At 65.8% G+C, this 57,671-nt stretch carries 40 protein-coding genes (2 of these 40 running past the window's edge); 23 read left to right on the top strand and 17 right to left on the bottom strand.

Annotated elements, in window-relative coordinates; translation table 11 throughout:
• On the bottom strand, positions 1-2,483 hold the 5' portion of the coding sequence (gene gyrA, locus ACPDIT_RS10815) for a DNA gyrase subunit A (protein ID WP_423443379.1). Its footprint begins 148 nt before the window's first position; 2,483 of the gene's 2,631 nt are visible here — the first part of the coding sequence; it begins with the start codon at positions 2,481-2,483; its stop codon lies off the left edge, out of view.
• Positions 2,484-2,542: 59 nt separating this feature from the next.
• Complete coding sequence (gene gyrB, locus ACPDIT_RS10810; protein ID WP_423443377.1) at positions 2,543-5,077, bottom strand: DNA topoisomerase (ATP-hydrolyzing) subunit B; 2,535 nt, start codon at positions 5,075-5,077, stop codon at positions 2,543-2,545.
• A gap of 374 nt (positions 5,078-5,451) precedes the next feature.
• Between gyrB and tyrS the strand changes: the two genes are divergently transcribed.
• Together tyrS and ACPDIT_RS10800 are read left to right on the top strand one after the other, a co-directional pair.
• Positions 5,452-6,735 (top strand): tyrosine--tRNA ligase, encoded by a 1,284-nt coding sequence (gene tyrS, locus ACPDIT_RS10805; protein WP_423443375.1) that lies wholly within the window; start codon positions 5,452-5,454, stop codon positions 6,733-6,735.
• A 69-nt stretch (positions 6,736-6,804) separates the two neighbouring features.
• Positions 6,805-8,103, top strand: a complete 1,299-nt coding sequence (locus ACPDIT_RS10800; protein WP_423443373.1) for an MFS transporter — start codon at positions 6,805-6,807, stop codon at positions 8,101-8,103.
• A gap of 636 nt (positions 8,104-8,739) precedes the next feature.
• Here the strand turns inward: ACPDIT_RS10800 and ACPDIT_RS10795 are convergent.
• On the bottom strand, positions 8,740-10,005 hold the full coding sequence (locus ACPDIT_RS10795) for an MFS transporter (protein WP_423443372.1): 1,266 nt from the start codon (positions 10,003-10,005) through the stop codon (positions 8,740-8,742).
• A gap of 956 nt (positions 10,006-10,961) precedes the next feature.
• Here ACPDIT_RS10795 and ACPDIT_RS10790 point away from each other — a divergent pair.
• Both ACPDIT_RS10790 and ACPDIT_RS10785 read left to right on the top strand, forming a co-directional pair.
• Positions 10,962-11,681, top strand: coding sequence for a DUF554 family protein (locus tag ACPDIT_RS10790; RefSeq protein ID WP_423443371.1), 720 nt, complete (start codon positions 10,962-10,964; stop codon positions 11,679-11,681).
• Positions 11,682-11,737: 56 nt separating this feature from the next.
• Positions 11,738-12,988: a M20/M25/M40 family metallo-hydrolase gene (locus tag ACPDIT_RS10785; protein ID WP_423443369.1), complete on the top strand. Its 1,251-nt coding sequence runs from the start codon at positions 11,738-11,740 to the stop codon at positions 12,986-12,988.
• 69 nt (positions 12,989-13,057) lie between these two features.
• On the opposite strand, the gene ACPDIT_RS10780 is transcribed toward ACPDIT_RS10785, so the two are convergent.
• From ACPDIT_RS10780 to ACPDIT_RS10765, 4 genes are all read right to left on the bottom strand, one after another.
• On the bottom strand, positions 13,058-15,085 hold the full coding sequence (locus ACPDIT_RS10780) for a response regulator (protein ID WP_423443367.1): 2,028 nt from the start codon (positions 15,083-15,085) through the stop codon (positions 13,058-13,060).
• A gap of 14 nt (positions 15,086-15,099) precedes the next feature.
• Positions 15,100-15,552, bottom strand: a complete 453-nt coding sequence (locus ACPDIT_RS10775) for a response regulator (protein WP_423443365.1) — start codon at positions 15,550-15,552, stop codon at positions 15,100-15,102.
• Entirely contained in the window at positions 15,549-17,222 is a 1,674-nt protein-coding gene (locus ACPDIT_RS10770; protein WP_423443363.1) for a sensor histidine kinase, read from the bottom strand. The genes ACPDIT_RS10775 and ACPDIT_RS10770 overlap by 4 nt, the downstream gene beginning before the upstream one ends.
• Positions 17,223-17,702: 480 nt before the next feature.
• Positions 17,703-18,806 carry a hypothetical protein gene (locus tag ACPDIT_RS10765; RefSeq protein WP_423443361.1) on the bottom strand — a complete coding sequence of 368 codons (1,104 nt, stop codon included), beginning with the start codon at positions 18,804-18,806 and terminating at the stop codon, positions 17,703-17,705.
• A 1,596-nt stretch (positions 18,807-20,402) separates the two neighbouring features.
• Here ACPDIT_RS10765 and ACPDIT_RS10760 point away from each other — a divergent pair.
• From ACPDIT_RS10760 to ACPDIT_RS10745, 4 genes are all read left to right on the top strand, one after another.
• Positions 20,403-21,149 carry a succinate dehydrogenase cytochrome b subunit gene (locus tag ACPDIT_RS10760; RefSeq protein ID WP_423443359.1) on the top strand — a complete coding sequence of 249 codons (747 nt, stop codon included), beginning with the start codon at positions 20,403-20,405 and terminating at the stop codon, positions 21,147-21,149.
• 12 nt (positions 21,150-21,161) lie between these two features.
• The gene (locus tag ACPDIT_RS10755) at positions 21,162-23,084 is read left to right on the top strand and encodes a fumarate reductase/succinate dehydrogenase flavoprotein subunit (protein WP_423443357.1); all 1,923 of its coding nucleotides are present in this window, start codon (positions 21,162-21,164) and stop codon (positions 23,082-23,084) included.
• Between the two features lie 43 nt (positions 23,085-23,127).
• Positions 23,128-23,901, top strand: a complete 774-nt coding sequence (locus ACPDIT_RS10750) for a succinate dehydrogenase/fumarate reductase iron-sulfur subunit (protein WP_423443356.1) — start codon at positions 23,128-23,130, stop codon at positions 23,899-23,901.
• Between the two features lie 86 nt (positions 23,902-23,987).
• Positions 23,988-24,788: a BtpA/SgcQ family protein gene (locus ACPDIT_RS10745; protein ID WP_423443818.1), complete on the top strand. Its 801-nt coding sequence runs from the start codon at positions 23,988-23,990 to the stop codon at positions 24,786-24,788.
• A 60-nt stretch (positions 24,789-24,848) separates the two neighbouring features.
• On the opposite strand, the gene ACPDIT_RS10740 is transcribed toward ACPDIT_RS10745, so the two are convergent.
• Positions 24,849-25,634 carry a ferredoxin--NADP reductase gene (locus tag ACPDIT_RS10740; protein ID WP_423443354.1) on the bottom strand — a complete coding sequence of 262 codons (786 nt, stop codon included), beginning with the start codon at positions 25,632-25,634 and terminating at the stop codon, positions 24,849-24,851.
• A gap of 367 nt (positions 25,635-26,001) precedes the next feature.
• Here ACPDIT_RS10740 and ACPDIT_RS10735 point away from each other — a divergent pair, with 367 nt between their 5' ends.
• The 5 genes from ACPDIT_RS10735 to ACPDIT_RS10715 all read left to right on the top strand — a co-directional run bounded on the left by ACPDIT_RS10735 (position 26,002) and on the right by ACPDIT_RS10715 (position 31,184).
• The gene (locus ACPDIT_RS10735; protein WP_423443352.1) at positions 26,002-27,069 is read left to right on the top strand and encodes an Ig domain-containing protein; all 1,068 of its coding nucleotides are present in this window, start codon (positions 26,002-26,004) and stop codon (positions 27,067-27,069) included.
• Positions 27,070-28,193: 1,124 nt separating this feature from the next.
• Positions 28,194-28,586 carry a phosphoribosyl-AMP cyclohydrolase gene (gene hisI, locus ACPDIT_RS10730; protein ID WP_423443350.1) on the top strand — a complete coding sequence of 131 codons (393 nt, stop codon included), beginning with the start codon at positions 28,194-28,196 and terminating at the stop codon, positions 28,584-28,586.
• A 63-nt stretch (positions 28,587-28,649) separates the two neighbouring features.
• A complete protein-coding gene (locus tag ACPDIT_RS10725; RefSeq protein ID WP_423443349.1) occupies positions 28,650-29,207 on the top strand; it encodes a hypothetical protein in 558 nt (185 codons plus the stop codon).
• The gene (gene trpE / locus ACPDIT_RS10720; RefSeq protein WP_423443347.1) at positions 29,191-30,732 is read left to right on the top strand and encodes an anthranilate synthase component I; all 1,542 of its coding nucleotides are present in this window, start codon (positions 29,191-29,193) and stop codon (positions 30,730-30,732) included. The genes ACPDIT_RS10725 and trpE overlap by 17 nt, the downstream gene beginning before the upstream one ends.
• Before the next feature lie 38 nt (positions 30,733-30,770).
• On the top strand, positions 30,771-31,184 hold the full coding sequence (locus ACPDIT_RS10715; protein WP_423443346.1) for a YkgJ family cysteine cluster protein: 414 nt from the start codon (positions 30,771-30,773) through the stop codon (positions 31,182-31,184).
• A gap of 12 nt (positions 31,185-31,196) precedes the next feature.
• On the opposite strand, the gene ACPDIT_RS10710 is transcribed toward ACPDIT_RS10715, so the two are convergent.
• Genes ACPDIT_RS10710 through ACPDIT_RS10700 form a run of 3 tightly spaced genes read right to left on the bottom strand, consistent with a single transcriptional unit; the run spans position 31,197 to position 33,648 of the window.
• Positions 31,197-32,555: a DUF7305 domain-containing protein gene (locus tag ACPDIT_RS10710; RefSeq protein WP_423443344.1), complete on the bottom strand. Its 1,359-nt coding sequence runs from the start codon at positions 32,553-32,555 to the stop codon at positions 31,197-31,199.
• A gap of 9 nt (positions 32,556-32,564) precedes the next feature.
• Positions 32,565-33,155, bottom strand: coding sequence for a PilW family protein (locus ACPDIT_RS10705; RefSeq protein ID WP_423443342.1), 591 nt, complete (start codon positions 33,153-33,155; stop codon positions 32,565-32,567).
• A complete protein-coding gene (locus ACPDIT_RS10700) occupies positions 33,124-33,648 on the bottom strand; it encodes a hypothetical protein (protein ID WP_423443341.1) in 525 nt (174 codons plus the stop codon). The genes ACPDIT_RS10705 and ACPDIT_RS10700 overlap by 32 nt, the downstream gene beginning before the upstream one ends.
• A gap of 819 nt (positions 33,649-34,467) precedes the next feature.
• Between ACPDIT_RS10700 and rplU the strand changes: the two genes are divergently transcribed.
• The 4 genes from rplU to ychF all read left to right on the top strand — a co-directional run bounded on the left by rplU (position 34,468) and on the right by ychF (position 37,749).
• Entirely contained in the window at positions 34,468-34,782 is a 315-nt protein-coding gene (rplU, locus tag ACPDIT_RS10695; protein WP_423443339.1) for a 50S ribosomal protein L21, read from the top strand.
• A gap of 10 nt (positions 34,783-34,792) precedes the next feature.
• Positions 34,793-35,074: a 50S ribosomal protein L27 gene (rpmA, locus tag ACPDIT_RS10690; RefSeq protein WP_423443337.1), complete on the top strand. Its 282-nt coding sequence runs from the start codon at positions 34,793-34,795 to the stop codon at positions 35,072-35,074.
• A gap of 129 nt (positions 35,075-35,203) precedes the next feature.
• On the top strand, positions 35,204-36,385 hold the full coding sequence (gene obgE, locus ACPDIT_RS10685) for a GTPase ObgE (RefSeq protein ID WP_423443335.1): 1,182 nt from the start codon (positions 35,204-35,206) through the stop codon (positions 36,383-36,385).
• 260 nt (positions 36,386-36,645) lie between these two features.
• A complete protein-coding gene (gene ychF / locus ACPDIT_RS10680; RefSeq protein WP_423443333.1) occupies positions 36,646-37,749 on the top strand; it encodes a redox-regulated ATPase YchF in 1,104 nt (367 codons plus the stop codon).
• Positions 37,750-37,828: 79 nt separating this feature from the next.
• Here the strand turns inward: ychF and ACPDIT_RS10675 are convergent, their stop codons facing one another.
• Both ACPDIT_RS10675 and ACPDIT_RS10670 read right to left on the bottom strand, forming a co-directional pair.
• On the bottom strand, positions 37,829-39,538 hold the full coding sequence (locus ACPDIT_RS10675) for a 4Fe-4S dicluster domain-containing protein (protein ID WP_423443331.1): 1,710 nt from the start codon (positions 39,536-39,538) through the stop codon (positions 37,829-37,831).
• Positions 39,539-39,569: 31 nt separating this feature from the next.
• A complete protein-coding gene (locus ACPDIT_RS10670) occupies positions 39,570-40,514 on the bottom strand; it encodes a DUF362 domain-containing protein (protein WP_423443329.1) in 945 nt (314 codons plus the stop codon).
• A 2,061-nt stretch (positions 40,515-42,575) separates the two neighbouring features.
• On the opposite strand from ACPDIT_RS10670, the gene ACPDIT_RS10665 reads away from it, so the two are divergent.
• The 4 genes from ACPDIT_RS10665 to ACPDIT_RS10650 all read left to right on the top strand — a co-directional run bounded on the left by ACPDIT_RS10665 (position 42,576) and on the right by ACPDIT_RS10650 (position 50,582).
• A complete protein-coding gene (locus tag ACPDIT_RS10665) occupies positions 42,576-45,713 on the top strand; it encodes a PSD1 and planctomycete cytochrome C domain-containing protein (protein WP_423443327.1) in 3,138 nt (1,045 codons plus the stop codon).
• Between the two features lie 57 nt (positions 45,714-45,770).
• Positions 45,771-47,240 (top strand): DUF1501 domain-containing protein, encoded by a 1,470-nt coding sequence (locus ACPDIT_RS10660; protein WP_423443325.1) that lies wholly within the window; start codon positions 45,771-45,773, stop codon positions 47,238-47,240.
• 9 nt (positions 47,241-47,249) lie between these two features.
• The gene (locus ACPDIT_RS10655) at positions 47,250-49,091 is read left to right on the top strand and encodes a c-type cytochrome domain-containing protein (protein ID WP_423443323.1); all 1,842 of its coding nucleotides are present in this window, start codon (positions 47,250-47,252) and stop codon (positions 49,089-49,091) included.
• Between the two features lie 81 nt (positions 49,092-49,172).
• Positions 49,173-50,582 (top strand): enolase C-terminal domain-like protein, encoded by a 1,410-nt coding sequence (locus tag ACPDIT_RS10650; protein WP_423443321.1) that lies wholly within the window; start codon positions 49,173-49,175, stop codon positions 50,580-50,582.
• Between the two features lie 18 nt (positions 50,583-50,600).
• On the opposite strand, the gene recN is transcribed toward ACPDIT_RS10650, so the two are convergent.
• Positions 50,601-52,319 carry a DNA repair protein RecN gene (gene recN / locus ACPDIT_RS10645; RefSeq protein ID WP_423443319.1) on the bottom strand — a complete coding sequence of 573 codons (1,719 nt, stop codon included), beginning with the start codon at positions 52,317-52,319 and terminating at the stop codon, positions 50,601-50,603.
• 106 nt (positions 52,320-52,425) lie between these two features.
• On the opposite strand from recN, the gene ACPDIT_RS10640 reads away from it, so the two are divergent.
• Together ACPDIT_RS10640 and ACPDIT_RS10635 are read left to right on the top strand one after the other, a co-directional pair.
• Positions 52,426-53,265, top strand: coding sequence for an MBL fold metallo-hydrolase (locus ACPDIT_RS10640; RefSeq protein WP_423443317.1), 840 nt, complete (start codon positions 52,426-52,428; stop codon positions 53,263-53,265).
• 91 nt (positions 53,266-53,356) lie between these two features.
• Positions 53,357-54,985 (top strand): TIGR03790 family protein, encoded by a 1,629-nt coding sequence (locus ACPDIT_RS10635; protein WP_423443315.1) that lies wholly within the window; start codon positions 53,357-53,359, stop codon positions 54,983-54,985.
• An 81-nt stretch (positions 54,986-55,066) separates the two neighbouring features.
• On the opposite strand, the gene ACPDIT_RS10630 is transcribed toward ACPDIT_RS10635, so the two are convergent.
• The 3 genes from ACPDIT_RS10630 to ACPDIT_RS10620 all read right to left on the bottom strand — a co-directional run.
• Positions 55,067-55,759 (bottom strand): SDR family oxidoreductase, encoded by a 693-nt coding sequence (locus tag ACPDIT_RS10630; RefSeq protein WP_423443313.1) that lies wholly within the window; start codon positions 55,757-55,759, stop codon positions 55,067-55,069.
• A 46-nt stretch (positions 55,760-55,805) separates the two neighbouring features.
• Positions 55,806-57,311, bottom strand: coding sequence for a Do family serine endopeptidase (locus tag ACPDIT_RS10625; RefSeq protein WP_423443311.1), 1,506 nt, complete (start codon positions 57,309-57,311; stop codon positions 55,806-55,808).
• 290 nt (positions 57,312-57,601) lie between these two features.
• Positions 57,602-57,671: the 3' portion of an SBBP repeat-containing protein gene (locus ACPDIT_RS10620; protein WP_423443309.1), read on the bottom strand. It continues 2,384 nt past the right edge of the window; the window shows 70 of its 2,454 coding nt (coding positions 2,385-2,454); its start codon lies beyond the right edge, outside the window; it ends in the stop codon at positions 57,602-57,604.

Below are 57,671 nucleotides of genomic sequence, written 5' to 3'. Positions count from 1 at the left end.
ACCGGAATCCGGATCATCTGCCCGCGCGCCGTGATCAACATCAACTGGTCCTGGTCCCGGACGGCCAGGGCACCCACCACGCCCCCGGTGCGCTCGGTGGTGTTCATGGTGATGATGCCCTTGCCGCCGCGGCTCTGGGCCCGGTATTCGTCAAACGGAGTCCGTTTCCCCACGCCGTTCTCTCCCACCACCAGCAGCGTGGCCTCCGGTCGCACGACCGCCAGGGAGACCACTTCGTCGCCCTCCTCCAGCAGGATGCCCCGGACCCCGGCGGCGACCCGGCCCATGGGCCGCACCTCCTCTTCCGCAAACCGGATGCTCATGCCCTGCCGCGTGATCAACATCACCTCGTCCTGTCCCGTGGTCCACTCCACATCGATCACCGTGTCCCCGGGCTCGATCGTGATGGCAATGATGCCGCCCTTGCGCACGTTGGCGAATTCCACCAGGGCGGTCTTTTTCACCGTGCCGCGGCGCGTGGCGAAGAACAGATAACCCGGTTGTTCCCAGGTGACGTCCTGCCGGGCGGCATCCGTGCGCGAAGGGATGCGAATGAGCGCCGAAATGGTCTCTTCGGGACGCAGTTCCAACACGTTGGCAATGCTGCGGCCGCGCGCGTCGCGCCTCATCTCCGGAATTTCCAGGACCCGCTCGACGTACACGCGACCGGTGTTGGTGAAGAACATGAGGTAATCGTGCGTGCTGGCGGCGAAGAGATGCTCGATGAAATCCGTGGCCTCGCCCTCGGGGGAGGCGTTCTCGCGCGGCGTGGCCCCGATGACCCCCTTGCCGCCGCGCCGCTGCGCGCGGTACTGGCTCAGGTCCGTCCGTTTGATGAGTCCGGCATGGGTGAGGGTGATGATGACGGGCTCGTTGGCCACCAGGTCTTCGATGGCCATGGCGCCCGCGTCGGGCACCAACTCGGTCCGGCGCGGAGTGGCGTAGCGTTCCTTGACCGATCGGAGCTCGGTTTTGATGATCTCCAGCACGCGTTCCTCCCGGGCCAGGATGTCGCGCAGATCGCGGATCCGCTCCAGCAACTGCTGGTACTCGGCGGTGACCTTGTCGATTTCCAGCCCGGTCAATTGATAGAGGCGCAGCTCGAGGATCGCGTCCACCTGGGCCTCGGAGAGGGCGTACCGGCCGTTGACCAGGCGCGCCTCATCGCGCAGGTGCACCCGCCAGGCCTCGATCTGCGCGCGTGTCCACTCGAACGCCAGCAACTTCACCCGGGCTTCCTCGCGGGTGCGGGAGTGGCGGATGATGCGAATGAACTCGTCGAGGTTGGCCAGGGCAATGAGGTAGCCCTCCAGGATCTCCGCGCGCGCCTCGGCCCGGCGCAGTTCGAAGCGCGTCCGGCGCAGCACCACCTCCCGGCGATGCTCAATGTAGCAGGCCAGCGCCTGCTTCAGGGTCAGCGTCCGCGGTCGACCGCGGTCGATGGCCAGCATGTTCACCGCGAAGGTGGTTTCCAGCTGGGTGAGCTGGTAGAGGTTGTTGATGATGACCTTGGGGACCGCATCGCGCTTGATCTCCAGCACGATGCGCGTGTTCTCGTCGGACTCGTCCCGGATCGCGGTGATGTCCGCCAGCCCCGGGGTTTTCTGGTTGACCAACTCGGCGATGCGCTCCACCAGGGCGGCACGGTTCACCCCGAAGGGGATCTCCGTGATCACGATCTGTTCGCGGCCGCCCTTGAGGGTTTCGACTCCCACACGTCCCCGGACCTTCAACGTGCCCCGGCCGGTCTCGAAATACTGACGGATGCCCTCCAGCCCGCAGACCATGCAGCCGGTCGGGAAGTCCGGCCCGGGCAGGTACCGCATCAGCTCCTCCACCGAGATGTCCGGATTGTCGATCTGGGCGCAGACCGCATCGATCACCTCCCCCAGGTTGTGGGGCGGGATGTTGGTGGCCATGCCCACGGCGATGCCGGTGCCGCCGTTGACCAGAAGGTTGGGAAAGGCCGCCGGGAACACCGAGGGCTCCATGCGCGTGTCGTCATAGTTCGGCACGAAGTCCACGGTGTCCTTGTCCATGTCCTCCATGAGCAGGGCGCCCAGGGGCGCCAGGCGCGCCTCGGTGTAACGCATGGAGGCCGGCGGGTCGCCCTCCACCGATCCGAAGTTGCCCTGACCGTCCACCAGGACCTCGCGCATGGACCAAGGCTGGGCCATGTGCACCAGGGTGGGGTAGATGGCCTGATCGCCATGGGGATGGTAATTGCCCATGGTCTCGCCCACGATCTTGGCGCACTTGACGTGCTTGCGATTCGGCAGCACCCCCAGCTCGTACATGGCATAGAGGATGCGCCGTTGCGAAGGCTTCAATCCGTCCCGCACATCCGGCAGCGCGCGCGAGATGATCACCGACATGGAGTAGTCGAGGAAACAGCTCTTGATTTCCTCGGCCACGTTGACCGGGGCGATCTTCTCGCCGGCCGGAGGCGGCGGAACCGCAGGGGTTTCAGAACCAGCAGACATGGAATGGTTTTCAGGCGACTCCGCCCCGGGCCGGTCAGGTGCCGGCCCGGCCGGCGGATTCAAATGTCCAGATTGCGCACGTTCAGCGCATTATCCTCGATGAACTGGCGCCGCGGCTCGACCTCCTCGCCCATCAGCGTGGTGAACATCCGCTCCGCTTCCACGGCATCGGTCAATTCGATCCGCAGCAACTTCCGCCGGGCCGGGTCCATCGTGGTTTCGAACAGCTCGCGCGGGTTCATCTCGCCCAGGCCCTTGAACCGCTTGATCTGCAGGCCGCGGCGCCCCACCTCCTTCACCGCCGCCAGGATCTCCGGAATCGAGAAGAGGGGTCGCACCACCGCCCGGTCTCCCTCGCCCTCGATCAGCTCGAAGAGCGGATGATCCTGGGCCGCGTAATGGTCCAGATGGAAGCCCTTTCGCTCCAGTTTCCGCAGTAACTCGCCGATGGCCTTGCTCTCGTGCAATTCCACGTGCACCGCGCGCCGTGTCGGCCCGTTCCGGCCCTTTTCGGCGGCTCCCGGAGCCTCGCCGTCCTCGTCGCCGAACAGCCGCAGGTCCGGATTGGCATCACTGAAGGCCCGAAGCTCCTGTTCGGTGTGGAAGTAGTGCACGGTTTCCTCGTTCCCCTGGCGCACGCGCACCAGGTGCCGCGGCAGTTCGTGGGTCTGCGGGTGCCGGTGCTCGACGTAGTCGGCGAAGTCCGCCCCGTGTCGGCGCAGCGCCCGCGCGTACTTGTCCAGCGTGTCCAGCAACTCCAGCGTCTCCTCCAGTTGCTTCTGCGACAACTCGCGCTGGTCCGCCAGATTCCGCAATCGCACCTCCTCGGCGCCCAGCCGGATCAGGATCTTGTTCAACTGGGCGTCGTCCTCCACGTACTCGACGCGTTTCTTGCGCGTGATCTGGTAGAGGGGAGGCTGGGCAATGTACACGTGGCCGCGTTTGATGAGCTCCGGCATCTGCCGATAGAAGAACGTCAGCAGCAGGGTCCGGATGTGCGAGCCGTCCACGTCGGCATCGGTCATGATGATGATCTTGTGGTACCGCAGTTTCTCGATGTTGAAGGCGCCCTCTCCTTCGCCGTCGCCGATGCCGGTGCCGATGGCCGTGATCATGGTGCGGATCTCGGCGTTGTCCAGCACCTTGTGGAGCCGGGCCTTTTCCACGTTGATCAGCTTGCCGCGAATCGGAAGGATGGCCTGGAAGCGGCGATCCCGGCCCTGCTTGGCCGAACCTCCGGCCGAATCGCCCTCGACGATGAAAAGCTCGGTCTGGGCCGGATCCCGCTCCGAACAATCGGCCAGCTTGCCCGGGAGCCCGCCTCCGGTCAGCGCGGTCTTGCGCACCGTCTCGCGCGCCTTGCGCGCCGCCTCGCGCGCGCGCGCCGCCAGCAGCGCCTTTTCCACGATCTTCCTGGCCACCGACGGGTTGGCATCGAAGTAACTCATCAGCCCGTCGTACACCACCGAGGCCACCAGGCCTTCGATCTCGGTGTTGACCAGCTTGACCTTGGTCTGCGATTCGAAGCGCGGGTTGGGCAGCTTGACACTGAGCACACAGATGAGGCCCTCCCGGACGTCATCCCCCGAAATCGTGGGATCCTTCTCCTTCAGAAGCTCGTTCTGCCGCGCGTACTGGTTGACCGCGCGCGTCAGGGCCGACCGGAACCCGGTCAGGTGCGTGCCGCCGTCCGGGTTGGGAATCGAGTTGGCATAACACAGGATCTGGTCATTGTACCCGTCGTTGTACTGCAGCACGCAGTCCACGAAGACCTCGTCCGTGCGGCCCTCCAGTTCCACGGTGCGCCGGGCACTGATGACAATCGGCTTCGGATGAAGCACCTGGCGGCTTTGCCCCAGCTGACGCACGAACTCTTCGATCCCGTGCTTGTAAAAGAATCGCTCCGTACGATCGACACGCTCATCCGTCAGCACGATCTCCAGCCCGGGATTCAAAAACGCCAGCTCGCGCAACCGATTGGCCAGAAGATCGAACTTGAACTCCGTGGTCAGCGTGAAGATCTCCGGGTCCGGCTTGAAGGTGATGAGCGTGCCGGTATGGCGCGACTTCCCGATCACTTCCAGCGGTCGCACCGTCTTGCCGCGGGCGAATTCCATCGAGTAGACCTTGCCGTCCCGGGACACCTCCACCTTGAACCATTCCGACAGGGCGTTGACACACTTGGCCCCCACCCCGTGCAGTCCACCCGAGTACTTGTAGGCTCCCTGGCCGAACTTGCCCCCGGCATGCAGGTTCGTCAGCACCAACTCCACCGCGGGAATCTTCCACTTGGGATGAATGTCCACCGGGATCCCCCGTCCGTCGTCGCGCACCGACACCGAGCCGTCCACGTGCAAGGTCACCTCGATCCGCTTGCAAAAGCCGGCCAGGTGCTCGTCGATCGAGTTGTCCAGCACCTCGAACACGCAGTGATGCAGGCCCCGCTCGTCCGGGTCGCCAATGTACATCCCCGGCCGCTTCCGCACCGCCTCCAGCCCCTCCAACTTGTCGATTTTGGAGGCATCGTACGGTTCGGCCGCCGCCACCGTGCCGGGGCGCTCGGTCGTTTGCGTCTCCACCGTTTCTTCAGGCATAGAACCTCAAAACCCAAACCGCCCACAACGGACAGTCTTCGACCTGCCTGAGCATAAAAAATCCACATTCACGACACAACGAAGAATTCGGGCAGTGCACACCCGCCGAAGTCCATGCAACTGATTCCGCCAGAATATGTTACACGCATGCTCGGCCCTTCGCAAGGCTCCCTCCCACCTTCCCAGCCCGCACTGCCTCTGGCGCGCGCATCCCGGTGACGTCCCTCCCCGCGCCCCGGGGATCCTGCCGTCGGGCCCCTCCACCCGTGGCGTGGCCTGCGGCTCCCCCTGCAGTGGCATGCCCCACGCTGCTTGGGCTCTGTGCTCCGATTGTCCGTTGGCAAGGCATCCTTCCCGCCTTACCCTGCCCCGCGATGACAGGTACCAACATCTGGCAGGAATTGAGCTGGCGCGAATTGATCGCCGACTGCACGGACGCAGCGGCCCTCAGCCAGCGCACCACCCCTTTGACGTTGTACTGCGGATTCGATCCCACGGCCGACAGTCTCCACGTGGGGCACCTGGTTCCCCTGCTGGCCCTGCGTCGTTTCCAACAGTTCGGGCACCATCCCATTGCGGTGGCCGGCGGCGCCACCGGTTGCATCGGTGACCCCAGCGGGAAGTCCACGGAACGCGTGCTCCTCAGCAAGGAACAGATCCGCGCCAACGTGGAGGCCGTGCGTCCCCAACTGGCGCGGCTGCTGGATTTCGAGACGACCCTCAACCCCGCGCGGCTCGTGGACAATGCCGATTGGACGGCCCACGTCACCTATCTCGATTTCCTCCGCGACATCGGCAAGCATTTCACCATCAATCAAATGCTGGCCAAGGAGAGCGTGCGGGCCCGACTCCAGGACCGCGAATCCGGCCTGAGTTACACCGAGTTCAGCTACATGCTGCTGCAGGCGTACGACTTTTACGTGCTGTGCCGCGATTACGGCTGCGAACTGCAGATCGGCGGCAGCGACCAGTGGGGCAACATCACCGCCGGCATCGATCTCATTCGCAAGAAACTCGGCCGCACCGCCTACGGCCTGACCCTGCCCCTCATCACCAAGGCCGACGGCACCAAGTTCGGCAAAACCGAATCCGGCAGCGTGTGGCTCGACCCCGCCAAGACCAGCGTGTACCGCTTCTACCAGTTCTGGATCAACACCGACGACCGCGACGTCATCCGGTACCTCAAGTACTTCACCTTCCTCACCGCCGAGGAAATCGCCGCCCTGGAGGCCGAGCACGCGCAGAATCCCGGGGCCCGTGCCGCTCATCGCGCCCTGGCCCGCGCCGTCACCGAACTCGTCCACGGCCCCACCGCCACCGCCGAGGCCATCCGCGCCAGTCAGGTCCTCTTCGGCGGCGATCTGGACGGCATCTCCGAGTCCACCTTCCGCGAGATCATGGACGAAGTGCCCTCGCTCCGGCTCGACCGAACCCGCCTCGACGGCCAGGGCCTGGCGCTGGTCGATCTGTTGGTGCAGGCCGGCCTGGCTCCCTCCAAAAGCCAGGCCCGCAAGGATATCGAGGGCGGAGGCATCTACCTCAACAATGTTCGGGAAGCGTCGGTGACGCGCATGGTGCAACACCGGGATTTGTTGTTCGGACGTCACCTGCTCCTGCGCAAGGGCAAAAAACATTACGTGCTGGTGACCGCAGAATAACATCCGGGCAGGGAGCCGCCTGTCCATCGCATCGTCCGCGCCGCCTCCTCCCAACCCGCACCTTCGCCCATGGCCCCCCTGACCACCGCGGAAGAAGTCCCGCTCCCTCCCCGCAGACCCGGGCCGGCCCATCCGTACGATGTCCTGCGGAATCGGGATTATCTGCTGTATCTCGTAGGCCGGCTGATCGCGGTTCTGGGCCAGCAAATGGCCGTCGTGGCCGTGGGTTGGGAACTTTATGACCGCACGGGCAGCGCCCTTTCGCTGGGGCTGGTGGGTCTGACGCAGATGCTGCCCATGCTGTTGTTCACCCTTCCGGCCGGTCACGTGGCGGACAATTACGACCGCCGGCAAATCATCCTGGGCACCACCGCCGTCATGGCGCTGGCCGGTCTTGGCCTAGCTCTCGTCAGTGCCATGCATGCGCCCGTGACCTGGATCTACGTGTGCCTGTTCCTTGCCGGCGTCGGCCGCACCTTTCACTGGCCCGCCAGTGCGTCGTTCCTGCCCCACCTGGTCCCCCGCGAGCTGTTCTCGCGGGCCGTCACCTGGAACAGCAGCACTTTTCACCTGGCTTGCGTGGTCGGGCCGGCGGCCGGGGGTGCCCTGCTTGCGTGGGCCAACCAGCCCGCCGTGGTCTATGCCGTGTACGCGGCGGCGCACCTGCTCTGTTTCGCCCTCGTGGCCACCATCGCCCCGCGCCCCAGCGGCCGCAGGCCGGAGCCGTTCACGCTGCGAAGCCTCGTGGCCGGGTTTCAGTTCGTGTTTCACCAACGGGTGCTGCTGGGGGTGATTACACTCGACCTCTTTGCCGTGTTGCTCGGAGGGGCGACCGCGCTGCTGCCCATTTTCGCCAGGGACATCCTCCGGGTCGGCCCCAGCGGTTTGGGCCTCCTGCAAACCGCCATGCCCCTGGGCGCGGTGGCGTGCGCCCTCGTGCTGGCCCATCGGCCGCCCCTCCAGAGGGCCGGACGCGCCATGCTTACCGCGGTGGCCGTGTTCGGCCTGGCCACCTTGATGTTTGGGTTTTCCTCCTGGTTTTGGCTGTCATTCCTTCTGCTTGTGACCTGCGGCGCGGCGGACAACATCAGCGTCGTCGTACGCCACACCCTGGTCCAATTGTTGACTCCGGACGAGAAACGCGGCCGGGTTTCCGCGGTCAACAGCCTGTTCATCGGCACCTCCAACGAGCTGGGAGGGTTCCGTGCCGGCACCGTGGCCCACTGGTTGGGTCCGGCCCTGGGCAATTCCATCCCCACCGGCGCCATCCTTTCCGTGGTCACGGGCGGCCTCGGCACCCTGTTGGCGGTCCTCGTCGTGGCGTGCGTCTGGCCGGAAGTCCGCCGTTACGGCCGCCTGGACGCCTGAGCCACGCATGCATCCTAAGGCATCCCGGGCCGGAATCAGTGGCGGAGCCACGCCTGTCGCCGCGTCGTTCCGCGTAGCAACCACTGCCAAAAGCCGCGCGGACGCCTCCACCAACTGCCCTTTTGGTGCCGACTGTCGAAGTCGCCAAGGCAGAAAATTGCGGCGAAGGGTCCAGGTGGTCGTTCCGCCGGCTTCCGTTTGGCGGCTGAGGATTTCCAAGAGGTTGGCGCTTGCAACCGTCAGGGCCAAACACAGATCCCGACTGCGGGCGATGGCCACCGCGGCAACGCGCTGGACCTTGGATCGATCCGCCGAGTCTCATGGGAGCCTGCTTTGTGGAGATCCGCCGACTTCCGTCGGCGGCTCCCTTCTTTGAGTTCGCGTCCGCCTTCTGCCCGCGTCTGCGGGGTCGGCAGGATCGATTCGCAGCTTTCACCTGGAAAGGTAAGTTGTCCGAGGGAGACCGGCCTCCTTCCAGAGCTCCCTTGCGTGCCGGGTCTTGGGATGCGGCTTTGCCAGGAGCCGCGCAGGCCGAATCCCCCGCGGGCCAGGTGAACATTCGTCCCAAAGACATCGGCGCGAGTCGACGATCTGACCCCCTGCTCTCCGAACAAACAGGTTTGAAGCCGCCTGCGGCTACGAACCGGCCGGCGAGAGGGGTGGGGATGAGTGCAGCGCCCGCCCTTCCGGTGCCGCGTGCGGCAACCCTCGAGGCCGACCTACTCCGCGATACGCCGCCAGGAAGTACACCAGAACTCCGGCCGTCCACACCCCCAAGCCACTCCAAAACCAGCGCCAGTTCACGCTCGGGCCGACTTGACAAATCGCATACCACACACCGCAGCCCAGGTACCCGACCAGGCTGCCGAACCCCATGGTCATGAGAGTCAGCAGCGCCTGTGCCCGGGCCCGCCATGCCGACCCGATCCGCTCGGCCACATACACCTGGGCCGTAATCATCACGCACGCAAATGACACCCCGTGCAGGGCCACCCCCAGCAGGACCGGACCCGGCCGATCCCATGCACACAACCCAAACCGCACCACGGCAAATCCCAGCCCCAGGGCCAGCGTCCACTTCAATCGCCATCGCGCCAGTAACCACGCCAACAAAAACAAACTCACCACCTCCGTCACCTGCGCCACCGACATCCACGCGCTCAGCGCCTGAAACCCCAGTGTCCGCAAATGCGGCGGTGTGTAGGGATACAGGGCCGCCAGACTCACGCTGAACAACGCCGCCGTCACAAACACCACCCGATGATCTCGCTCCCGCAACAATTCCGTGGCATCCCAGCCGAGCCGTTCCCTCCACGTCCGCGCCTGCTCCGCGGCGGGGGGCGGCACCCGGGGCAACACCCACGTGTACGCGGCCAGTCCCAGCCACGCCAGGGCACACAGGTAACCCGATCGAACCGACCCGTCCGCGCCTGCCAAACTTACCAGCCAACAACCGCACATCCAGCCCAGGGTCGCCATCGCACGCAACGGGCCGAATGGCCGCCCGGACCCGGCCAGCCGGGCAAAGACGATCGCCGTCGAAAGGCTGAACGTCGGCGCCATGCACAACGCCACCCCCTGAATCAACAACCACACCAGCCCCGTGGGCGCGCCTTGCTCGAGGGCCCATGCGGTCAACCCGATCATCCCCGCCGTCCCCGCGGAGAGTGCGCGAACCACCGCCACCGGGGAGACGTGGCGGTCCGCCACTGCACCGAAGAGGAGCGGCGACACGAATGCCGCCGACGCCGACGCTGCAAACGCATACGGACGCAACTCCCCCTGACCCGCCGCGTCCAACAGAGCGCTCAACGGCACAAACCACATTCCCATGGCCAGGGCATGCACAAAGAACAACCCGGCCAGGGCCCCGTGTGTGTCTCCCCACTGTCTGCCCGCCACCCTTCGAAAAGACTGTGCGGCACCGCAAATGCCAAGCGCAAAGCCGTCCTCCGCCCCGATCGTTGCTTCCCCCGGCGGGTCCGCGCACGGCCCAGCCCGGAGGGCCGCCCCGCAAAAGCGCCTGGTGACTGCGCACTCCCCGCCCTCGAAACGGGCAACAGGAACCTGCGAACCGTGGTTTGCGAAGAGTCGAAATCTTCCGGAAAGCGTCCACGCTCCATCACCCACGGGCTGCCCCAAGTGTCCGTGGTCCTGCCTCCGTGCGGTTCCTGCTGTCCGCTGCCGGCTTCCTTCGCCCCGGTTCCCAGCCATGCGATGATGCGGCACCCTCCTCCAGTCGCGGCCTCGAGCCCTCCCGCTCCCCTGTCGGTGTTCTGAGCTTGTCGACGTCACATTCGCCTGGCCGCGCCTTGAGGAATCCCCCTGCCTCGCGGGGCACTTCGCGGTCCAAAAACGGCCCCTCGATGTCCCCGGTGGTTTTCACCAGCTCGGGACAGGCGGTGACCGTTTTCGAGGCCGCACCACGGGCTGGCCGACACGGCCCCGGAGCTCCTCGATAAACCCCTCCCCGCAAGGTCCCGGACTCGCTGTGCCCGTGCGGAGGTTCCGAACGTGGCGCACTCTCCCCTTCAGCAGTGGGCCAGTTCAAACGGGAAGACCCCGGTCGCGAGGTCAAGTTCAACACCTTCCACCGCCGGCGCCTTTCCCGGTTTCCCGGCACCCCGAAGCTTGAACCATGGCCACCCGACACTTGTCGTCCCGAGTGCAACCCCGGTCGCGGCTGTCATTAGCCAGGCCCCGGCTTGATTCTTGAGTGCCTGGCGGGGCTCCGGCCGTGACGTTTCGCAAGCGGCATCCACCCGTTTTTTCCGGAGTTACCTGCTCCTGCTCCAGTTCCCCTGCGGCTGGGGACTTTTGGCTTCCCGGCCGCCTCGGGGCGTGGTTAGGTCGGGCACGTGACAGGCACGGTGCTCAATGCATTGGCGATCGTGGTGGGCGGCGTGGGGGGATTGCTCTGGCCACGGGGATTGCCTCCCGCCACCCAGGGTTGGCTGAAAATCGTGCTGGCCGTGTTGACCGTGTACTTCGGCCTCCGGCTGACCTGGGCGAGCCTCGGCGGATCGTGGGGGTCGATGCTGCGGCAGGTTCTCTTGGTGATCGTGGCACTCGCACTGGGCCGGATCACCGGCAAGATTCTGCAGTTGCAAACCCTCTCGAATGCCGCGGGCCGGTACGCGCGGCGTCAAATGGAGGCGGCAGAACAGGCGCGGCAGCGATGGACCGAGGGGTTTGCCGTGTGCACGCTGCTCTATTGCGTGGCGCCCCTGGCGTTTTTGGGGCCGGCAGCCGAGGCGGTGGGAAAAGACTCCGTGCCGTTGGTTTTGAAGGCGGTGATGGATGGACTGGCCACGATGAGTTTCGTCCGGGTATGGGGGCCCGGCGTGATGTTGTCCGCGCTGCCGGTCCTGGCGTTTCAGGGAACCCAGACGCTGTTGTGGCTGCTGGGGGAACCGTGGCTGATCGCACGGCAGGCGGGCGCAGCCCTCACGGCCACCTGCGGATTGCTGGTTTTTTGTGTGGCGCTGTTGATCCTGGAAGTGCGCCGGATCGAGGTGGCCAGTTACCTGCCGGCGCTGGCGTGGGCGGTGGTGTTGGCGGCCTGGCTGGGTTGGTGAAGGAAGCCGGGGCCCTGCACAAGTCGGGCAAAGGAGCCAAGCTTTCGACATCCTGCATGAATACGGCACGACTCTGGGAAGAAGCGGAAGCGCAGCTGCCCGGGGCACTGGAGTGGCTGCGCCGGATGGTCGAATGCAACAGTTTCTCCGGCAATGCCGAGGGCGTGAACGCCGTCGGGACCTTGACGGCGGCGATGTTCGAGCCGCTGGGATTCCGCGCGGAACGGGTGCGCCCGGCCGAGCCGAATCGCGGCGATCATTGGGTATTGACCCGGCCGGGTCGGGGCGGCCCGCGCGTGGGGTTGGTCTCCCATCTGGACACGGTGTTTCCCCCGGAGGAGGAACAGCGCAACGGCTTCCGATGGTGTCGTGAAGGGGACCGCATCTACGGACCGGGCACCGTGGACAACAAGGGTGGGACCGTGGCCATGTTCCTGATGCTGCAGGTGCTGCGACGCGGGGCACCGGAGTGGTTTGAGCGGGTGGACTGGACCCTGTTGTTCAACGGGGCGGAGGAGGTTTTATCGCCGGACTTCGGACGGCTGGCCCGAGGGCGCCTGGCCGGAGCCGCGGCCGCCCTGGTGTTCGAAGGCGGGCAACGACGCGGAGAGGCGTGGACCCTGGTGACGTCTCGCAAAGGAAGGGCGGTGTTCCGGATTCGGGTCGAGGGCCGGGGTGCGCACGCGGGAACGCGGCCTGAACGCGGTGCCAACGCCGTCGTCCAACTGGCCGAGACGGTGTTACGCGCCGCGAGGGTTACCGATTGGGAACGAAGCCGCTCTGTGAATGTGGGGTGGATCCGCGGCGGCACCGCGGTCAACCGCGTGCCGGAGGAAGCGGAGGCAGAGGTGGAAATGCGAGCCCTCGACCCGGCCGTGTTTGCGGAAGGGAAGGCCGCGTTACTGGCGTTGGCGGGTATCGGAGGGGTCCGGGCCCGCGCCGACGGGCATCCCTGTCGCGTCTGCGTGGATTTGTTGCAGGAAATGCCTCCCTGGCCGGATCAAGAGTCCACGGAGCGACTGTTTCGTTCCTGGGAGACGGCCGGGCACGAACTGGGCTGGGCGGTGGAGCGCGAAACCCGAGGGGGGCTCAGTGATGCCAATTATCTCTGGGATTTGGTGCCGACGCTGGATGGCCTGGGCCCGGTGGGCGACAACGCCCACTGTTCGGAACGCAGTCCGGACGGGAGCAAGGAACCGGAGTACGTGCTGGCGGGCTCGTTCGTTCCGAAGACCGTGCTCAATGCGCTTGCGTTGGTGCGATGGTTGGAGGCGCAGCAGGGCGTGCGACCGGGGCGGGATTGTTGAGCTGCGGGAGGTCTGGCGTTGCCGCGGGCAGAGGCGGGTGAGTTCTGCCGTTGCGCCTTTGGAAAACCGTCAGGGCTGGATCGCAGCCGCGGCCATGGCAGAGTCGGGACCGAAGCCCGCCAGCACGGGATCCAGGTCGGGTGGAGGGGGTGTCCCGATGGGCGCGTCCAGACAGGCGCGGACAACCTGAGCCAGCAGTCCGGGCCGATACGGTTTGGGCAGGAACCAACCATCTTCGAGGCGGAGCCGGTGTCCGGCCAGGGCTCCGCTGTAACCGCTGGTGTAGATGACGCGCAGGTCCGGTTTGCGCCGGCGCAATTCTTCGGCCAATTCCCGTCCATTGATGCCCTGCGGCATCACCACATCGGTGAGCAGGAGGTCCACCCGCCCGCCCACCCGGTCCCAAACGTGCAACGCTTCGACTCCAGTGGCGGCGGCGTGCACGGTGTAGTCGCAGGCCACCAGGAGCTCACAAACCAACTCCCGCAGGTCGGGTTCATCTTCCACGACGAGGATCGTCTCGCGGTGGTGGCCCCGGGGACGGCGCTCGAAGCTGGTGTCGCTGGAGCTGGTCACGGTCCCCGGCGCGGCGGGTAGATACACTTTGAAGGTGCTGCCGGCGCCGGGCTTGCTGGTCACTTCGATCCAGCCCTGGTGTTGTTTGACAATTCCGTACACGGTGGCCAGGCCGAGGCCGGTGCCCTTGCCGGTTTCCTTGGTGGAGAAGAAAGGTTCGAAAATGCGGGCCAGGGTCTGCGCGTCCATGCCGCAGCCGGTGTCGGTGACTTCCAGGCAGACGTAAAGCCCCGGCCGGGGGGCGCCGCGCCGGGCCGCCTCGGCTTCGTCCACCGACAGGGAGGACGTGACCAGACGGAGGCGACCGCCCTGGGGCATGGCGTCGCGTGCATTGACCGCCAGGTTCATGATGACCTGTTCGATCATGCCCAGGTCGGCTTCGACGGCCGGCAGTTGCTCCTCGCAACTCAGTTCCATCAGGATGTCCTCGCCCAAGAGGCGGGAGAGCAACTGGGCGAGGTTGTGGAGGACCTGGTTCAGGTCGAGTCGTTTGACCTGGATGACCTGCTTGCGGCTGAAGAGCAGCAGTTGACGAACGAAGCGGGCGGCGCGGTCGGCCGCGGCGCAGATCTGTTTGACGGAGCGTTCCTCCGGGCTGCCGGCGGGCACGGCCTCCAACAGCAGCTCGGCGTGTCCCTGCACCACGGTAAGCACGTTGTTGATGTCATGCGCCACGCCGGCGGCCAGTTGCCCGATGCATTCCATCTTTTGGGACTGCCGCAGCCGGCTTTCCAGTTCGAGCCGCTCCGTGATGTCATCCAAAGACAGCACCAGTCCATCAATCTGGCCGGAACGGTCCAGCAGCGGGGCGGCATTGAGGGAAAGGACGATCCGGCGCGGGCCCTCGTCCCAGACCCGGCGCAGGTCATGCAGGGGACGGCCGGTCTCCAGGGCGGTTCGGAGGGGCGCCAGGGGCGGGTCCGCCCCGGTGCTTTCGGGATCGTGCAGGGGCCAGTCCAAGACACAGGCGTGACGCAGGGAGCCGTCCGGCCCGCGCAAGCCCAGGATCTGTTCGGCCCGCTGATTGTGGAAGGTGACCTGCCCCCGGCGGTCGGTGACGACGATGCCCACCGGACTGGTTTCCATGATCCGGCTGATGAGGTCGCGGTCGCGACGGAGTCGTTCCTCGGCGCGGCGCCGCTCCAGGGCGTAGCGCAGGACGCGGTCCAGGCCCTCGGCGGTCAGCTCGGATTTCAGCAGATACTCGGCAGCGCCGGCTTGCATGGCGGCCAGGTCCACGGTCGGATCGCCCTGTCCCGTCAGCAGAATCACCGGAGGGCGGGCGGGCAAATGCCGGGTTTCCTCCAGCAAATCCAACCCGGTACGGGCCCCGAGGCGGTAGTCGAGAAGACAGAGATCGTATCGACCCGAGGCCAGGGCCTGCAGCGCCTGATCGTAGTCGGAGATCCAGTGAAGCTGATACTGCCCGGTCAGGCCGGGCCGTCGCAACAAGTCCCGCGTGAGGATGAAATCGTCCTCGTCATCATCCACCAACAGGACCTGGACCGACGGAGCGGTCATGGCGAAGAGTCGTTTTATTCATCCGGCGGCAGCTCCACCACTTCGAACCAGTAGCGGCCCAGGACCCGGACCAGCTCCACCAGCGATTGAAAGGTCACCGGCTTGGTGACGTAGGAGTTCACCCCCAGATCGTAACTGCGCAAGATGTCTTCCTCGGCCTTGGAGGTGGTCAGAACGACGATGGGGATGCGGCGGAGGTGAGGGTCGCTCTTGATCTCGCGCAGGGCTTCGCGACCGTCCTTGCGCGGCATGTTCAGGTCCAACAGGATCAGCCCCGGCAGGGGCGCGCCATTCAGGGCGGCATAGCGGCCGCGGCGGTGGAGATAGTCGAGCAGTTCCTCCCCGTCTTCGACAGTGTGGAATTCGTTGGCCAGCCGGCTCTCCCGAAAGGCTTCCCGCGTCAGTTCGCGATCGTCGGGATCGTCGTCGGCCATGAGGATGGTGATGGGACGTTCCTTGCCTTTCATGGTTGATGCACTTTGGGTTGGTGAACGGGCAGGGTTACAATAAACGTGGCACCCTGCCCGGGTTGACTGCGGGCGGTGATGTCCCCACCGTGCCGCTGGACAATCTTCCGTGCGATGGCCAGGCCAATGCCGCTGCCCTCGTACTGACCGCGGCCGTGGAGACGCTGAAACACGTTGAAGATGCGGTCGAGGTACTTTTCGTCGAAGCCGATGCCGTTGTCCCGCACGAAGAAACGACAAAGGGGTTCCGGGGCGGATTCCGGCCCCCGGTCCGGGCGCGGTCCGTGGAGCGGCTCGGCCCACACCCGGACACGCGGGGGCTCCTCGGGTTTGCGGAACTTGAGGGCGTTCCCCAGCAGGTTTTGGAAGAGCTGACGCATTTGGAGCGGGTCGGCTTCGATCACCGGCAGATCGCCAATCTCGATGGAGCCCCCGGTCTGCTCGAGACGCGCCTCCAGATCGGCCACCACTTCACGCACCACCTCGCCGATGTCCACGGGCTCGAATTCGCGGGCCCGGGTGGTGACGCGGGAGAAGGTCAACAGGTCGTTGATGAGGGTTTGCATGCGCTGGGCCGCCCGACGCATGCGTTCGAGATAGTCCCGGCCCTCGGGGGGCAAACCCTCGGCGAACCGCTCGCACAAACGCTCGCTGAAGACGATGATCTTGCGCAGCGGCTCCTGCAAATCGTGGGAAGCCACGTAGGCGAAATCCTGCAGCTCGCGGTTGCTTCGCTCGAGCTGGGCGGCAAAGGCACGCAACTTTTCGTCCGCCAGTTTGCGCTCGGTAATGTCCAGGCCGATCCCCGCCAACCCGACGATCCGGCCGGACACATCCCGCAGCGGTACCTTCGACGTCAACAACCAGCCGCTGGTGCCGTCGGGCCGGGTGATGCGTTCCTCGCGATTGAGCACCGGCACGCCCGTGGTCAAGACCTGCATGTCGTCGGCATAGAACGCCTCGGCCTGCTCCCGCGGGAAAAACTCGAAATCCGTTCGCCCCAACGCCTCCGCTTCGCTGCGCACGCCCAGGTTCCGCTGATCCACCGGGTTCACCAGGGTTTTGCGCGTGGCAGTGTCCTTCAGATAAATGGCCACCGGGAGATGGTCCACCAGGGTGCGCAGGATGGCCCGTTCGTTGGCCAGCCGCTCCTCCCACTGGCGCCGCTCCGTCACATCCACCAGCGTGCCCACCAGCACCTCGCCGCCGGCATCCGGAATGCGGCGCACATGGATCTCGACGTGGACCGGGGAGGCGTCACCGGGCCCGGCCAGGCGAACCTCGCAACTGGCATGCGTCGCCGGCCCCTGCCGGGCGGCTTGTACGGTCTGCTGAAACGCGGGACGATCGGCCGGGCTGACCAGCTCCGCCAGATCTGTCAATCCCTGGAGACGGTCCCGGGGCTGGCGGCACATCCGGCTGAGTGCCTCGTTGGCGTAGCCTACCCGACCGTTTTTCCAAAGAAACATCCCCACCGGAGCGTGGTCGGCCAGCACTGCAAACAAGTTTCCATGGCTGGCCGCCGGCGCTTCCGCCCCACCCGCACACGATTCCACTGCCCGGTCGGACGGATCGACTCCGCCAGCCGGGCCCGAGTCGGCGGGCGCGGGATCGCCGACCGCCGGCTTCGGACTTTCGCCGCTCAAGCTTCGCTCCATCGTTGCTTCCATGCGGAGACGCAATTCAGCCGCCTCCCTCTCCCACAAGGGGATGGGGAGCCGCCAACGAGGCAGAAGCAGCATGCATGCCAGAAGGCTGGCGGAGCTCGCTAACAAGCTGTCCGGGCGGGGACCGCAACCCTTGGGGGTGCACAGGCCACTGCGCCACAATTAGTCCTGCTCATGCCTTGCCCAGAAAAAGGACAGCCCGCAGCCCTCGCCGACGCGCCTGCAACCAGCAGGCAAACGGCTCCCGGCAAGAACCTCCTACTTGGCTCCGCCGGCCTGAATGGAGGGCATGGGGCACCGCCCGCACAATCTCCGCTCCCTCGGTTGCCCCACGGACCCCGGCCCTCCCGGTTCGGTCCAGCGCCGGCTCTGGAATCCGAGCACCCGAGCGGGTTTGTTGATGCAGAAGGGCAGTTCTTGGAGAAAAATATCCGCCAACTTCTAATCACCGAACGAGTGCGAAGCCGGCGTGCCGGCCGCGATTCACGGCACCCGCAGGCGGAAGAAACTCGCGGGGAACTCAGGCGGTAGGGTCACCGTGTAACGGTCGCCCAAGAGGCTCGCGGCATTGGTCACCGGCGCCCAAATCGGTGAGGACAGTTGCGGAGTCCATTCCAGCGCGCAGTCGGCCCAGTTCGTGGACCAGGCCAATTCGAGGAGGTCCGGGGCTACACGCCGCACCGTCAGCCGCGGCGCCGGCTCAGGGAATAGCGTCAGGAACACGCCTGAATCCGAGGTCCATGTGACGCCCGGCGGACACTCCACCGCCAGGAGCTGGACGCTACCGCCAAAATCGGAGACTCCATCCGCGCTCTGTCCCCGGGGGGTCCAACTCGCCGCCGAGGCCCATGCCTCCAGGCGGGCCGCAAACGAAACCTGGCGCGTGCGCGGAAGAGGGTAGTTATCGCCGGGCATCGCCAACCAGGTGCTCACGGCAAAAGCCTCGGATACGGTGCGCGGCGATTGCTCTGGAACCACCGAGACGTTGTAAGCCCAGCGGCAATCGGAGCCGGGCGGACTCCCCGCACCTTGAAAAACCACCAGCGCATATTGACTGGCATAGCTATAATTGATCCCTGCGCGTCCCACTGCCGCCAGGTTGCCGGTCAAGCGTCCCCGCAGAGTGGCCACAATGCCGCTGGGGTAGGATCCTGCGGGAATGGTAAAACGGAGCCTGTCCCAACACTCCACCAAGGCGTATCCCCCCGCCCCTGCCGGGTTCACGAAATCCACAGGTGGCTTGTACCCGCGGACATATGTCCCCATGCGGCCGCTCGCCAGGTCGGCATGATACCGCGCCACGGACAACTCCCCGTTTGGCCCCAGGTACTCCATCCTGTCGCCCCAAGCGGTCAAATTGGTCGAGGTCCAGCGCCGGAGGCTCGCCCCGAGCTCCACAATCCCGCTGATGCCGAATTCTGCCGCCCGGCCGGGCCAGGAACCACCGCTCCCCAACAGAAGAAACGCCGCGCTCAGCCACGCCCAGAGTCGCCCTGGACCCCGGGCGTTCCCGGCAGACCTGAGGAACGGAGGGGCTGTAGAGCTGGGGTTTGGGGAGGTCGGACGGAGTTCTTGGAGCTGATTCATAAGAAGAATGATGATTCAGAGTCCACGTCTGTTGTGATGCTAATGCAGCTAATGCCTGCCTACGCCGTCCATCCCAGCTTGTCAAGGCCTTGCCCGTCCTGCCTCGGGCCCCGCGCTAAAAAACTTCACCCGCGTTTTCAAAACAGTGCCTGCAATTCGACCAGTGCCAACGTGCGCCAAGGTGTCGGGTGGGGAAGTTGTGTGCATCGTTCCTCTGGCCGGGAACCTCGAGGTCTCATGAACCTCCAACGGTAACGCCCTCTGCTGCGGCTGCTGTATGATCGCCTGAACTGCCAAGAATCTTTGGGATCGTTCCTCCTGGCCGATGAACCAACTTCTTTCAGCTGTGCTGGATGCGCCCGAATGTCATCGGTTTCACTGGCAACTCGTCGCCTACGCTCGCAGCCGGCCTTCGGAGGTGCGTGGGAACAGGGCCACGTTTCTCCGGAGCACCTGCGCGCGTCGTTGGTATGGAAGGCCAGCATTGCGCGGGAGACCGTCTTTCCACATCCGGGAAAGCCGCCCGATGTCAGTTCGCGCGCTTCCGCAATATCGTCCGCAAATCAATTGTTCGACCCATGGCAGCCAACCGCCCCACATTGCCGCTTGCCCCTGTCTGCATGGCTTGCTCACCGGCCAGGCTGCAAACTCATGAAAGGGTCTCTTGGACTCCGCCCCTACCGGAGCAGCCGGACTTTGCGAATCGGATCTTCGTGGGGTCAGTGCAATCGTGCCCGGCCCTGTGCAAGGGCTCGGACGTCCAAGAGATTGCGCTGCCCAAGGTTCCGGGAATGGGTTCCCGTGGCACTGCGTCGCTACTGCGGATGCAGGAGTTCTTGCGCTCCGAGAAGGCACGAGCCGGTTCCGCTGGCCTGTGGATCCGGCGTGTAATAGCGGGCAACTTCCGGCAAGCCGGCGCCTGGCATGGCTCCTGCCCGAAAAGGTTACGCTGATGACGATGGTCCTTTTTCGCCACGGGCTGCACCGCAAGATCCGCCCGGATCGCAGCCCGTTTCCCCACAGCCGGTTGATGTACCATCAAGGAGATCGGGCGTCGGCGGTTGGCCGCGGTTTTGCGCGAAGGGTGCGCCCGCGCCCTTCAGGGGAAGGCGAGCGACTTGGAGCCGTTTGCGGCTTTGGCTTTCCCCTCTGCGGCACGCAGAGCCGCGGTGCCGCACCGGTCCCGCGGGCACGCGGATGTGCTTGGCGGCCCCGCGGTCTCCGGGGCATTCCTGAATTTCGACGCCCGGTCAACCCGGTTTTTGACCCAGCCGAAGACCCGGGCTTGCGGTGCGCACACCCGCGTCGTGCGGAGCCATTTTGGAATTCCACCGCCGCCGGCAGGCTCTGGCGATGCCCGCAGACCCGCCGTGCTCGGACACTCGAAGAGGGCTGGGGCCCCCATCGGGGTGGGAGCATCGTGCCGGAGTGCGCGCACGGCATTCGCGTGGCGTCGCAGGTCGCGGTTCTGCATCACCATCGCAAAGATTTACAGGGCTCAATAGAAGGTTTGACGATCGTTCCTTCTGCACCTAGTTTTCCGTCCGCTGTGTGGGTGGTTGCTGCCCGGGTTCCTGTGGGTGATCCGACGTGGGCATGAAAACACTGGCTCATTTCTTTACGTCGTCCGTGGGGCGAAAGTTCCTGATGGCCGGCAGCGGCGGGTTGTTGTTCCTGTTCGTCGTGGGCCATCTGTTGGGGAATCTGCAGATTTTTTTGCCCCCGGAAAACATCAATGCGTACGCGAAGTACCTGCAAACGCACCCGGCGTTGCTGTGGCCGGTGCGGCTGGCGCTGTTGGCCCTGCTGGGGATCCACGTGTGGGCCGCGGCCACGTTGACCCGGGAGAACCGCGCCGCGCGGCCGGTGGGGTACTGGGGCCGGCCCGCCCCGTACGGTGCCACGCTGAGTTCGCGGACCATGATGGTGAGCGGCCTGGCCCTGGGAGCGTTTGTGATCTACCACCTGCTGCACTACACCGTGGTGGTGGAGGGCATCAGTGGCGCGCAGGTTTCTCTACGGGCGCTGAAGGCCCAGCATGATGTGTACGCCATGATGGTGGCCGGGTTCAGTGTCTGGTACGTGTCGCTTTTTTACATTCTGGGGGTGGGAGCCCTCTGCATGCACCTGGGACACGGTTTGGGGGCCATGTTTCAATCCCTGGGCTGGAAGAACGCCACCTACGGCCCCTGCCTGGACCGGGCTGCCCGGGTGGTGGCGCTGCTGATTTTTCTGGGATACGCCTCGATCCCGGTGGCCGTGCTCTGCGGACACGGGCAAAATTACCTCCAGCAGGTGGTGCAACGGGTCGGGGCCGCGTCGGTGCCCGCCCCGTCCAAATAGAATCAGACAGCCATGGCCACGCTCAACGCTCACATTCCGTCGGGTCCGCTGGCAATGAAATGGACGCGACACCGGAACGAGTCGCGTTTGATCAGCCCCGCCAACAAGCGCAAGTACAAGGTCATCGTCGTGGGGGCCGGGCTGGCCGGCGCTTCAGCGGCTGCGGCCCTGGCCGAGCTGGGGTATGAGGTGCACAACTTCGTTTATCATGACTCGCCGCGGCGGGCGCACTCCGTGGCGGCGCAGGGCGGCATCAACGCGGCCAAGAATTACCAGAACGACGGCGACTCGGTGTGGCGCCTGTTCTACGACACGATCAAGGGAGGCGACTTTCGCGCGCGCGAGGCCAATGTGTACCGGCTGGCGGAGGTGTCGGTCCAGATCATCGACCATTGCGTGGCGCTGGGCGTTCCGTTCGCCCGCGAGTACGGGGGGTTGCTGGACAACCGGTCCTTCGGAGGCGCCCAGGTTTCGCGCACCTTTTACGCCCGGGGTCAGACCGGTCAGCAACTGCTGCTGGGGGCGTACTCCGCCCTCTGTCGCATGATCGCCGCGGGGGCGGTCAAATCCTACACCCATTGCGAGATGGTGGACCTGGTCGTCGTGGACGGGCACGCCAAGGGCATCATCGTGCGGGACCTCCGAACGGGCCGGATCAGCCGCCACAACGCCGATGCCGTCGTGCTGGCCACCGGCGGATATGCCAACGTTTATTACCTCTCGACCAACGCACTGAACTCCAACGCCACGGCGATCTGGCGCGCCTACAAGCGCGGGGCCTGCTTCGCCAATCCGTGCTTCACTCAAATCCACCCCACCTGCATCCCCGTCAGCGGCACCTACCAGTCCAAACTCACCTTGATGAGTGAGTCCCTGCGCAACGATGGTCGGATCTGGGTGCCCAAACGGCGCGAGGACTGCAGCAAGCCGCCGAACGAGATCCCGGAAAGCGACCGCGACTATTACCTGGAACGGATGTATCCGGCCTACGGGAACCTTTGTCCACGCGACATAGCCAGTCGCGCCGCCAAGAAAGTGTGTGACGAGGGGCGCGGCGTGGGGCCGGGAGGCCGGGGGGTGTACCTGGACTTTTCCGATGCCATCAAGCGGCTGGGCGTCGCCAAAGTGCGGGAGCGTTACGGGAACCTGTTCGACATGTACCGCGAAATCACGGGCGAAGACGCCTACCAGGTGCCCATGCGCATTTACCCGGCCGTGCATTACACCATGGGCGGTCTGTGGGTGGATTACAATCTCATGAGCAATCTGCCCGGGCTGTTCGTGATTGGCGAGGCCAACTTTTCGGATCACGGCGCCAACCGGCTCGGGGCCAGCGCGCTCATGCAGGGGCTGGCCGACGGGTTTTTCATCCTGCCCGCCACCATCGCCAACTACCTGGCCACGGTGAACCCGGCGCAGCGGCCGTCCACGGATCATCCCGCCTTCGCCGAAGCCGAGGCCGAGGTCACCACCCGCCTGCGCCGGCTGCTGGGGTGCCGCGGCAAACGGACGCCCACCGAGTTTCACCGCGAGCTGGGCCAGCTGATGTGGGACTACTGCGGCATGTCCCGCAACCGGGCCGGCCTGGAACTGGCCCTGCGGCGCATCCCCGAATTGCGCGAGGAGTTCTGGCACAACGTCAACGTACCGGGCGAGGCCACCACCTTGAACCAGGCCCTGGAAAAGGCGAATCGCGTGGCCGACTTCCTCGAGCTGGCCGAGCTCATGTGCCTGGACGCCCTCCACCGCGAGGAAAGCTGCGGCGGTCATTTCCGGGAGGAACACCAGCTGCCCGATGGGGAAGCCAAACGCGACGATGAACACTTTGCCTATGTAGCCGCCTGGGAATACGCGGGGCCGGACCGGGCGCCCGTGCTCAACCGGGAGCCGCTCGTGTACGAGGAGGTCCGGATGACCACCCGCAGTTACAAGTGAATCTTCCGGCCCACCCCCAGGATCCTGTTCGGAAACCGGTGCCATGAAAGTTACGCTGAAAGTCTGGCGACAGAAAGACGCCCAGAGCCCCGGCCGGTTCGTCACGTACGTCACGCCGGAGCTCAATCCCAACATGTCCTTCCTTGAAATGCTGGACGTGGTCAACGAGGACCTCATCCGGCGCGGGGAGGAACCCATCGCCTTTGACCACGACTGTCGCGAGGGCATCTGCGGAACCTGCTCGCTGGTCATCAACGGCAAGCCGCATGGACCGCACCGCGGCGTCACCACCTGCCAGACCTACATGCGCAGTTTCAAGGACGGGGACACGATCGTCATCGAACCCTTCCGCGCGCGGGCCTTTCCGGTGATCAAAGACCTCATCGTGGACCGCAGCGCCCTCGACCGCATCATGTGGGCGGGCGGCTTCATCAGCGTGCGCACCGGCAGCGCCCCCGACGCCAATACCATCCCCGTTCCCAAGGATGTCGCCGAACGCGCCATGGACGCCGCCCAGTGCATCGGCTGCGGCGCCTGTGTGGCGGCCTGCAAAAACGCCAGTGCCATGCTCTTTGTGGCGGCAAAGATTTCGCACCTGGGCCTGCTCCCGCAGGGTCAGCCCGAGCGCTACCGGCGCGCCCGCGCCATGATCGAGCAGATGGACCGCGAAGGCTTCGGGGCCTGCACCGTCACGGGCTCTTGCGAAGCCGTCTGTCCCAAGGGCGTCAGCCTTGAATTCATCGCCCGGATGAACCGCGACTATGCCGTCGCCCTGCTCAAGGGCGATCCCATCCAACGTGCCGCGGCCGCCATTTGAAACCCTCTTCGTCTCCAGCCCCGGTCCCTCCGAATTCGGCCGGTAATCCGGTACCGCCCAGACGGCCGTGGCCCCTCCGTCCGTTGGTGGCCGTCATCGCAGTGGCGCCTCTGCCGGGTTCCCCGCGGCATTGCGATCCCCCATCCCTCATCCTCAGCCGAGCGGTCGCCGACGCCGAGACATTCCGGGACCTTGGCGTGGACGCGCTGCTTTTGGAGAACAGTTATGACCTTCCGTACGTCAAACCGCCTTTGCCCCGCACGGCGGTCTTGTTGATGACCGAGATTGCCCGCGAGGTCCGGGCCCGGTTCGAGGGCCCCATTGGAATTCAGTTGCTCGAAGCCGCGAATGAAGACGCTCTGGAGGTGGCCGCGGCGGCCGACCTCGATTTCCTGCGCGTCGAGGGCTATGTATTCGCCCACATCGGCGGGGCCGGACTCATCGAGGGCTGTGCCGGGCGGCTGCTCCGGCGCCGGCGGGACCTGGGCGTGGACCATATCCGCGTGTTTGCCGACCTGAAAAAGAAGCACTGCTCCCACGCTTTGACGGCGGATTTGAGCATCGTGGACGAGCTGAAACAGGCGGAGTTTTTCCTCGTGGACGGGGTGGTGGTGACGGGCCCCCGCACGGGAGAACCCCCGGCCGTGGGCGAGCTCGAACGCGTCCGGCGCCACGCGTCCGTGCCCGTCTGGATCGGCTCGGGCATCACCCCGGAAAACCTTCCTCGTTATTTCGCCCGTGCCGACGGTTTTATTGTGGGGTCCGCCTTCCGGCAAGAGGGTCGATTTCTCGGCCGTGTGGACCTGCAGCGGGTGGAAGGCTTCATGAGGGTCTGGAAGCGTTGCTGGCAGACCTCTCCCATCCGGCGCGAAGATCCGATCCTCTGATCTGCAGGCCCGCCCTGGTGCCGACCCTGCGGATCCTGGCATGCAGGGTGGCGAGGCGGCTCACCAGTATCGCTCCGTATGAATCTGACCGGGCGCGTCCTTGTGGTGTTCCCGAAAGCCTTCTCCCTCCAGCAGCCGCACCATGTCCTCGATCATTTGCGGATTGCCGCAAAGGAATACGTGCGTGTGTGCCGGTTCCGGCGGAAATCCCCAGGCCCGGGCGATCAATCCCGCCCGCCAGATGTCTTGCACGTGTCCCACGGCGCCGCTCCAGGGAGGCACCGCCCCTTGCGGTCGGGACACCACGGGCAGATAAGTCAGGTGCGGATGCCGTCGAGCCAAATCTTCCAATTCGTTGCGATAGCCAAGGTCGGACGGGTATCGGGCCCCGTGGATCACTGCCGTGCGCCGGTGTGCACTCTCGGCCAGGTGGGTCCGCAACATGCTCATGTACGGTGCCAGGCCCGTGCCGGTGGCCACCAGGACCAGGTGCGCATCCGCGGGCACGTGTCGAAGCGTGAACATTCCGCTGAACCGGGGGCCCAACCAGAGTCGGTCACCCACGTGCAGCCGGAACAGACGCGGGGTGAGCGCGCCTGTCCGCACCAGCGCCAGATAGAATTCCAGATACTCGTGCTGTCGCGAGGACGAAGCGATGGAGTAGGCCCGCCGGATCAACTGGTGGGGCGGCGGTGGCGGGTTCTCCGGTTCGGCTTCCGGCACCCGCGGGGCCGCTCCCGGCAGGCCGAGCACGGCGAACTGCCCGGGCTCAAACGGGGGCAGGGCCCAGCCCTCCGGCGCCACGCGCAGGATGATCAATCCCGGCGCCACTTCCTGCCGTGCCAAGACTCGAGCATTCAATTCCATGATTGCGACGCGCTTTGAATGCGCGGGCAATGTAGCGCAGGAGCTCCGACGGGAAAGCGAATTTCCCGCGCGACGCCGGCTCTGAACAACGCGGCCCGTGGAGCGGGTGCGGAGCGGGTCCCGGGGACGAATCCACACTCCGAAGTGCACATCGAGAGATCCCCGACCTGCCCCGCCCGGCGCCGGACTTCGTGGCGCGACTGTGTGTCCGGGCCGGCCACCCGCAACGTTGCGGATCGTTCCCCGCGCACGGGCGTGGATTGCGGCCGCTTGCTCCGCACCTGGTGCGGGGTCGGGCCCTTGACACGTTGGGCGGCTTCCCTCATAAATTGGGCTCATGGTCCGCATGAGAACGGTGCCCTTCGGCGGCCACCCTGGCGCTGCGTGGATGGCCGCGCTTCGGGCCCTGGGACTCCTCGGCTGGATGGCCGCGGGCAGCGGCGGGCTTCTCGAGGCCCGCGATTTTCGCGTCAATCAAATTCCCAATGGCCACGTCTTCATGTGCGCCAACTGTCACATCAATCCGGCGGGCGGCGGCGCGCGCAATGCGTTCGGGAACCGGGTCTTCCAACTGGTGGGCACTTCGAGCCGGCCTTTCTGGACCCCGGCCCTGGCCGCAGAGGATTCCGACGGCGACTCGTACTGCAACGGCGAGGAATTGGGAGATCCGGACGGCGACGGCGTGCCCATCCCGGGCGCACCGGTAACCAATCCGGGGGTCAGCACGAGCCGGCCGGCCAATGCCCAGCCGATGCTTGCGGGGGTCTCTTCCACCACGGCGGTGTGGGGCCTGCCCTTCAACGCCACGGCCACGGCCTCCGATCCCAACGCCTGCCAGCGATTGACCATCAGCAAAGTGGAGGGTCCTGCGTGGCTGGCAGTCAGCACCAACGGCGTCCTCAGCGGAATCCCTCCCGAAAGTGCCTCCGGAACGAACACCGTCGTCCTGCGGGTTACCGACAACGGGTCCCCGCCCCAATCTGCGCAATTGAGTGTCCAGCTGCTGGTGGTGGCCCGGTACGGCGGCTGGCAGGCCCAATACTTCTCCCTTCCCCAAGAAGCCGCCCTCGCGGCACCGGAGACCGATCCGGATGGCGACGGGTTGAGCAATGCGGCCGAGTACGCCCTCCGGACTCATCCGCGCCAGCCCAACGCGCCGCCCTGGGAGCCGCCGATCCTCGATGCCCAGGGCCGGCTCACCCTGAGCGTGCCCCTGCGCGACGACGATCCCACTTTGAGCGCCAGGCTCGAACTCAGCGGCAGTCTCTCGTTCCAGCAAACCAGCCTGGCCGACACCACTGTGACCGATCCAAACCCGGGCGACGGCCGCAAACTCTGGCACTTCACCGATCCGGTCCCGCGCACCAACGCAGCCGCGCGCTTCGGTCGGCTCCGCGTGTTGTTTGAGCCGTAACCCCGACCGGGCACAGTTCACACCGCGGCGCCCTCAGCATCTCCGAGCGCATGGCCCGGGTTCTCGGATCGACGAGCGTCGCACTGAACGTGCGGTGGCTCAGGTGTGGTTTCCCCACGGGCTTTGGGCGGAATCGGACTTGCGATCCCCGGCCTGCGAGAAGGCCAGGGAGACCGGCGGGCGAATTCCGGCAGAGCCGGCAGCAGAGCGGGAGTCATGCCTGAGGGGCTGCTGTTTGCCCGGCCCAGCCCGGAGGCAGATACGGCAGCCAAAGGCGGCGCTTTGGCCGGTCGGATCACCTTGGCAGCAGGTGCATGGCGGCACCTCCAGTGCGGCTCATGACTGCCCCATCCGGGGTGGGAAACTCACCAGCCCGGGGCCCGCCTTGCGCAACGAGACTGCACCCGCAACGGACGAACGGGTGCGCCTTCGGGACGTTGCGTGTTCGCCCCACCGGGGCGGGATTCATCAGCCCACGGCACGCCCTGCGTAGCCGAATGGTCGCCATGGACCCCGCCCTGAAGGCACGGGATTCGGTCTGGGCTCACCGGTCCCCGGGAGGAGCGTCCTCGAGTGGCGCCCTTTCAGAGCGCGGCCCGTTTTGGGCTCCGCAGTGCCCGGGGCGTTGCCCCGGGCTATTGAATTGATGCGCCTTCGACGCGCCGGATTGGTGCCCCATCGGGGCGGGAGTTCGTCAGCCCAGGGCGCGCCCTGGGTAACCGGGTGTCCCATTTCAACCCGCCCTGCGAGGGCGGAATTCGATGGGGCACGTCCAGCCTCCCGCGATGGGAGGCCTCGAATTGCGCCCTTTCAGGGCGTTGTGGGTTCTGGCGGGCCGAATTCCCGGGGCGTTGCCCCGGGCTGGCGAGTTCAATGCGCCTTCAGCGCGTGGATAGGGCCGTGGGATCCGTAGACAGCGGAACGCGCATTCTCGTTTCTTGAAGCCCGGATCCAGGGAAATGCCGTTTTCCCTAGGTTCTCGCGCCGGGCAACGCCCCAGATTCCGTCCCTAGTTGGCAGCTATAAACCTGAAATGCGCCGCCGCCCCGGGCGTCCCGAAGTTTTTCGTGGTCGCAGGGAGACTTTTTGGTAGTTTCTTCCCCCAAGACGAAGTCTTGGAACCCATGAGCTTTTTCGATCAATTGAAGTTCGACAGCAATGGATTGATCCCGGCCATCATTCAGGACGCGGCCACCGGACGGGTGCTGATGATGGCGTGGATGAACCGGGCCTCGCTGGAAAAGACCATTGAAACGGGGCTGACGCATTTTTGGAGTCGGTCCCGGCAGAAGTTCTGGATGAAAGGAGAGACCAGCGGTCACGTGCAGCGGGTGAAGGACATTGCGTTCGATTGCGACGGCGACACACTGCTCATCCAGGTGGAGCAGGTGGGCGCCGCCTGCCACGAGGGTTACCGGTCCTGCTTTTTCCGGTCCATGACGGGGCGAGGGGAAGGTTTCCGGATTACCGAGCCGCAGCTGGAATCGCCGGAGCAGATCTACGGCTCGAAACGGTAGGCCGGGGTGGCGGGCAGGGTCGGAACCGGGCCGAGCCTGCCTGGCGGGCAATCCAAGGCACCGATGGAGGAGTACGTTTCGCTGGGCAGTCGGGGATATCTGATGATGCTGGCGCTGTTGGTGCTGGCGCGCGGAGCCGATTTCCTGAGCACGTGGGTGGCCACGCCGAATCTGGTGCTCGAAGGCAATCCGATCGCCAAGCGCCTGGGCTGGCGGTGGGGATTGGCGGTCAACGCGCTGGTCTGTGTGCTCCTGGCCCAGTGGCCGTTGGCCGCGATCGTGGTCGCCACGGCCAGCGTCATGGTGGCCGCCCGGAATTTCCAGTCGGCCTGGCTCATGCGTTCGCTGGGGGAGCATAATTACCGGGACTGGCACGTGGAACGGGTGCAGGAGACGCGCATTTCGGTGTATTTGTTGTGCCTGGCCGGGAACACGCTGCTGACGGCGGCGGTGGGAGGGGCCATCATGCTGTTCAGCGAGGGCAAGCTGGTGCTCCTGGCCATCGGCATGGGGATCGTGGCCTACGCTGCGGCGGTGGCTTTTTACACCCTGCTGGGCATTTATCGTCTGCGGCGCAGCGGCCGACTTCACGCTCCCGACCACCATGCACGTTTTTCCTGATCGAGAGACGTTTCGGCAGCTCGCCGCCGGTGGGAACCTGATTCCGGTGGCGTGCCGTCTGCTGGCCGACATCGAGACGCCTCTTTCGGCCTATCGCAAACTGCGGGGCCAGGGCGAATCGTTTTTGTTCGAATCGGTGGAAGGGGGCGAACACCTCGGGCGGTTTTCCTTCGTGGGCACCAACCCGCGCACGATCATTCGGCAGGACGGGGCATGGGTAGAGGTTCGGGAGGCCGGACGTGTCACGGAGCGGTTCGAGGTGGTGGGGGCGCGCGGAGTTCCCGGGCCGGGTCAGGTGCGGGACGGTTTGGAAGTGGTCGAGCATGTGCTTGGCCGATATCGTCCCGTGCCGGTCCCGGGGCTCCCGCGGTTTACCGGCGGGGCGGTGGGCTATCTCGGCTACGAGTTTATTCATGACATCGAGCCGGTGGTGCCCCGGCCGCCCCGGGACGAGCTGGGGACGCCCACGCTCTACTTTTTCGTGGCGGATCAGTTGCTGGTGTTCGACCGCGTGGCGCAGACCTTGACGGTGGTGGTCAACGCGTGGGTGGAAGAACCGGACCGGGCGGACGCGGCTTACGACGAGGCGTGCAGCGAATTGGAGCGTCTGCTGGCTTTGCTGGAACAGCCCAGCGATCATGTCCCGGCGCTGTTGCCGGGCGCGGTGCCTCCGGTGGCGTTCACATCCAACATGGCGCGGGAGACCTTCCTGGCGCATGTGCGCAAGGCCAAGGAATACATCACAGCCGGGGACATCATTCAGGTGGTGGGTTCTCAACGGTTTTCGGCCCCGGTGCGCGCCTCGGCTCTCGATGTGTACCGCGCCATCCGGTCGGTGAACCCTTCTCCCTATCTGTTCCTCTTGGAACTCGAGGGGTTGGCGTTGGTGGGGGCCTCTCCGGAAATCCATGTGCGCTGTGAAGACCGGCAGGTGGAAATCCGTCCCATCGCGGGTACGCGGCGCCGGGGCCGTACGCCGGAGGAGGATCGCGCCCTCGAAGCCGAGTTGCTCTCCGATCCCAAAGAGCGGGCCGAACATGTCATGCTGGTGGATCTGGCGCGCAACGATTTGGGGCGGGTTTGTGACTTCGGCACCGTGCGGGTGCGGGACCTGATGATCATCGAACGCTACAGCCACGTGATGCACATCGTTTCCTCGGTGGAGGGGCGCCTGGCCGCGGATCGGACGCCCTTCGACCTGATGCGCGCGACGTTCCCGGCGGGCACGGTCAGCGGGGCGCCCAAGATCCGGGCCATGCAGATCATCTCGGAACTGGAGGCCACCACGCGGGGGCCGTACGCCGGCTGCGTGGGCTATTTCGGATTCAACGGCAACCTGGACACCTGCATCACCATTCGCACGGCGCTGCTCAAGGACGGCAGGGCGTACGTGCAAGCCGGCGGTGGCTGGGTGCATGATTCAGAACCGGAAGCCGAGTTGCAGGAGACCGTCAACAAAGCTTCCGCCATGTTTCAGGCCATTGCCCTGGCCGAGCATTTCGCCCGGGGCTGTCAACATGGATAGGAACCCGCCCCGGCCGGCCGGGATCTTCCCGGGTTGGCATGCCCGTCTTTTACGAGTGTCAGCGTTGTACTGCGTGTTGTCGCTGGCCCGGCCAGGTCCGGGTGACTGAGGTAGAGATCCGGCGTCTGGCTGAGTTTCTGGGGCTGGACGAGTTCACCTTTATTCAGCGGTATTGCCGGCTGGCGGCGGACCGGCGCGGCCTGGTGCTGGAAGAAAAGCCGGATGGATCGTGCGTGTTCCTGGAGGGCCGGGATTGTCGGGTGCAGCCGGTCAAGCCGCAGCAGTGTCGCGACTTTCCCAACTGGTGGCGTTTCCCCGGTTTCGAAGCGCAGTGCCGGGCCCGGCCGCGCCCTCTGGATGCGGAGACGTACCTACGGGCCGTCGCCGAGGCCACGGGGCGCAGTCTGGAGGAGGTCAAACAGCGGTTCAGCGATCCGGCCCGGGCACGGTGATCGGCCCGCACGTCACAGTTCCCGCCAGGAATTGACGATGAAGCCCCGGCTCGGGCCGATGCGCCGCAGGTGCTCGTCGTAGTGGAAATTGAAATGCCCGTTCATCTTGACCGTGCGGGTCACCGAGGCGCCGACAAAGTCGTAGGTGTCGTTTCCACCGCCACCCAGGGTGAAATCTGCGTCGGGCGCGTAAATGGCCCCGGTGAACGAGGCGTTACCGCCAAGGCTGAGCGTGGTGTTCCGCGGGGTGCCAAAATACAGGAAGTTGATGGCCTGCCCGCTTTCATTGACCACGCCCTGTCCCTTGATGGAGAAGGTGGGTGCATCCACGTACAGAATCAGCCGGGCGCCGGGGGCCAGGTAGATGCGATCGTTGTTCCCGCTCAGTTTGGTGCTTCCGCGCAGGACCACGGTGGCCTGTACATTGGATCCGACGTACAGGCTGCCGGCCAGTCCACCGTCCCGGTAATACGTGCCGCTCATGAGCACAAAGTGACTGTAGGGCACTCCGTCTATCTCAACGTTGGACACCGTCGGCAGATACCACATGGATCCCGAAGGCACGCGCACGGGTGGGAAGACCACATTGAAGTCGTTGTTGGTGCCCCCGGAAACGTAACCGTTGGGTCCGATCCGCACGGTGCCGTTGGGGCCGGTCATGGCCTTTCCGTTGATTTTGGCGTTGCCGACGTTGATGGAGTTGATGAGGCCGGCGTTGGTGGCCACGTCGCCGTTCTTCTTGCGCTTGAGCGGGTTGTTCATGGGGTACCGGCCGTTGTCGCTGAAGTTGGGGTCGCCCGAATCGAAGCTGTCGGTGGTCACGTTGTTGCCCGCCAGGTCGATTTGGCCCTCCGCCGCCATGGCCACGGCGAACAGGGGGTCGCTGCGCGTGCGTACCTGGACGGTGCGCGGCACGGGCGCATAGGGGCCGCCGGCTTCCATCCCGATCGTCCCCAGGCCGGGCGCGGCGGGCACCAAATCGGCGCGACTCACCACCCCCGTTGCATAGATCTGCGGCTCCATTCCCTGCAGCACGATGGCCACGTCGTAATAGCTGCCCGCGCCCAGGAAGCGTCGGGGTGCCCGATACAGGTTCCCGTCTCGCACCCAGCCGTGCACCGCCAGGTTGTTGGTGGCTTCGCTGGGATCGAAAAACGGGGCATTCCGGTTCAGATGCGTCAGGGCTTCCTCGATGCCCGCCTCGGTCATGGCCAGACTGGCATTCCAGCACATGGACCTGGCCACCGAGAGGGCCTGTCCCTGCACCAGCAACAGGGTGCTGGCCAGCATCACGCCCAGAATGGCGCAGCTGAGCAGCGTAATCAGAAGGATTTGGCCGGAGGGCGAGTGTCGTGCAGGAGAGATCCTCATAAGACCGGGTCAGTTGCGAATCACGATGCGCGCCGTTTGCACGCTTTCCGTCTGCAGGGTCTGGCCCAGGATCTGGCGGGTACAGCGCCAGCTCAGATCCACCAGCTTCGCCTGCCGGATGTCGCGGGTGGGGTAGAAACCAAAGACCGCGTTGCTCGGGTTGCGCTGGGAAATGTTGAACCGCAGGTAATCACAGCCGGTCAGAAGGGTCTCCACCTGGGTGTCGCGGCGCAGGGTCACGATCCGCCGGTCCGGGTCCCAGACGATCTGCATGGTCGTCCCATCGAGGTTGGAGAAGGTGAGCGACGTGGGAGTGGCTGCAAGCAGGCCGGCAGCTTGACGGATTTCGCGGCTCAACACATCGAGGGCATGTCGGCTGCGCTGGTCCAAGTCCATATAGTTGGTGATCCCGGCCAACGTCCGGGCACTGAAGGTCCAGAAACCCAAAACCGCTGCCAGAATCACTCCGGCGAGCGCCATCGTCACCATGGTCTCGGTGAGCGTAAACCCGCCGGAGGCGGTTCGGCCCCGGCAGGACGTGGAACGTCGCACCCGATCGGCCCTCGGCTCAGTTGTTGAAAATGTAGTTTTGCAATCCATAGCGACTCACCAGCGTTCGCATCTCCCGTTCGCGCACCTGGGGCCTGCCCTGGCCGAGGCCGGTTTGCCAACCGATGCGCACCACGACTTCTCGCAGGTGGTCTGCGTAGGGAGGGGGATTGTTCCAGGACACGGGTCGAATCGTGATACTGCCCGTGTACAGCACGCCGGAACCGGTGGCCGGGTTTGTGGGATTGGGGAAATAATATGCGGTGAACGTGGGGGGGACGAACCCGTTACTGTTGATCTGATCCCAGTTGTACAGTCGGATGCCTTCGAGCCGTTCGAGCATGACCTGGGTGGCCCTCAGCTCCTCGCGCACCATCGCCGTGTACGCCAGCCCTGCGCTCATGCCCGCATAGAGAGACACAACCAGCGTGCTCAACAACAGCGTCGCCACCGAAACTTCCGCCAGGGTGTACGCGTTCTCGGAACTCCGACGCCGGGCCCGAACGACAGCGGGCCCCTCCTTTCGTTGTCGTGGCTGCTGCATAAAATGTCGTTTGCGACCGTCTCGGGCTGCGAGGACCTGCATAACCTTTGCCCGTCTAAAGAGCATTCATCATGCCTGACCAGCCTGGCTTGTAAGGTCGCTTGCCCCTGAGTTTGCTTACCAATCGAACCTCCTTCCAACCCAGCGGCTCTCGGTCCCGAACAAAGGCGTGCTTCCATCCACACGCCGGCCCTTGGGGATGTCCAAAGCCGGGACAGACCGTCTCATTACTGGACAGCGAGATTCAGGACCGGGGAGATGCTCTCCTAGAGGACGACGTGGCCTGCGGAGGCGCTGGTCGCCTGCCAGTCAAGACACGCATTCGGGGGCCAGTCCAACCGAAGGTCCGGCGGTGGGGGTTACGGCTGTTTTGGCACCGTGAAGCCATCGGTTTTCACACCGAAACGTATGCTCATCCATCCGCGTCCGGGAGGTTGTCCAACTCGGTTTTGGATCGGTTTTTTGTGCCCCTCCCGCCGGGGAGACGGGATCAGACCCGAACCGGGGGGCCAGGGACTCCAACCAGGACCCGCAAAAACAACCGGCGCAAGGACCGTTTGCTCTCCGGTGCTTTCCTCAGCCGGGCCGTCGATCTTGCTCCATTGTGAAGCGCGGCGGGTATGGAGCCTGCCGCCAAGGGGCCATTCGTGCGCCATGGGCGGCCGGGTGCAGAAGCGGCCGCTCCCGCGGCAGGGTTCATCCTGTGGATACCGGGGTGTTGATGGCCCCTGCGTCTCCGGGCTTTCCCACGGTTCGCAGACGGCCATTGACAAGCGGTCGGGATTGTGGTTTGGTGTTCGGCCCCTGACTGGGGAAGCCATGAATTACGCAGTCATTGAAACAGGTGGGAAGCAGTACCGGGTCAGCGCCGGCGACACCCTGGAGATCGAACGGCTGCCGGTGGAAGCCGGCCAGAGCACCACGTTCGATCGAGTCCTGTTTGTCAATCAGGAGGGTCGCATCCTGGTGGGGACCCCCACGGTGGCCAATGCGGCCGTGGTGGCCGAAGTGGTGGCCCACAAGCGGGGCGAGAAGAAGATCATTTGGAAGATGAAGCGCCGCAAGGGCTACCACAAACTCCAAGGGCATCGCCAAGAGCTGACCGTGGTCAAGATCAAGGACATCAAGGTTTGAAGGAGCGCATATGGCACACAAAAAGGGTCAGGGCAGTGTCCGCAACGGCCGCGACAGCAACAGCAAGCGGCTGGGCGTCAAGGCGTTCGGTGGGGAGTTTGTCACGGCGGGCAGCATCCTGGTCCGGCAGCGGGGCACGAAGTTCGTGCCCGGGTTGAATGTGGGGGTGGGCCGGGACTGGACGCTGTTCGCGCTGAAGGACGGCCGGGTGAAGTTCGACAAGCAGGGCCGGCGGGTCAACGTGATCCCCGAAGCCCCGGTGGCGGCCACGGCCGAGCCGGCCAGCAATTGAGGCGTCTTTGGACCGATCGCAGCCGGCGAGGCCGCTTGCCTCGCCTTTTTTCTTGCGCGGCACTGCGGCAACGCGCGACTGCAGCCGGTGAGGTGGGCCGGATGTGCATCCCCCCTGTCCCTTCGCTTTGTGTTTGTTGACGAGGTCAAGATTTACGCCCGTGCCGGACACGGCGGCCGGGGCTGCGTGGCCTTCCGTCGCGAAAAATTCCGTCCCAAGGGCGGTCCGGACGGTGGCGACGGAGGCGACGGGGGCAGTGTGATTTTGCGCGCCGACCATGACCTCAACAATCTGATTGCCCAGTACTACCAGCCGCGACTGATTGCGGAGGATGGCGAACACGGGATGGGCAAGGGCATGAAGGGTCGGTCGGGACGCGACCTGATTGTGCCGGTGCCCTGTGGCACGCTGGTCTGGCGGTTGCACCCGCCCGAGCCGGCCGAGCCGCCCCCCTCCCAAAGCAGCAAAACCGTCTTGCCCACGTCGGTCCGGACGCCCTTTCCCTATGCCGGACGGATGACCGATCCGAAGCGAGAGCCTCTCCCCCTTCCACCCCGCGTGAGCGGCCCGATCCGCGGCGTGTTGGTGGCCGATCTCACGGAACACGGTCAGGAGTTCGTGCTCTGCCGGGGCGGTCGCGGCGGTCTGGGCAACAAGCACTTCGCCACGCCCACTCGACAGGCTCCGCGCTTTGCCCAACCGGGCGAGCCGGGGGAAGAGGGCGAGTTCCTCCTGGAACTGCGGATGATTGCCGATGTGGGTCTGGTGGGATATCCCAACGCGGGCAAGTCCACCCTGCTCACCGCAATCTCGCGCGCACGCCCCAAAATCGCACCCTACCCGTTTACCACGCTGCACCCTCAGATCGGGATTGTGGAATACCCCGACTACCGTCGGCTGGTCGTCTGCGACGTGCCGGGACTGATCGAGGGCGCCCACCGTAATGTGGGGCTCGGCCACGCCTTTCTCCGGCACATCGAGCGGTGCAAAGTGCTGGTCATCCTGCTGGACATGGCCGGCACAGACGGCCGCTTCCCCTGGGACGACTATCGGCACCTCTTGGAGGAGCTGGAGCTGTATGACCCGGGGCTGCTCGATCGACCGCGTCTGGTGGTGGCGAACAAAATGGACGAGCCGGCCGCCGAGGGTTATTTGCGCCGGTTCAAACGTCGGGTACCGCATACGCCCGTTCTGACCATGTCGGCCGCCCTAGGCGAAGGGGTGGAACGATTCAAGCGAGCCATCCGACAGGCCGTGGACGAGGCCGCCACCGGCAGCCCCGTGTCGGCTCCGGCCCGCCTCGCGCCCTGAACGGGGTTCTGCCTCCCTTCGGAGCTCGGCGCGTGCTGAATCGCGCGGGTGTGGCAGGCGCGCCGTGGAGCTCCGGTTCCGGCCGAGCGGAAAGGACGGCCGCAAGAACTCTTGCCGCGCAAAGAAGCGGAAAACAACTCCTCCGGCCCTCTGCCCTCCGCAGGTCTCGGGGCGCCCCTGCAAAGAAAGAGTCGCGGAGACCAAACCCGGACCGGCGCTTTTGCCTACCCCATCGACACTCGCGGCGCTAAAGTTGGCTTATGCTGAAAGCCGGGATCATCGGGCTCCCGAACGTGGGCAAGTCCACGCTCTTCAATGCCTTGTTGCGCGCCCATCTGGCCCCGGCGGCCAACTACCCGTTCTGCACCATCGAACCGAACCGCGGGGTGGTCGCCGTGCCGGACCCGCGTCTGGATGCCCTGGCGCGCGTGGTGGATGTGCCGACCCGCGTGCCGGCCGCGATTGAATTCGTGGACATCGCCGGGTTGGTTCAGGGTGCCTCCCGCGGGGAGGGTCTCGGCAACCAATTCCTCAGCCACATTCGCGAAGTGGACGCCCTGGTCCATGTGGTGCGATGCTTCGAGGATCCGGACATCGTCCACGTGACCGGGGTCCCTGATCCGGTGCGTGACATCGAGATCGTACTGACCGAGCTGGTGTTGGCGGATCTGGAACAGCTGCGACGACGTCGGGAACGAATCAGCCGCGAGGTGCGCAGCGGCGACAAACATGCCGTGGCGGAGGATCATCTGCTGGCGCGGCTGCAGGTTCACCTGGAGCAGGGCCGTCCCGCCAACACCGCCGGGCTCACCCGCGAGGAACAAGCCCTACTGGCCTCCTGTCCCCTGCTGACCCTCAAGCCCACCATCCTTGCGGCCAACGTTCACGAGAGCCAACTCGCGGGCGCGGAGCAGGATCCCAGGGTCATGGCCGTGCGCCGGTACGGCCGGGAACATCATGGATACGAAACCATTGTGGTCTGTGCCCAGCTGGAAAGCGATCTGGCAGATCTGAGTCCGGAGGAGGCGCAGGAGTACCTCAAGAGTCTGGGGGTTCGGGAAACCGGCGTGGCGGCACTCATCCGCGCGGCCTATGCCCTGCTCAACCTGAGAACCTTTTTCACGTTCAACGAGAAGGAAGTGCGGGCATGGACCGTGCCGGCCGGTACTCCCGCGGCCCGCGCGGCCGGTCGGATCCATTCCGACTTCGAGCGCGGTTTCATCCGGGCCGAACGCGTTTTTTGGAAGGACCTGGTGGAGGCGGGGTCGGTGGCGCTGGCCCGGGAACGCGGCCATTACGCACACGAGGGCCGCGACTACGAAGTGCAGGACGGCGATGTCCTGCTGTTTCGTTTTCACGTCTGACCGCCCCACACCGACGGGACTGGCCGCCACTCCGGGAATCGGGGCAGCGGTTTCCGGGACGGCTGACCCCGGTTCTTCCTCAAAACGGGAAATCCTCCCGCGGGGCCGGCGCCGCGGCGGGCGTGTCGGCCCATTTCTCGGCCCGGCCATGCTCGGCCCAACCACGCACGCGAATGGCACGCACGGGCCGGACGGGACAGGCAAATTCACAGGCGCCGCAGCCGATGCAGAGTGCGGGGTTGATGGCGGGCACGCGCAGGTGGTCTTTGTAGGGTTTGGGGAACACGGCCTGCGTGGGACAGTGCTCGGAGCAGGCGACACAATCCGTCCCCTTGGTCACCACCACGCACAGGTCCAACGTCAATTCCACCTCGCCAATCTTCGTCAGTTTCTTTTCCTCAAGGGGCAGCGGCACGATGGCCCCGGTGGGACAGACCTCTCCACACCGGTGGCATTCGTAGTTGCAGTAGGCCTTGTGATAATCCATGCGGGGCCGCAGCAAGCCGGCCGGGCCGTACTCGAGCACCGCGGGTTGGAGCACGCGCGTGGGACAGGCGGCCACACACAGCCCGCACGCGGTGCACTGGCGAAGGAACCGTGACACGCTGCGCGAGCCGGGCGGACAGGCCGGGGAAAGCGACGCCGCGGGGACAACCGAGGGCGCAGCGCCTTCCGGAGTCCCGGCACTTTCGGAAGCCCGACTCCGACGCCCGGGCCAGCTCACCAGGGCCAGGAACAACAGCAAAAACCGGCGCCGCGAGGGTCCGACGGTGGACGTCGGCACCGGAACAGGAGAAGAGCCACCCTGCGGACCGGTTCGCCGGCCGGTGACGAAATGAACCCCGCGTTCCGGGCACACGGCCAGGCAGTCCAGGCACAGAATGCAACGCGAATAGTCCAGCGCTTGACGGCGGAGATCGATGCATTGGGCCTTGCAAACCTGCAAACATTCGCCGCACTTGCGACAGAGGGCCGGACTCAATTCCAACCGCCAGCGCGCCCGCCGCGCCAACCAGCCCAGCAACGTGCCCACGGGGCAAATGGTGTTGCAATACAGCCGCCCCCGTGCCGCCGCCAGACCCAGAATGGCGGCCGTCATCGCCAGCACCACCGCGGTCGCCGCGCCCCAGTGCCACAACGATTCCACCCGGTACCAGTGGCCCCAGCCCACGGCATGCGCCAGCGGAGTGAGTTCGTTGCCCACCCAAACCACAATCGGCCGCAACAGTTGCATGCCCAACCGGCCGAACAAACTGTACGGGTCCAGCCACGCCAGCGTGACTCCCCCGGTGAACACCGCGCCCACGGCACAGATCCAGAAGACACCCCAGCGCAGCTTCCGCGCTTCGGGGACGTAGAGGAGCCGCTTCCGCGGCCGGAGCCATTGTCGCAGGCGCCAGACCGCGTCCTGGAAAAGCCCTAGCGGGCAGAGCACCGCACAGTAAACCCGCCCGCACAAGAGGGAGGCCACCACGATCGAAGCAGCGGCCAGGGCCATCCCCGTACCTGCCGCCCACGCCAGAAGAGAAGGCACGAACTGCGTGCTGGCCAGTCCCCGGGCCAGCCATGGCGGCACGGATTCCCACGCATCGGTGAAGATCCAGAGGAACGCGCCCAGCACCAGCGTGCCCACCCCCACCCGCAATCGCCGAAGCCAGCGCCGCCGGCCCCCGGGTGCAGGCGACCCGACCGGGCACGGCGGTGCCGTGCTCTCGTGCGTGGGGGTCGGTAATTCCGGGGTCCCCACGGATGCGGGCGAGCCGGGGGCAGAAGGTTTTACCGACGCCATGGGACCGTGCCGCCGTTGACCCGATGCGGCCTTACGCCAATTTGATGCGGCGCACTTCCACCAGATCCAGATTGACCTGGCCCACCCCAAGTTCGGTCGCCGCGGTCAGGTGACGGATCGTGGCCGGGTCGAGATTCAACATCCGTGCCCCGGCGGCATCGGCTGCCACGCCGTCCGTGGACACCAACAGGGTCCGCATCTCCACGCAATCTTCGACACTGCGGCCGCGCGGGCCGTTGCGCACCATCGGATGATAGGCGTCCACGATGTTCAGATGGGGTTTGCGCAGCGTCATGAAGTCGGCGATGCACTGGTGCAGGTCGTTGGCGTGGTAATAACGCCGGTCCCACACCACGCCCATCAGGTTTTTGAGACAGGCGGTGATGATGCCGCCGCTGTGCGTCTTGAGCACGGGCACGTTGATGATCACATCCGCCTCCAGATACAGCTCGTGCACCTTGGCCTCGCGCAGCTTCACGCCGTTCGGGATGGCCACGTTGCGGTACAGGGATTCGTCCTTGCCATTGACGATGGTGGCCCCGGCCTTCTTGGCGGCCGGCTCGATGCCGCTGGTCTCGTAGGCGCGCCGCCACTGATCCACGGTGTTGTCAAAAACACTCACCGACCTGGCGCCCGCCTCGAAACAGAGCTCGATGATGCGCGCCACCAGCTCGGGATGCGTATTGGCCCCGCGCTCGGGCGGAACGTCCCAACCGATGTTCGGCTTGACCACCACGGTCTGGCCGCGCTTCACGAACGCGCCCATCCCGCCCAGTTCCGCCAGGGCGCGATCCAACATCGCCACCCGCGAACCGTCCCGCACCGCCACCAGAACCGGTCGCGGTCCGTCGGCGGAGCGCGGGGCCGGCTGAGGGGACGAAGTCGTTTCCGCAGAGAACAAACGTTCCAGACCTGCCAGCGACAGCATGGCTCCGGCCGCCGCCGTGGTTTTCAGGAATTCACGTCGCGTTTTCATGGGACCTGACTGGTTCGATTCTGCAACACCCTTTGTCGTCTGACGGCACCCTTACCGGGACCCGCCGCTGCCGCAAGCAATCCCGACGAGAATGTCCAGATCCGAGAAAAGAATGCCAAAAAAGGACAAGGTCCGGGCCCGGCGCGCCGCGCGAGCCGGCGTGACAATACCCTGCGGGAGCGGCGGGGTTTGCGCGCCGCCCGGGTCGCGTGCTCCCGTGGGCATGTTTGTCCAGACAGCCGGAACACCGGCGAACCTCTTGGCCGGGCCACGTGGAAAGCAGGTCCTGGTGCCGCTGGATTCTCGATGGCCATCGCGTGCCCACTGGTGCGTCGGGTGCGGTGAGGACGGGAGTTGGCAGCCGGAGGTCCGTGGCCACAGTTGAAAAACGTGGGTGTTGCCAAAGCGCAAATGCTTGTCACGCACCCTCCGAGATTCGAGGAAGCTGGATCAGAAAATCGCACCGGGTCCGCATCAGCACAGCCTCTTCCTGCCTGCAAACCCGGCCAACAGCCGGCTTGCTCGCCCCGACCTTCGAGCAGAGAGGCCGGAGCGGTAACTGCACGGGTGGCGGAGTTGGCAGGGTGAGCTCGTGGGTTGCAGCTTGCACGACCTGCACCCTGTTTCGGGGCAAGTCGTTCCATCCGGGGGCCACGCGGGCGCGTCGCGGTGATCTCCCATGGGATGCGACAGGTGAACGGACCATGCGAATTCGCGGGGTGAGACACGGCCTCGACTCACCCTCGCGGCACGCGGGTTGTTTCATTCCGTGCGGGTAGGAAGGGTGGACGCCGTACCGGCCGCGCAAGTCGGATGGATTCACGGTGTGCCCCCTCGAACAGGCCCGCGGAAGTCAACCGCGGGCTCTGTCTGATCGCGGCAGGCCGGCCTCCTTGGCCGTGTACCACCGCCCACTCAGGAGGGCCGGCGATCGGACCGGTTGCCCGGGACACGAACGGCGGTTGCAATCTACCGAGAGCTTCTCTGCCTTCCGGCGCATTTTTGGGGCTCCGGACTCAAGGATCGGAATGAAATGGCCCTTCCCCTCGGTTTTGCTGTGCCAGGAGGGCGTGAAATGCTACTGAGCTTTCGGCTGTCCACGATCTGAAACGAGGCCAGCAGCAGGTCAGCAGTGTCAACGGCCCTGCCTGCGCTTACGGTGCAAGCCACGATTCCAAACGAGTTCCCGCGAATTCACTCCCGCCAAACGCGCCAAAGGGGTCGGACAAGGTCTCGCGCCTTCGGCGTGCCGTAGGTTGGTCGAACTGAGCGCGAATGCACGAGGTGCGGGGTGACCAAATTGCCCGGAAACCGGATGAACGGTGCGCCTTCGGCGCGTTGCGTGTCCGCCCCTTCGGGGCAGGAATTCACCAGCCCAGGGCGAGGCCCTGGGGGACCGGGTCGCCGTCATTCCTCCCGCCCTGAGGGGGCGGAATTCAATGTGGCTCGCCAAGCCCTTGGGATGGGGGTCCTCGGGTTGTGCCCTTTCAGGACGCGATGGGGTTCGGGGCTTGAGTCGCCGGCACGTTGCCCCGGGCTGGCGAATGGAATGCGCCTTCAGCGCGCCGTGGATTCGCCCGAAGGGGCGCGGGCGGCCCAGGGAACCGCTTTGGGCGACCAGACTCCCTCGGTGCCGGGTGAATGATTGCCCCAGAGGGACGGGAATTCACCGGCCCGGTTCCCGCCCTGGGCAACGAGATTGCGTCAAAAACCGACGAACGGTTGCGCCTTCGGCGCGGAAAATGGCCTGTGCGATCCAAGGACAGCGGCGGACGGATCCCCGTTTTGAGGTTCGGACCAAGGGTCCCGAAGAGACGCCGTTTTGCGCCGGCTTTTCCGTTGTGGAGGACGCCTGCAATTCCCTCGAGCCCTCGGAGGTGTCCAAACGTCAAAACGCGCGGCCGGGCTTTCTCCGGAAAAGCATTTGACGGGGGGTGCTGGATTCTTAATGTTCTGCATGAACCAGCCTGTTGGCGGGGCGGGTGGCTGGCTCGGTCCGTCACGTCCGGCGGGTCAGCCGCTCTTGCGCCCGGCCAACGGGGGTGGCCGACAGAACGGCAGATGCAACCACCGGGTCCTCAACCACGCGCGAAGCGGTGGAGACGCAGGTTACTTACCGGCCTGCTCTGTGCCGGGGCTTGGGCCGGTGCCGGAGCCGACGAACCGCTCCAATTCAACCGGGACATCCGGCCGATCCTTTCGGAGAACTGCTTTCACTGTCATGGATTCGACAGCAACCATCGAAAGGCCGATTTACGTTTGGACAGCTTCGAAGGGGCCACCGCTCCGCGCAAAGGGCGGCCGGCCATCGTCCCCGGCAAACCCGAGGAGAGCGAATTGTGGCACCGGATCACGGCCCGCGACCCGTCCGATCGCATGCCGCCGCCGGACTCGGGTCATGCGCTGACGGAACAGCAGATCGAGCGGCTGCGGCGTTGGATTGCCGAAGGTGCCGTCTATCAGAAGCACTGGGCGTTCGAACCGCCCCGGCGACCGGCCCTCCCGCGTGTGCAACGGCAGGACTGGGCCCGATCGCCCGTGGACGTGTTCATCCTGGCACGTCTGGAAGCCGAGGGCTTGCAGCCCTCGCCCGAGGCATCCCGCGAAACGTTGATCCGGCGCGTCACTCTGGATTTGACGGGGCTGCCGCCCACGCCGGCCGAAGTGGATGCGTTTCTGGCCGACACGCGGCCGGATGCCTACGAACGGCTGGTGGATCGTCTGTTGGCCTCGCCCCGCTACGGCGAGCACATGGCGCATTACTGGCTGGACGCGGCCCGTTACGGGGACACGCACGGGTTGCACCTCGACAACGAACGGTCCATGTGGGCTTACCGGGATTGGGTCGTGGCCGCCTTCAACCGCAACCTGCCCTTCGATCAATTCACCGTCGAACAGCTGGCTGGGGATTTGCTCCCGCAACCGACGCGGGACCAGCTCATTGCCAGCGGCTTCAACCGCTGCAATGTCACCACCAGCGAAGGGGGCGCCATCGACGAAGAGTTTCGCGTGCGCTATGCCGTGGATCGTGTGGAAACGGTGGGCACGGTCTGGATGGGCCTGACCCTGGGCTGTGCCGCCTGCCACGATCACAAGATCGATCCCATCAGCCAAAAGGAGTTCTATCAGCTCTTCGCCATCTTCAACAACATCGCCGAAAATGCCATGGACGGAAACGCGTTGTTGCCGCCGCCGTGGTTGCCGTTGCCCACCCCGGAGCAGGAAGCCCGGTTGAAAGCCCTGGACCGGGAGCGCGAGCAATTGCAGGCGGCGCTGGCGCAAGCCGTGAGCCGGTTGGACTACCGTGACCCCGCGGAGCAATCCCCGCCGCCGGTCCCGCAAACGCGCGAGACGGTTTGGATCGACGACGAGTTCCCGCCGGGGGCCGAACCGCAGATCAATCCCGGGACACCGCCGAACCGCTGGATCACCGCGGCCGAGGGACCGGTTCATTCCGGTCAGCGGAGTCTGGAGCGGAAAGGCCAGGGGGTGCACCAGGCCTTCTTTCCCAATTGCAATCAACCGCTCGTCCTCGGCACCGACGACACGCTTTTCGCCTACGTGTACCTGGATCCCGACACCCCGCCCACGGCGGTCATGTTGCAGTTTCATGTAGACGGGCAGTGGTCGAAACGCGCCAATTGGGGGGATCCGAACGCCATCCCGTACGGCCGGGCCGGCACGCCGGAAAAACTGTTGCAGGGCGACCTGCCCCCGACGGGCCGGTGGGTCCGACTCGAAGTGTCCACCCGTCAATTGCAACTGGCCGCGGGCACCCGCATCACCGGGATGGCCTTTACGCAATTCGGCGGGCGGGCCTGGTGGGATGCGGCCGGGCTGCGCACGGTGCAGGATCCGACGCGGGATCCGGGTCTGTCCCTGCAGGCGTGGTGGGAACAGGAACGGGAGCGAAAGGACCGGTCCAAGTTGCCCGAATCATTCCGTGCCTGCCTGGAGAAACCACTGGGCCAGCTGAGCGCGGAGGAGCGGGCAGCGATCCGGACGCATTACCTGCGGGAAGTGCACGCCGGGGCGCCCGCCGTAACGGAGCTCCGCCAGCAGATCGCGCGGGTCCAACGCGAGAAAGCCGAGCTGGAGAAGCAGATCCCCGGGACGATGATCGCACGGGAGCTGGACACGCCGCGTCCCGCGCACGTCCTTATTCGGGGTCAGTATGACAAGCCCGGCGAGCCCGTCGGGCCGGGGGTGCCGGCCGTGTTGCCGCCCCTGCCGCCCGCGGAAAAGACCAATCGGCTCACGCTGGCCCGCTGGTTGGTCAGCCCGGAGCATCCGCTGACCGCGCGCGTCACCGTGAATCGGTTCTGGCAACAACTGTTCGGCCTCGGGCTGGTTCGGACCAGCGAAGATTTCGGGCTGCGGGGCGAGTGGCCGTCGCATCCGGAATTGCTGGACTGGCTGGCGGTGGAGTTTGTGGAAAGTGGCTGGGACGTAAAACGCCTGTTGCGGCTGCTGGTCACGTCGGCCACGTATCGTCAGAGCTCGCGGGTGACGCCCGAGCTGCTGGAACGCGATCCGGAGAACCGGTGGTTGAGCCGCGGGCCGCGCCACCGGCTGGATGCCGAAGTGGTCCGGGACAGTGTCCTGTTTGTCAGTGGATTGTTGAACCTGCAGATGGGCGGGCGCGGGGTCCGGCCGTATCAGCCGCCCGGCATCTGGGAGGCCGTCGGTTACACCACCAGCAACACGGCCCGCTACGAACAGGATCACGGGCCGGCCTTGTACCGTCGCAGCCTCTACACGTTCTGGAAACGCACGGCGCCACCGCCGTTCATGGTGTTGTTCGACGCTCCCTCGCGCGAACAGTGCACCGTGCGCCGGGAGCGGACCAGCACTCCGTTACAAGCGCTGGCGCTCATGAACGATGTGCAGGTGGTGGAGGCGGCGCGGCACCTGGCCACCCGCATGTGGCGCGAGGGAGGCAACGCGGATCGGGATCGGCTGGCGTACGGCTTCCGCCTGGTGACGGCACGCGCTCCCACGAGCCTGGAGGCCGACGTGCTGGTGGAGAACCTGGAGCTGCAACGGCTCCGGTACCGTGCCGACCGCGCCGCGGCGCAGGCCCTGGTGGCCGTGGGCGAATCGCCCGTGCCGGAGGATGTGCCGGTGACCGAACTGGCCGCCTATACCCTGGTTGCCAATTTGCTCCTCAACCTCGATGAGTTCGTTACCAAGAATTGAACCGGCTCGTCCCGGCTGCCTGTCGCAGTTGCGATCGAGCCCTGCGTCGGAGGTGCCATGACACCGTGGATCGAGTTTGCCCAGCGCATGACCCGTCGGGCCTTTTTCAAGAGCACGGGCCTCGCCGCCGGCCGCATCGCCCTGGCCACCCTGATGTTGCCGGAGCTGCTGCGCGGCGCCGACAAACCACAAGCCCGTGCCCATCCGGGCCTGCCCGGCCTGCCCCACTTCAAACCCCGCGCCCGGCACCTGATCTACCTCTTCATGAACGGGGCCCCTTCGCAGATCGATCTGTGGGATTACAAACCCCGGCTGCAGGAACTGTACGATACCGATCTGCCCGACTCGGTGCGCCAGGGCCAACGCCTGACCACCATGACTTCGGGGCAAAAGCGGTTCCCCGTGGCCCCTTCGATCTTCAAGTTTGCCCGGCACGGCAAGAGCGGCATCTGGGTCAGCGAACTGTTGCCCTACACCGCCCAGGTGGTGGACGAACTGGCGGTGATCAAAACCGTGCACACCGAGGCCATCAACCACGACCCGGCCGCCACCTACCTCCTGACCGGCAGTCAGATCCCGGGCCGACCCAGCCTGGGCGCCTGGATCTCCTACGGGCTGGGCAGTGAATCCGAGAATCTGCCCGCCTTCGTGGTGATGACGCCGCGGTGGTCCTCGAAGCGGGACGCGCAGGCCCTGTATCAGCGGCTGTGGGGCTCCGGCTTCCTGCCCGCCCGGTATCAGGGCGTCCCCTTGCGAGCCGTGGGCGATCCGGTGCTGTTCCTCAACAATCCCGGTGGCGTGGATGCCGCCGCGCGTCGCACCATGCTGGATGGTCTGGCCCGACTCAACCAAATGGCCTACGAACGGAGCGGTGACCCCGAAATCCAGACCCGCATCGCACAGTACGAGATGGCTTTTCGCCTGCAAACGTCCATCCCGGAACTGACGGATCTGGAAAACGAGCCCCGGTCCGTGCTCGACTTGTACGGGCCGGAGGTCACGGTCCCCGGCACCTTTGCCGCCAGTTGCCTTTTGGCGCGGCGGCTGGTCGAACGCGGGGTCCGGGTGGTGCAAATCCTCCACCGCGAATGGGACACGCATGAAAACCTGCCGCGCGACCTGTCGCTCCAGTGCCGCGACATTGATCGCGCCTGCCGGGGGTTGATCCTGGATCTCAAGCAACGGGGCCTGCTGGAGGAGACCCTGGTGGTTTGGGGTGGCGAATTCGGTCGAACGGTTTACTGCCAGGGCGAGTTGACCCGGACCAACTACGGTCGCGACCATCATCCGCGGTGTTTCACCATGTGGATGGCCGGCGGCGGGGTTCGGGGCGGCCTCGTGTACGGCGAAACGGACGATTTCAGCTACAACATTGTGCGGGATCCGGTGCACATTCGGGATCTGAACGCCACCATCCTTTATTGCATGGGCATCGACCATCGCCGGCTCACGTACCGGTTTCAGGGCCTGGACCAGCGCCTGACCGGGACCGAGGAAGCTCGTGTCATTCACGGCATTTTGAGCTAAAACATCGGCATGAGCGCGGCGGACTGGTCGCTCTTTCTGGGTCGGTTCCATCCGCTCTTGGTGCACCTGCCCATCGGGCTGGTGATCGCCCTGGTGTTTCTGGAGCTGGTGGCCACGTTCCGGCCCCGGCGCGCCGTGGTACGGGCCGCGGCGGGCCCGTTGCTGGTTTTGTTGGTCCCCACGACGCTGGCGGCCGCTTTGTGCGGTTGGTTGTTGGCCGCGCCGGGCGGCTACGATGCGGCCCTGCTCCAAAAGCATCGCTTCACGGGTCTGGCGGTGGCCGTGCTGACCTGCTTGATGGCCCTGGCCCACTCGCTGCGTCGCTCCGGTCTGTATCGGTTTTTCCTGGTCGCCTGCTGCGCGGTGCTGGTGCCGGCCAGCCATTACGGCGGCTCGCTCACCCACGGCCGCGATTACTTGACGCGATACGCGCCTGCCTGGTGGAAAGCGTGGCTCGGTCCACGTCCGTCGGCCGCTGCGGATGTCGGACCCGCGAGCACGGACCCTGCCGCGTTCGACATTTACCTCCACGGCATTCAACCGGTGTTCGATCGGTACTGCGTCAGTTGTCATGGGTCCGAGAAGGCACGAGGCGGGTTGCGATTGGACCACGCAGCCGGGTTGTGGATCGGAGGCGATTCCGGCCCGGCGATCGCCCCCGGCCAGCCCGACGCCAGTCTGTTGTTGCAACGCATGCGGCTGCCGTTGGACCACGACGATCACATGCCCCCGGAGGGCAAACCGCAGCCCGAACCGGCAGACCTGGACCTGTTGGCATGGTGGATTGGCGCAGGGGCTCCGACCAATCGCACCCTGGCCGAATTGACGCCGCCCGAGCCCATCCGACAGCGCCTGCTCCGGACCTCCGTCTCGACTTCGCGCGAAGCCGCTCCGGGCACACCCGCGCAGGCCGCGGCACCATTGCCGTCTGCGGAATCGTTGCGGCCCAGGATCGAGGCCCTGGTTGCGGAGCTCGGGATCGCCATCACGCCCCTGGCGTCCGAGGACCCCTGGCTTCAGGTCAATGCCGCCGTCGCGGGCCCGCGCTTCACCGACGCTGCGCTGGGCCGGTTGGCCGCCGAACTGGGGCCGCACATCCGCTGGCTCGATCTCAGTGGCACGGCCATCACGGACGCCGGCCTGGCCGCCCTGGCCGCCATGCCCCGTCTGGAACGGCTGCAACTCGACCGCACCGGTATCACCGACGCCGGCCTGGCTGCCCTGCGCGGGTTGGCCGAGCTGGAATCGCTCAACCTCTACGGCACCGCCATCACGGAGACCGGTCTGACCGTGCTGGCGGAACTGCCACGGCTGCGCCGGCTCTATTTGTGGCAGACCCGGGTGCGCCCGGAGGCCGTGCAAGCCCTGCAGCAGGCACGGACACAACGGCCGGAACTGCAGGCCTGGCAAAGGGAGCTCGAACAGTTGCAGGCCCGATTGGAGCAGGCACGGTTGATCGTGGAGCTGGGCACCGAGCCCGACCCGCCGCTCCCGGCTCCCGGCGTGCCCATCAACACCATCTGCCCGGTCTCGGACAAGCTGGCCGATCCCACACGTACCGTTTGGCACGAGGGCCAGTTGGTTGCCTTTTGCTGCACCAACTGCATCGCCGCGTTCCAGAAGGATCCGGCCCGTTACACGCCCCGGCTGGCCCAACTGGCCAACCCGCCTCCCGGCCAACTGGGCAAGCTCCCCGCCAATCGCAACTGCCCGGTCTCCGGGCAACCCGCCAAGCCCGAGGTCACCGCCGTGCACGGCGGGCGTTTGATTGCCTTTTGTTGCACAGACTGCCGTGCAAAATTCCTGGCCGACCCGGCCCGGTATTTGGCGCGTCTGGATCCACCGCCCTGAGCCGCTGCAAAAAGCCCCGCGGGCTGTGCGACTCCCGAAAAGCGCTTGAGCAAAGGACCGTCCCTCGCTACATCGCGGTCCATGGGCGCGAGCACCGACGTACGGCCCGTAGCGGCGGAACTCCGGTTTCTGCCCGTGACGACACGGGTCCCGCTCAAGTTCGGCACGGAATCGCTGACCACGGTCACTTGTGCGCGGGTGCGAGTCCGCGTGACCGATCGCCAGGGTCACACGGCGGAGGGCTGGGGCGAAACGCCGCTCAGCGTCCAGTGGGTGTGGCCGAGCTCGCTGCCGTACGCCGAACGACTGGACACGCTGCAGCAGTTCTGTCGTGAACTCACCGGGCTCTGGGCGGCGATCCGCGTCGAAGGTCATCCGCTGGAACTCGGGCATGCCTTTCTGGAAACCGTGTTGCCCGGTTTCTGGCAGGGTTTCAACCAGCGCCACCGGCGCGGCCGGGAGCCGATGCCGTGGTTGGCTGCACTGGTTTGCGTGTCGCCTTTCGATCTGGCCACACACGATGCGTTCGGTCATCACGTGGGCCGGCCCGTGTACGCCACCTACACCTCGGCCTTCCTCCGGTTCGACTTGAGCCGGTATTTACAGCCTGCGCCAGGGACCTCGGTATCCTTTCGGGATCGCTATCCGGCGGACTTTCTGTTGTCGCAGCGACGCGACCGACTGGTCGCATGGCACCTGGTGGGTGGTCTGGACGCGCTGGAGCCCTGGGAGCTGACCGGCAGGGAACCGGACGATGGGTACCCGGTCCTGTTGTCCGACTGGATCCGGCGCGACGGCCTGAAATGTCTGAAGGTGAAACTGCGGGGCACGGACGCAGCCTGGGACTACGATCGCCTGGTGCGGGTGGGGCGCATCGCCCTGGCCCAGGACGTGCACTGGCTGTCCGCCGATTTCAATTGCACCGTCCAGGACCCGGATTACGTGAACGACATTCTCGATCGCCTGCGCGAGGAGTACCCGCGGATCTACGGCATGCTGCTGTACGTGGAGCAACCGTTTCCCTACGACCTGGAGGCCCATCCCCGCGACGTCCACAGCGTGGCGGCGCGCAAGCCGCTGTTCCTCGACGAAAGCGCCCACGACTGGCGTCTGGTGCGGCTGGGTCGGCAGCTCGGTTGGAACGGGGTGGCACTCAAAACCTGCAAGACCCAGACGGGAGCCATCCTGGCCGCCTGTTGGGCGCGCGCCCACGGGATGGCGTTGATGGTGCAGGACCTCACCAATCCCATGCTCGCACAAATCCCCCACGTCCAACTGGCGGCGCACCTTCCGACGTTGATGGGGGTGGAAACGAATGCCATGCAGTTCTACCCGGCCGCCTCTGCACCCGAGGCGGAAGTCCATCCGGGTCTCTACGAACGCCGCTACGGGTGCGTGGATCTCTCGACGGTGCAGGGGCCCGGCTTTGGCTATGTGCTGGAGCGGATCCGGCGCGAGCTGCCTCCGCCGGCTGTCTCCTGCGGGTTTTGAGCCGGCCGAACAGGCGCCTCAACGATTCCGGGCCGCGGAACGGGGCCGGCCGCCCTGTGCGGATTCCAACAGCGCCGCGGCATGCCGCAACGCCTCCTCGGTCCGCCCACCCAGCATCCGCGCCAGCTCCTCCACTCGGGCCGAAGCCTCCAGGGGCTCGAGCTCGGACACCGTGCGTCCCTGCCGCACCGACTTGCGCACCACCCAGTGGTGCGAGGCCGCCGCGGCCACCTGCGGCAGGTGCGTCACGCAAAGGACCTGCCGATGCGCCGCGATTTCGCGCATTTTCGCCCCCACGGCATGGGCCGTTTCGCCACCCACGTTGGCGTCCACCTCGTCGAACACCAACACCGGAATCTCATCCTGAGCGGCCAGCACGGTTTTCAGCGCCAACATGACCCGTGCCAGCTCACCGGAGGAGGCAATCGCGCGCAACGGCCGCGGCGGTTCCCCCGGGTTCGGCGCGAACAGAAACTCGATCCGGTCGAATCCGGTCGGGGCCGGGGGCGGCCCTGCGGTCCACGCGTCCAGTTCGGACTCCAGCTGCACCTCGAAATGGCTCTGGCGGAAGCCGAGGTCCTCGAGCTGCCGGCCCACGGCACGGGTGAGGCCGGGAATGACTTTGCGCCGTCGCTCCGTCAGCTCGGCCCCGAGTGCGCGCAGCGTCTGGTCCACTTGGGCAATCGCCGCCTGCAACCGCGCCAGTTCCGCCTCGCGCTGTTCCAGCGTTTCCAACTGCCGACGGGCCTGTTCGCCAAACGCCAGTACCTCGGCCACCGTCCGGCCGTACTTGCGTTTGAGGCTGTGGATGAGGTCCAAACGCTGTTCGACCTCCTGCAGCCGCTCCGGATCCAGCTCGAGGCGATCGGCATAGCGGGACAAATCCTCCCGCAGGGCCCGCCACTGTTCGACGGCCCGGGCGTGGCTTTCCACAAACTCCCTTGCGGCGGGATCGAGCCGCTGCAATTCCTGCAGGGCCCGGCCCATGACCCCGGCTTGCTGCAGGATCGACGACTCGCTTTCCGACAGGAGATCCAACGCGGCGCGCGACAGTTGCAGCAGGCGGGCGGCGTTGCTCAAGCGCTGGTGGAGAGCCGGAAGGGTCTCTTCCTCCTCGGGCTGGAGGCGGGCCTCGGTGATCTCGCGCACCTGGTGCCGAAGCAGGTCCACCTGCCGGGCATGGGCCGCCTCATCCATGGCCAGGGCAGCCCGTTGCTGTTCCAGGCGGGCACGCTCCTGGCAGGCCTGCGCAAAGCGGGTCCGCAGCTCCTGCAGGCCGCCATAGGCATCGAGCAGGTCCAATTGTCGGCCGGGCTGCAACAGCGATTGGTGATCGTGCGGACCGTGAATGTCCACCAGCCAGTCCCCCAGCCGTTTCAGCACGGCCAGCGTGGTGGGCGTGCCGTTCACAAACTGTCGGTTGAGGCCCGATGCCGTCACGGTGCGTTTCAGCACCAACCGACCGTCCTCGCAGGGCTCGAGCCCGTTCTCCTCCAGCCAGTCGGCCAGGGGGATCCGGAGATCCTGAACGTCGAAGACCGCCTCCACCGTGGCGCTGTCGGCCCCGCTGCGCAACCGGGTGCGGTCGGCCCGTTCCCCCAGGACCAGCTCGAGCGCGCCGATCAGAATGGATTTGCCGGCGCCGGTCTCCCCCGTGATGACGTTGTAACCGGGACCGAGTTCCCAGGTCAGGTCCTCCACCAGCGCAAGGTTTTTGATGCGCAGCGTACGCAGCATGCTAAGTTTTGCATCCGATCGGCGGCCCGATCGGGCCCGCCGTTGCGAAAGGCGACGTCCTTCATTCAAGAGGGCGTCCCCGCGTTGGCAAAGGAAAAATCGTGGCATGGCGTTCGAACTGATCGTTCTGGGCTCGGGCACTTCCCAGGGCGTGCCCCTCATCGGGCACGAGTACCCGCCCGAATTCCTGGCCAATCCCAAAAACCATCGGACCCGCTCCGCCATTTACGTGGCCACGCCGACGGTGAAACTGGTCGTGGACACGCCTCCGGAGTTTCGACTCCAGGTCCTGCGGGAGAACATTCGCTGGCTCGACGCCGTGCTGTTCACGCACAGTCATGCCGACCACATCATGGGCCTGGACGATTGCCGCCGGTTCTGCGATCTGCGCGGCGGGCGTGCGCTGCCGGTGTACGCAGACGCCGCCACCATGGCCGATCTCCGCCGCGTTTTCGCCTATGCCTTCCACGACGGTCCATGGCCCAAGGGCTACTTCATCCCCGAACCTCACATCGTCGAGGGCCCCTTCAGTCTGGGGGACCTTCGGATCACGCCCCTGCCCCTGCCGCACGGCCGTTTTACCACCACCGGCTACCTCTTCGAGCAAAACGGCCGCAAGCGACTGGCCTACCTGAATGATTGCCAGACGGTCCCCCCCGACGTCATCCGCCAGGTCCAAGGGGTCGACATCGCCATGCTCGATGCCCTCCGTTTTCGGCCGCACCCCACGCACATGTGCCTGGATGAGGCCCTGGCCGCCGCACGCCGCATTGGCGCCCGGCATACATTGCTCACCCATCTCACGCATGATTACGACCACGACGTGGTGAATGCCGATCTGCCCGCAGGGGTCGAGCTCGCCTACGACGGCCTGCGCTTGCGGCTGGAGGATCCGGTGTCCCTGGCCGATGCCGTGGAGTGTTCCCATGCACCCGCCCGTTCCTGAGTCCAATCCCCGCAAGCCCCGGCGACCGTCCCGGCCCGGGCGGCTTTGTCTCCGTTTCGGCCAGTTGGCAGCATGGGTCATGGGGTTCTCCGTGTCCCTTCGCGTTGCGGCCACGGAGGGCGCCGAAGTGATCGTGCTGTACAACACTGCCGTGCCGGAGTCGCGCGCCGTCGCAGAACACTACGCCCGCACCCGGAATGTGCCCGCCAACCAGCTCTTCGGATTCAAACTCTCCACCGGAGCTGAAATGTCCCGGGCCGAGTATCGCGATCTGCTCCTGGAACCCTTGCTGCGAGCCCTGACCAATTCCGGCCTGATGCAGGTCGAAACCGCCCCGCCCGGCAACGAGTCCCAGTCCCGTCCCCGGCTGCGCGTTGTCCGCTCCGCCATTCGCTATGCGGTTCTTTGCTACGGCATTCCCTGGCGCATCAAACCCGACACGGGCTTGTACGAGTCGGAAAGCGAAAGCCTGCGGCTCGAACTGCGTCGGAATGAGGCCGCGGTGGACTCGGAGCTGGCCTGCCTGCCCATGGCCCTGCGCGGCTATCCGCTGGTCGGGCCCCTGGTGAATCCTCACTACGGCACCACCAACGCAGCCGGTCTCCATCCCACCAACGGCCTGTTGTTGGTGGCGCGCCTGGACGGCCCGACGCCCGAGATTGCGCGGGCGCTCGTCGACAAGGCCCAACAGGCCCAACGCGACGGGCTGTGGGGACGCTTTTATTTCGATTGTCGTGGCCAGGTCGAGCCCGGTCTTCAGGCGGGCGAAGACATGCTTCGGCAGGCAGCCGAAATGTGCCGGCTGCTCGGCATGGAAACCGTGGTGGACACGAACGAGGCCATCCTGCCGGTTTCATTTCCACTCAGTCACGTGGCCTTCTACGCCGGTTGGTACGCGGAAAACATCGGCGGCGCCCTGGCGCGTCCGGCCCCGGAGTTCATGCCCGGCGCCTTCGCCTATCACCTGCATTCCTTTGCCGCCGCCGACCTGCGCAGTGTCCAGCGCCACTGGGTGGGGCCGCTCCTCCAACGTGGCGTGACCATCACCATGGGGCCCGTGTACGAGCCGTACCTGGGCGGAACCCCCGACATTACCGTGTTCGTCTCCCGTCTGGTCCTTCAAGGGTTCAGTTTCGGCGAGGCCGCCTGGGCCTGCCAACCTGCCCTGTCCTGGCAGATGACCATGATCGGGGACCCGCTATACCGGCCGTTTGGCCGGTCGCCCAGCGCCCTGCACGCAGAGCTCGAAGCCCGGTCCTCCCCACTGGTGGCCTGGTCCCACCTGCGCCTCGTCAACCTCAACCTCGCCCGTGGCGCTCCGGTGGCCGACATGGTGGCCTACCTCGAAAACTGTCCCGTCACCCGCGACAGTGCCGTGCTCACCGAGAAGCTGGCCGAACTTTACGATCTCCAGGGCAAACCCCACTCGGCGGCCCTGACCTGGCAGCGGGCCCTCAAGCTCTCTCCCTCGCCCCAGCAGCGCTATCGCATCCTGCTTCTGCTCGCCGAACGGTTCAAAGCCCTGGAGCAGTGGGGCGACGCCTACGAAACCTGTCGTGCGCTGCTTCAGGATTACGCCGACCAGGTGGACAAATCCGCGCTCTACCGGGAACTGGCCGCCCTGGCCACGCGACTCGACAAGCCCGACGAAGCACGCCTCTATCAAAAACTGCTCGAGGCCGCCAACGCCCCCGCCACGAACCGCCCCTCTGCCAAATAAACCGGCCGGAATCCGGCTCCCGCGCGCGCAAGACAAGCCCGGCCGTACGACCAAGCCGGCCAGCGCGCCAGCCCCGCGCATTCACGGAGTGGGCACGGTCAGGGCCTTGCCATTGTCGCCGGGACCCAGTTTCAACAGGAACGGCACCGCCACACGCGCCCAGGTCTCTGGCGAGGGATAGCCGGCGGCCGAGGCGCCGAAGCAGGCCTCCAACATGTCGGTGTGGATGATGCCCGGGTTCAGCGCCACCGCGGCCAGGCCTCGCGGAAGCTCCTCCGCCAGGGCGCGAGTGAGACCTTCGATGGCCCACTTGCTGGCGCAATACGGCGCCACCTCCGCATCCGCACTCCGACCCCAACCCGAACTGAAATTCACGATGACGCCCCGCCCGCGCCGAATCATCGCCGGGACGAAGTGGCGAATGACATTGGCCACCCCTTTTACGTTGACGTCCAGGACAACGTCGAACTCTTCGGCGCTCAACTGCCACAGCGGCGCCAAACGATTGATCACGCCTGCATTGTTCAAGAGCAGGTCCGGCGCACCCAGGTCGGCCAACACCGATTCGGCCCAGCTCCGCACCGCGGCGTCCTCCCGCACATCCACCACTTGAAATCGATGCGGCTCCCTGCAGGCCGTGCGCAGCGCGGCGATCTCGGCGGCATTGCGACCACAGCCGGCCACCGTCCAGCCCCGCTGAATGAATTCGCCCACCATGGCACGGCCCAGGCCGCGCGTGGCTCCCGTCACCACGACCAGTCCCCGTGTGTTCATGGCCGTCAATCTCCAAGCGGCCCCCGGCCGGCCTCAAGGCCAAAGTTCATCGCTGACCCCGGGGATTGGGTATCGTCAGAACCTGCGTGCCGGCCCGACCCCCGTCCCTTCGCCAGATGCGCAGGCGCAGTTCGGGTTCGTCGGCTTGCCGCAACGCGTTCCGCACGGCTTCCTCGGTGCGCACGTTCCTCCCCTGGATTTGGAGAAGCACGTCGCCCGCACGCAACCCGGCTTCCGCCAGGGGAGATCCTTCGGCCACGGAGCGCACCCACAGGCCACGGATGTAATCGGGAATCTGGTCCTGCTGCCGCACCTGCTCGTCCAGGGGCGCAAGCTCAACTCCCTCCAGCAGGTCGATTCTCCGAAGGGATCCCGCATCGTCGGCCTCCGTGTCGGGGTTCGGCAATTCGGCCAGTGTCAAGGACACACTGCGCGTCGTCCCGTCGCGCCACACCTTCAGATGCACCGAGGTGCCGGGCGCCGTCTGCGAGGCCATCAGGCGCAGGTGCCGACCATCCTCCACCTTCCGGCCATTGAACTCGAGGATCAGATCCCCTTCGCGCAGGCCCGCGGCTTCGGCGGGCGTGCCCGAGGCCACTCCGCCCACCAGGGCCCCGGATCCCTCCGGCAGGTTCAACGTCCGGCTCACCTCGGGGGTCAACGGCCGCAAATAAATGCCCAGATAACCGCGCCGGATCCGACCCTCCGTCAGCAACCGCTCCATCACGTGCCGGGCCATGTTGACCGGCACCGCAAAGCCCACGCCCACGCTTCCGCTGCCCCCGGTGACAATCGCGGTATTGATCCCCACCAGCCGGCCCAGCGCGTCCACCAGTGCCCCGCCCGAATTACCGACATTGATCGGCGCGTCCGTCTGGATGAAATCCTCGTAATCGGTCAGGCCCAGGCCGCCCCGCCCCACCGCACTCACGATGCCCATCGTGACGGTCTGCCCCACGCCGAAGGGATTGCCCAGCGCCAATACCAGGTCGCCCACCTCCAACTGGTCACTGTCGGTCATCACAATGGCCGGCAGATTCGTCGCCGGCACCTTCAACACCGCAATGTCCGTGTGCGGATCCGCCCCCACGACTTCCGCTTCGAATTCCGTTCGGCCGTCGGCCAGCCGCACGCGGATCTCGTCGGCCTGCTCGACCACGTGGTTGTTCGTGAGGATGTAACCGTCCCGCGACACGATGACGCCGGAGCCCAATCCCCGTGCTCGACGTTCCCGGGGCCGTCCCTCGCGACGGAACCGATCCCCGAAAAACCGGCGGAACGCGGGATCGTCCAAAAACGGGTGCCAGAAACTCTCCCCCTGCAAAATGCGGGTGGTGTAAATGGTGACCACGCTCGGGGCAACCGCTTTGACCACCGGGGCCAGACTCGTACGGGCCTTGACCTCCGGCGGCAGGGGCCGCAGGTCTTCGCGCAGCTCGGGGAGAGCACGAAAGCCGGCGGCCGGGCCGGAGAAGGGGCACCCTGTGACCACGGCCAGGATCAAGAACATCGAGCGGCTGCGCCCGAATCGGAACCTGTCACAGCACTTCATGCCAGATTCGTTTGGGATCCCTCGCAAGCCCGGCCACGCCGGCAACGCGGCTCATCCGCAGCTGCGCCGGGGCGGGTTGCAGGACCCCACGCACCGAAACCTATCCCGGTTTGATCGTGGCGCCAACCCACCTTTGCCCCGCCCACAACACAGACCCGGCCCCGGGAAAAGTACCGATGCAGCCGTGCGACAGGGAAACCCCGTTTCTGCTTTTGCGAGGGATCGGTGTTTCCACCCTGCTCCCGAGCCTTGCACCGGCACCCGACGCACGGGCAGGACAGCCCTGGACCTTACCGCAGCTGCAATCGGAACCAGGCCGGCCCGTTGGTGGTTCCCAATTCGATGCGGTGGAATCCGGAG

Origin of the sequence: Limisphaera sp. VF-2 (genome assembly GCF_049537125.1) — a bacterium.
Lineage (GTDB): Bacteria > Verrucomicrobiota > Verrucomicrobiia > Limisphaerales > Limisphaeraceae > Limisphaera.
This window is presented reverse-complemented; position numbering and strand designations above follow the sequence as displayed.

What these genes read in the sequence shown, in the direction of transcription:
- ACPDIT_RS10660 (WP_423443325.1), top strand. Translation starts at nt 45,771, where the DNA reads ATGACACCGTGGATCGAGTTTGCCCAGCGCATGACCCGTCGGGCCTTT.
- tyrS (WP_423443375.1), top strand. Translation starts at nt 5,452, where the DNA reads ATGACAGGTACCAACATCTGGCAGGAATTGAGCTGGCGCGAATTGATC.
- ACPDIT_RS10725 (WP_423443349.1), top strand. Translation starts at nt 28,650, where the DNA reads ATGGAGGAGTACGTTTCGCTGGGCAGTCGGGGATATCTGATGATGCTG.
- ACPDIT_RS10670 (WP_423443329.1), bottom strand. Translation starts at nt 40,514, where the DNA reads ATGAAAACGCGACGTGAATTCCTGAAAACCACGGCGGCGGCCGGAGCC.
- ACPDIT_RS10700 (WP_423443341.1), bottom strand. Translation starts at nt 33,648, where the DNA reads ATGCAGCAGCCACGACAACGAAAGGAGGGGCCCGCTGTCGTTCGGGCC.
- ACPDIT_RS10705 (WP_423443342.1), bottom strand. Translation starts at nt 33,155, where the DNA reads ATGGATTGCAAAACTACATTTTCAACAACTGAGCCGAGGGCCGATCGG.
- rpmA (WP_423443337.1), top strand. Translation starts at nt 34,793, where the DNA reads ATGGCACACAAAAAGGGTCAGGGCAGTGTCCGCAACGGCCGCGACAGC.
- ACPDIT_RS10625 (WP_423443311.1), bottom strand. Translation starts at nt 57,311, where the DNA reads ATGAAGTGCTGTGACAGGTTCCGATTCGGGCGCAGCCGCTCGATGTTC.
- rplU (WP_423443339.1), top strand. Translation starts at nt 34,468, where the DNA reads ATGAATTACGCAGTCATTGAAACAGGTGGGAAGCAGTACCGGGTCAGC.
- ACPDIT_RS10750 (WP_423443356.1), top strand. Translation starts at nt 23,128, where the DNA reads ATGAAAGTTACGCTGAAAGTCTGGCGACAGAAAGACGCCCAGAGCCCC.
- ACPDIT_RS10630 (WP_423443313.1), bottom strand. Translation starts at nt 55,759, where the DNA reads ATGAACACACGGGGACTGGTCGTGGTGACGGGAGCCACGCGCGGCCTG.
- ACPDIT_RS10665 (WP_423443327.1), top strand. Translation starts at nt 42,576, where the DNA reads ATGCAACCACCGGGTCCTCAACCACGCGCGAAGCGGTGGAGACGCAGG.
- ACPDIT_RS10640 (WP_423443317.1), top strand. Translation starts at nt 52,426, where the DNA reads ATGGCGTTCGAACTGATCGTTCTGGGCTCGGGCACTTCCCAGGGCGTG.
- gyrB (WP_423443377.1), bottom strand. Translation starts at nt 5,077, where the DNA reads ATGCCTGAAGAAACGGTGGAGACGCAAACGACCGAGCGCCCCGGCACG.
- ACPDIT_RS10780 (WP_423443367.1), bottom strand. Translation starts at nt 15,085, where the DNA reads ATGACCGCTCCGTCGGTCCAGGTCCTGTTGGTGGATGATGACGAGGAC.
- ACPDIT_RS10785 (WP_423443369.1), top strand. Translation starts at nt 11,738, where the DNA reads ATGAATACGGCACGACTCTGGGAAGAAGCGGAAGCGCAGCTGCCCGGG.
- ACPDIT_RS10800 (WP_423443373.1), top strand. Translation starts at nt 6,805, where the DNA reads ATGGCCCCCCTGACCACCGCGGAAGAAGTCCCGCTCCCTCCCCGCAGA.
- ACPDIT_RS10715 (WP_423443346.1), top strand. Translation starts at nt 30,771, where the DNA reads ATGCCCGTCTTTTACGAGTGTCAGCGTTGTACTGCGTGTTGTCGCTGG.
- trpE (WP_423443347.1), top strand. Translation starts at nt 29,191, where the DNA reads ATGCACGTTTTTCCTGATCGAGAGACGTTTCGGCAGCTCGCCGCCGGT.
- ACPDIT_RS10765 (WP_423443361.1), bottom strand. Translation starts at nt 18,806, where the DNA reads ATGAATCAGCTCCAAGAACTCCGTCCGACCTCCCCAAACCCCAGCTCT.
- ACPDIT_RS10735 (WP_423443352.1), top strand. Translation starts at nt 26,002, where the DNA reads ATGAGAACGGTGCCCTTCGGCGGCCACCCTGGCGCTGCGTGGATGGCC.
- ACPDIT_RS10755 (WP_423443357.1), top strand. Translation starts at nt 21,162, where the DNA reads ATGGCCACGCTCAACGCTCACATTCCGTCGGGTCCGCTGGCAATGAAA.
- hisI (WP_423443350.1), top strand. Translation starts at nt 28,194, where the DNA reads ATGAGCTTTTTCGATCAATTGAAGTTCGACAGCAATGGATTGATCCCG.
- ACPDIT_RS10710 (WP_423443344.1), bottom strand. Translation starts at nt 32,555, where the DNA reads ATGAGGATCTCTCCTGCACGACACTCGCCCTCCGGCCAAATCCTTCTG.
- ACPDIT_RS10650 (WP_423443321.1), top strand. Translation starts at nt 49,173, where the DNA reads ATGGGCGCGAGCACCGACGTACGGCCCGTAGCGGCGGAACTCCGGTTT.
- ychF (WP_423443333.1), top strand. Translation starts at nt 36,646, where the DNA reads ATGCTGAAAGCCGGGATCATCGGGCTCCCGAACGTGGGCAAGTCCACG.
- ACPDIT_RS10770 (WP_423443363.1), bottom strand. Translation starts at nt 17,222, where the DNA reads ATGGAAGCAACGATGGAGCGAAGCTTGAGCGGCGAAAGTCCGAAGCCG.
- ACPDIT_RS10775 (WP_423443365.1), bottom strand. Translation starts at nt 15,552, where the DNA reads ATGAAAGGCAAGGAACGTCCCATCACCATCCTCATGGCCGACGACGAT.
- ACPDIT_RS10655 (WP_423443323.1), top strand. Translation starts at nt 47,250, where the DNA reads ATGAGCGCGGCGGACTGGTCGCTCTTTCTGGGTCGGTTCCATCCGCTC.
- recN (WP_423443319.1), bottom strand. Translation starts at nt 52,319, where the DNA reads ATGCTGCGTACGCTGCGCATCAAAAACCTTGCGCTGGTGGAGGACCTG.
- ACPDIT_RS10760 (WP_423443359.1), top strand. Translation starts at nt 20,403, where the DNA reads ATGAAAACACTGGCTCATTTCTTTACGTCGTCCGTGGGGCGAAAGTTC.
- ACPDIT_RS10675 (WP_423443331.1), bottom strand. Translation starts at nt 39,538, where the DNA reads ATGGCGTCGGTAAAACCTTCTGCCCCCGGCTCGCCCGCATCCGTGGGG.